At 36.4% G+C, this 57,671-nt stretch carries 63 protein-coding genes and 1 tRNA gene (1 of these 64 running past the window's edge); 9 read left to right on the top strand and 55 right to left on the bottom strand.

Annotated elements, in window-relative coordinates; genetic code table 11:
• From Q1B07_RS12985 to Q1B07_RS12830, 32 genes are all read right to left on the bottom strand, one after another.
• Positions 1-116 carry the 5' portion of a DUF3168 domain-containing protein gene (locus Q1B07_RS12985; RefSeq protein WP_299090345.1) on the bottom strand. Its footprint begins 262 nt before the window's first position, so only the first 116 of its 378 coding nucleotides appear in the window; it begins with the start codon at positions 114-116; its stop codon lies beyond the left edge, outside the window.
• Positions 116-508, bottom strand: a complete 393-nt coding sequence (locus tag Q1B07_RS12980) for a hypothetical protein (RefSeq protein ID WP_299090347.1) — start codon at positions 506-508, stop codon at positions 116-118. The genes Q1B07_RS12985 and Q1B07_RS12980 overlap by 1 nt, the downstream gene beginning before the upstream one ends.
• On the bottom strand, positions 505-876 hold the full coding sequence (locus tag Q1B07_RS12975) for a head-tail adaptor protein (protein WP_299090349.1): 372 nt from the start codon (positions 874-876) through the stop codon (positions 505-507). The genes Q1B07_RS12980 and Q1B07_RS12975 overlap by 4 nt, the downstream gene beginning before the upstream one ends.
• Before the next feature lie 12 nt (positions 877-888).
• A complete protein-coding gene (locus tag Q1B07_RS12970) occupies positions 889-1,203 on the bottom strand; it encodes a phage head-tail connector protein (protein WP_299090350.1) in 315 nt (104 codons plus the stop codon).
• Positions 1,204-1,217: 14 nt separating this feature from the next.
• On the bottom strand, positions 1,218-2,387 hold the full coding sequence (locus Q1B07_RS12965) for a phage major capsid protein (RefSeq protein WP_299090352.1): 1,170 nt from the start codon (positions 2,385-2,387) through the stop codon (positions 1,218-1,220).
• Between the two features lie 17 nt (positions 2,388-2,404).
• The gene (locus tag Q1B07_RS12960; RefSeq protein ID WP_299090355.1) at positions 2,405-3,190 is read right to left on the bottom strand and encodes a head maturation protease, ClpP-related; all 786 of its coding nucleotides are present in this window, start codon (positions 3,188-3,190) and stop codon (positions 2,405-2,407) included.
• Positions 3,174-4,334 (bottom strand): phage portal protein, encoded by a 1,161-nt coding sequence (locus Q1B07_RS12955; RefSeq protein ID WP_299090358.1) that lies wholly within the window; start codon positions 4,332-4,334, stop codon positions 3,174-3,176. The genes Q1B07_RS12960 and Q1B07_RS12955 overlap by 17 nt, the downstream gene beginning before the upstream one ends.
• 14 nt (positions 4,335-4,348) lie before the next feature.
• Entirely contained in the window at positions 4,349-5,983 is a 1,635-nt protein-coding gene (locus tag Q1B07_RS12950; RefSeq protein WP_299090361.1) for a terminase TerL endonuclease subunit, read from the bottom strand.
• Positions 5,980-6,258, bottom strand: a complete 279-nt coding sequence (locus Q1B07_RS12945; protein ID WP_299090363.1) for a terminase — start codon at positions 6,256-6,258, stop codon at positions 5,980-5,982. The genes Q1B07_RS12950 and Q1B07_RS12945 overlap by 4 nt, the downstream gene beginning before the upstream one ends.
• Before the next feature lie 106 nt (positions 6,259-6,364).
• On the bottom strand, positions 6,365-6,658 hold the full coding sequence (locus tag Q1B07_RS12940) for a hypothetical protein (RefSeq protein ID WP_299090365.1): 294 nt from the start codon (positions 6,656-6,658) through the stop codon (positions 6,365-6,367).
• A 4-nt stretch (positions 6,659-6,662) separates the two neighbouring features.
• Positions 6,663-6,998: an HNH endonuclease gene (locus Q1B07_RS12935; protein WP_299090367.1), complete on the bottom strand. Its 336-nt coding sequence runs from the start codon at positions 6,996-6,998 to the stop codon at positions 6,663-6,665.
• Positions 6,991-7,182: a hypothetical protein gene (locus Q1B07_RS12930; RefSeq protein ID WP_299090368.1), complete on the bottom strand. Its 192-nt coding sequence runs from the start codon at positions 7,180-7,182 to the stop codon at positions 6,991-6,993. The genes Q1B07_RS12935 and Q1B07_RS12930 overlap by 8 nt, the downstream gene beginning before the upstream one ends.
• 318 nt (positions 7,183-7,500) lie before the next feature.
• Positions 7,501-7,677, bottom strand: a complete 177-nt coding sequence (locus Q1B07_RS12925) for a hypothetical protein (protein ID WP_299090369.1) — start codon at positions 7,675-7,677, stop codon at positions 7,501-7,503.
• A 219-nt stretch (positions 7,678-7,896) separates the two neighbouring features.
• On the bottom strand, positions 7,897-8,439 hold the full coding sequence (locus Q1B07_RS12920) for a site-specific integrase (RefSeq protein ID WP_299090371.1): 543 nt from the start codon (positions 8,437-8,439) through the stop codon (positions 7,897-7,899).
• A complete protein-coding gene (locus Q1B07_RS12915; RefSeq protein WP_299090373.1) occupies positions 8,436-8,906 on the bottom strand; it encodes an ArpU family phage packaging/lysis transcriptional regulator in 471 nt (156 codons plus the stop codon). Before Q1B07_RS12915 ends, Q1B07_RS12920 begins: the two co-directional genes overlap by 4 nt.
• Positions 8,907-8,990: 84 nt before the next feature.
• Positions 8,991-9,176: a DUF3954 domain-containing protein gene (locus tag Q1B07_RS12910; protein WP_299090376.1), complete on the bottom strand. Its 186-nt coding sequence runs from the start codon at positions 9,174-9,176 to the stop codon at positions 8,991-8,993.
• 60 nt (positions 9,177-9,236) lie between these two features.
• Positions 9,237-9,485, bottom strand: a complete 249-nt coding sequence (locus tag Q1B07_RS12905; RefSeq protein ID WP_299090379.1) for a helix-turn-helix transcriptional regulator — start codon at positions 9,483-9,485, stop codon at positions 9,237-9,239.
• A gap of 210 nt (positions 9,486-9,695) precedes the next feature.
• Positions 9,696-10,409: a hypothetical protein gene (locus Q1B07_RS12900; protein WP_299090381.1), complete on the bottom strand. Its 714-nt coding sequence runs from the start codon at positions 10,407-10,409 to the stop codon at positions 9,696-9,698.
• Positions 10,410-10,664: 255 nt separating this feature from the next.
• Positions 10,665-10,841 carry a hypothetical protein gene (locus tag Q1B07_RS12895; protein ID WP_299090383.1) on the bottom strand — a complete coding sequence of 59 codons (177 nt, stop codon included), beginning with the start codon at positions 10,839-10,841 and terminating at the stop codon, positions 10,665-10,667.
• Between the two features lie 99 nt (positions 10,842-10,940).
• Positions 10,941-11,246 carry a hypothetical protein gene (locus tag Q1B07_RS12890; protein ID WP_299090384.1) on the bottom strand — a complete coding sequence of 102 codons (306 nt, stop codon included), beginning with the start codon at positions 11,244-11,246 and terminating at the stop codon, positions 10,941-10,943.
• Positions 11,243-11,752 carry a deoxyuridine 5'-triphosphate nucleotidohydrolase gene (locus Q1B07_RS12885; RefSeq protein ID WP_299090386.1) on the bottom strand — a complete coding sequence of 170 codons (510 nt, stop codon included), beginning with the start codon at positions 11,750-11,752 and terminating at the stop codon, positions 11,243-11,245. Before Q1B07_RS12885 ends, Q1B07_RS12890 begins: the two co-directional genes overlap by 4 nt.
• Positions 11,753-11,757: 5 nt before the next feature.
• Positions 11,758-11,883 (bottom strand): hypothetical protein, encoded by a 126-nt coding sequence (locus Q1B07_RS12880; RefSeq protein ID WP_299090388.1) that lies wholly within the window; start codon positions 11,881-11,883, stop codon positions 11,758-11,760.
• Positions 11,880-12,077: a hypothetical protein gene (locus Q1B07_RS12875; RefSeq protein WP_299090390.1), complete on the bottom strand. Its 198-nt coding sequence runs from the start codon at positions 12,075-12,077 to the stop codon at positions 11,880-11,882. The genes Q1B07_RS12880 and Q1B07_RS12875 overlap by 4 nt, the downstream gene beginning before the upstream one ends.
• Before the next feature lie 3 nt (positions 12,078-12,080).
• Positions 12,081-12,239: a hypothetical protein gene (locus Q1B07_RS12870; protein ID WP_299090392.1), complete on the bottom strand. Its 159-nt coding sequence runs from the start codon at positions 12,237-12,239 to the stop codon at positions 12,081-12,083.
• Between the two features lie 214 nt (positions 12,240-12,453).
• Positions 12,454-12,630, bottom strand: a complete 177-nt coding sequence (locus tag Q1B07_RS12865) for a hypothetical protein (RefSeq protein ID WP_299090395.1) — start codon at positions 12,628-12,630, stop codon at positions 12,454-12,456.
• Positions 12,623-13,591, bottom strand: a complete 969-nt coding sequence (locus tag Q1B07_RS12860; protein WP_299090396.1) for an ATP-binding protein — start codon at positions 13,589-13,591, stop codon at positions 12,623-12,625. Before Q1B07_RS12860 ends, Q1B07_RS12865 begins: the two co-directional genes overlap by 8 nt.
• Positions 13,482-14,408 (bottom strand): helix-turn-helix domain-containing protein, encoded by a 927-nt coding sequence (locus Q1B07_RS12855; protein WP_299090429.1) that lies wholly within the window; start codon positions 14,406-14,408, stop codon positions 13,482-13,484. Before Q1B07_RS12855 ends, Q1B07_RS12860 begins: the two co-directional genes overlap by 110 nt.
• Before the next feature lie 29 nt (positions 14,409-14,437).
• Positions 14,438-14,617, bottom strand: a complete 180-nt coding sequence (locus Q1B07_RS12850; protein ID WP_299832877.1) for a hypothetical protein — start codon at positions 14,615-14,617, stop codon at positions 14,438-14,440.
• A 329-nt stretch (positions 14,618-14,946) separates the two neighbouring features.
• Entirely contained in the window at positions 14,947-15,297 is a 351-nt protein-coding gene (locus tag Q1B07_RS12845) for a hypothetical protein (protein WP_299090435.1), read from the bottom strand.
• A gap of 15 nt (positions 15,298-15,312) precedes the next feature.
• A complete protein-coding gene (locus tag Q1B07_RS12840; protein ID WP_299090437.1) occupies positions 15,313-15,879 on the bottom strand; it encodes a helix-turn-helix transcriptional regulator in 567 nt (188 codons plus the stop codon).
• 58 nt (positions 15,880-15,937) lie between these two features.
• Positions 15,938-16,111, bottom strand: coding sequence for a hypothetical protein (locus tag Q1B07_RS12835; protein WP_299090438.1), 174 nt, complete (start codon positions 16,109-16,111; stop codon positions 15,938-15,940).
• A gap of 126 nt (positions 16,112-16,237) precedes the next feature.
• Positions 16,238-16,462: a helix-turn-helix transcriptional regulator gene (locus Q1B07_RS12830; RefSeq protein WP_299090441.1), complete on the bottom strand. Its 225-nt coding sequence runs from the start codon at positions 16,460-16,462 to the stop codon at positions 16,238-16,240.
• A gap of 153 nt (positions 16,463-16,615) precedes the next feature.
• Between Q1B07_RS12830 and Q1B07_RS12825 the strand changes: the two genes are divergently transcribed.
• The 4 genes from Q1B07_RS12825 (at position 16,616) to Q1B07_RS12810 (ending at position 21,156) form a co-directional block, all read left to right on the top strand.
• Complete coding sequence (locus tag Q1B07_RS12825; protein WP_299090443.1) at positions 16,616-17,299, top strand: helix-turn-helix transcriptional regulator; 684 nt, start codon at positions 16,616-16,618, stop codon at positions 17,297-17,299.
• 113 nt (positions 17,300-17,412) lie between these two features.
• Positions 17,413-18,960 carry an HIRAN domain-containing protein gene (locus Q1B07_RS12820; protein ID WP_299090445.1) on the top strand — a complete coding sequence of 516 codons (1,548 nt, stop codon included), beginning with the start codon at positions 17,413-17,415 and terminating at the stop codon, positions 18,958-18,960.
• An 81-nt stretch (positions 18,961-19,041) separates the two neighbouring features.
• Positions 19,042-19,536, top strand: a complete 495-nt coding sequence (locus Q1B07_RS12815; protein WP_299090448.1) for an ImmA/IrrE family metallo-endopeptidase — start codon at positions 19,042-19,044, stop codon at positions 19,534-19,536.
• Positions 19,537-19,608: 72 nt separating this feature from the next.
• Positions 19,609-21,156, top strand: a complete 1,548-nt coding sequence (locus Q1B07_RS12810) for a recombinase family protein (protein WP_299090451.1) — start codon at positions 19,609-19,611, stop codon at positions 21,154-21,156.
• Between the two features lie 12 nt (positions 21,157-21,168).
• Here the strand turns inward: Q1B07_RS12810 and yhbH are convergent, their stop codons facing one another.
• The 4 genes from yhbH to Q1B07_RS12790 form a co-directional block, all read right to left on the bottom strand.
• Positions 21,169-22,347, bottom strand: a complete 1,179-nt coding sequence (gene yhbH / locus Q1B07_RS12805) for a sporulation protein YhbH (protein ID WP_299090453.1) — start codon at positions 22,345-22,347, stop codon at positions 21,169-21,171.
• A 361-nt stretch (positions 22,348-22,708) separates the two neighbouring features.
• The gene (locus Q1B07_RS12800) at positions 22,709-24,604 is read right to left on the bottom strand and encodes a PrkA family serine protein kinase (RefSeq protein ID WP_299090455.1); all 1,896 of its coding nucleotides are present in this window, start codon (positions 24,602-24,604) and stop codon (positions 22,709-22,711) included.
• 599 nt (positions 24,605-25,203) lie between these two features.
• Positions 25,204-25,686, bottom strand: a complete 483-nt coding sequence (gene trmL / locus Q1B07_RS12795) for a tRNA (uridine(34)/cytosine(34)/5-carboxymethylaminomethyluridine(34)-2'-O)-methyltransferase TrmL (protein WP_299090458.1) — start codon at positions 25,684-25,686, stop codon at positions 25,204-25,206.
• 126 nt (positions 25,687-25,812) lie between these two features.
• Positions 25,813-26,703, bottom strand: coding sequence for an amidase domain-containing protein (locus tag Q1B07_RS12790; protein WP_299090460.1), 891 nt, complete (start codon positions 26,701-26,703; stop codon positions 25,813-25,815).
• Positions 26,704-26,862: 159 nt separating this feature from the next.
• On the opposite strand from Q1B07_RS12790, the gene mscL reads away from it, so the two are divergent.
• Positions 26,863-27,243, top strand: coding sequence for a large conductance mechanosensitive channel protein MscL (gene mscL / locus Q1B07_RS12785; RefSeq protein ID WP_299090463.1), 381 nt, complete (start codon positions 26,863-26,865; stop codon positions 27,241-27,243).
• 27 nt (positions 27,244-27,270) lie between these two features.
• Here mscL and queG read toward each other — a convergent pair whose 3' ends face one another.
• Entirely contained in the window at positions 27,271-28,407 is a 1,137-nt protein-coding gene (gene queG / locus Q1B07_RS12780) for a tRNA epoxyqueuosine(34) reductase QueG (RefSeq protein ID WP_299090466.1), read from the bottom strand.
• A gap of 95 nt (positions 28,408-28,502) precedes the next feature.
• On the opposite strand from queG, the gene Q1B07_RS12775 reads away from it, so the two are divergent.
• Complete coding sequence (locus Q1B07_RS12775; RefSeq protein ID WP_299090469.1) at positions 28,503-29,168, top strand: phenylalanine--tRNA ligase beta subunit-related protein; 666 nt, start codon at positions 28,503-28,505, stop codon at positions 29,166-29,168.
• Positions 29,169-29,269: 101 nt separating this feature from the next.
• On the opposite strand, the gene Q1B07_RS12770 is transcribed toward Q1B07_RS12775, so the two are convergent.
• A tRNA-Gly gene (locus Q1B07_RS12770) sits at positions 29,270-29,343 on the bottom strand.
• A gap of 261 nt (positions 29,344-29,604) precedes the next feature.
• Here Q1B07_RS12770 and manA point away from each other — a divergent pair.
• Positions 29,605-30,552 (top strand): mannose-6-phosphate isomerase, class I, encoded by a 948-nt coding sequence (gene manA / locus Q1B07_RS12765; RefSeq protein WP_299832874.1) that lies wholly within the window; start codon positions 29,605-29,607, stop codon positions 30,550-30,552.
• A 178-nt stretch (positions 30,553-30,730) separates the two neighbouring features.
• On the opposite strand, the gene Q1B07_RS12760 is transcribed toward manA, so the two are convergent.
• The 16 genes from Q1B07_RS12760 to Q1B07_RS12685 form a co-directional block, all read right to left on the bottom strand.
• Positions 30,731-32,311, bottom strand: coding sequence for a response regulator (locus Q1B07_RS12760; protein ID WP_299090473.1), 1,581 nt, complete (start codon positions 32,309-32,311; stop codon positions 30,731-30,733).
• Positions 32,312-34,105 carry a sensor histidine kinase gene (locus Q1B07_RS12755; RefSeq protein WP_299090475.1) on the bottom strand — a complete coding sequence of 598 codons (1,794 nt, stop codon included), beginning with the start codon at positions 34,103-34,105 and terminating at the stop codon, positions 32,312-32,314. It lies immediately after the preceding gene.
• A 99-nt stretch (positions 34,106-34,204) separates the two neighbouring features.
• Positions 34,205-35,491 (bottom strand): ABC transporter substrate-binding protein, encoded by a 1,287-nt coding sequence (locus Q1B07_RS12750; protein WP_299090478.1) that lies wholly within the window; start codon positions 35,489-35,491, stop codon positions 34,205-34,207.
• A 106-nt stretch (positions 35,492-35,597) separates the two neighbouring features.
• On the bottom strand, positions 35,598-36,425 hold the full coding sequence (locus Q1B07_RS12745; RefSeq protein ID WP_299090480.1) for a carbohydrate ABC transporter permease: 828 nt from the start codon (positions 36,423-36,425) through the stop codon (positions 35,598-35,600).
• Positions 36,425-37,315 carry a carbohydrate ABC transporter permease gene (locus Q1B07_RS12740; RefSeq protein WP_299090522.1) on the bottom strand — a complete coding sequence of 297 codons (891 nt, stop codon included), beginning with the start codon at positions 37,313-37,315 and terminating at the stop codon, positions 36,425-36,427. The genes Q1B07_RS12745 and Q1B07_RS12740 overlap by 1 nt, the downstream gene beginning before the upstream one ends.
• A 417-nt stretch (positions 37,316-37,732) precedes the next feature.
• Positions 37,733-38,341, bottom strand: coding sequence for an AAA family ATPase (locus Q1B07_RS12735; RefSeq protein ID WP_299090483.1), 609 nt, complete (start codon positions 38,339-38,341; stop codon positions 37,733-37,735).
• A 98-nt stretch (positions 38,342-38,439) separates the two neighbouring features.
• The gene (locus Q1B07_RS12730; RefSeq protein WP_299090487.1) at positions 38,440-39,306 is read right to left on the bottom strand and encodes a class II fructose-bisphosphate aldolase; all 867 of its coding nucleotides are present in this window, start codon (positions 39,304-39,306) and stop codon (positions 38,440-38,442) included.
• Between the two features lie 42 nt (positions 39,307-39,348).
• Positions 39,349-39,747: a tetratricopeptide repeat protein gene (locus Q1B07_RS12725; protein ID WP_299090490.1), complete on the bottom strand. Its 399-nt coding sequence runs from the start codon at positions 39,745-39,747 to the stop codon at positions 39,349-39,351.
• 27 nt (positions 39,748-39,774) lie between these two features.
• The gene (locus tag Q1B07_RS12720) at positions 39,775-41,064 is read right to left on the bottom strand and encodes a PTS sugar transporter subunit IIC (protein ID WP_299090493.1); all 1,290 of its coding nucleotides are present in this window, start codon (positions 41,062-41,064) and stop codon (positions 39,775-39,777) included.
• Between the two features lie 37 nt (positions 41,065-41,101).
• Positions 41,102-41,410: a PTS sugar transporter subunit IIB gene (locus Q1B07_RS12715; protein ID WP_299090496.1), complete on the bottom strand. Its 309-nt coding sequence runs from the start codon at positions 41,408-41,410 to the stop codon at positions 41,102-41,104.
• Between the two features lie 67 nt (positions 41,411-41,477).
• A complete protein-coding gene (locus Q1B07_RS12710; RefSeq protein ID WP_299832869.1) occupies positions 41,478-43,586 on the bottom strand; it encodes a PTS sugar transporter subunit IIA in 2,109 nt (702 codons plus the stop codon).
• 290 nt (positions 43,587-43,876) lie between these two features.
• A complete protein-coding gene (locus Q1B07_RS12705) occupies positions 43,877-44,671 on the bottom strand; it encodes a Nif3-like dinuclear metal center hexameric protein (RefSeq protein ID WP_299090499.1) in 795 nt (264 codons plus the stop codon).
• Positions 44,672-44,706: 35 nt separating this feature from the next.
• The gene (locus Q1B07_RS12700; RefSeq protein ID WP_299090501.1) at positions 44,707-45,402 is read right to left on the bottom strand and encodes a DUF624 domain-containing protein; all 696 of its coding nucleotides are present in this window, start codon (positions 45,400-45,402) and stop codon (positions 44,707-44,709) included.
• Positions 45,403-45,481: 79 nt separating this feature from the next.
• Entirely contained in the window at positions 45,482-47,113 is a 1,632-nt protein-coding gene (locus Q1B07_RS12695) for an extracellular solute-binding protein (protein WP_299090505.1), read from the bottom strand.
• Positions 47,114-47,228: 115 nt separating this feature from the next.
• Complete coding sequence (locus Q1B07_RS12690) at positions 47,229-48,098, bottom strand: carbohydrate ABC transporter permease (protein ID WP_299090508.1); 870 nt, start codon at positions 48,096-48,098, stop codon at positions 47,229-47,231.
• Positions 48,099-48,110: 12 nt separating this feature from the next.
• On the bottom strand, positions 48,111-49,079 hold the full coding sequence (locus Q1B07_RS12685) for a sugar ABC transporter permease (protein ID WP_299090511.1): 969 nt from the start codon (positions 49,077-49,079) through the stop codon (positions 48,111-48,113).
• 475 nt (positions 49,080-49,554) lie between these two features.
• On the opposite strand from Q1B07_RS12685, the gene Q1B07_RS12680 reads away from it, so the two are divergent.
• Positions 49,555-52,968 (top strand): glycoside hydrolase family 2 TIM barrel-domain containing protein, encoded by a 3,414-nt coding sequence (locus tag Q1B07_RS12680; RefSeq protein ID WP_299090514.1) that lies wholly within the window; start codon positions 49,555-49,557, stop codon positions 52,966-52,968.
• A gap of 226 nt (positions 52,969-53,194) precedes the next feature.
• Here Q1B07_RS12680 and Q1B07_RS12675 read toward each other — a convergent pair whose 3' ends face one another.
• Positions 53,195-54,148, bottom strand: coding sequence for a ribose-phosphate diphosphokinase (locus Q1B07_RS12675; RefSeq protein ID WP_299090516.1), 954 nt, complete (start codon positions 54,146-54,148; stop codon positions 53,195-53,197).
• Positions 54,149-54,512: 364 nt separating this feature from the next.
• On the opposite strand from Q1B07_RS12675, the gene Q1B07_RS12670 reads away from it, so the two are divergent.
• The gene (locus Q1B07_RS12670) at positions 54,513-57,122 is read left to right on the top strand and encodes a family 43 glycosylhydrolase (protein ID WP_299090518.1); all 2,610 of its coding nucleotides are present in this window, start codon (positions 54,513-54,515) and stop codon (positions 57,120-57,122) included.
• Positions 57,123-57,671 lie beyond the last annotated feature (549 nt).

The following is a 57,671-nucleotide window of genomic DNA, read 5'->3' as shown; positions in this document are numbered from 1 at the left end:
ATATACGGCCCTGTTACATCACCAGTGGCAGGATATTCATAGAATTTGATCCTACTTCCTACTTTTTCTTGTATGAGAGTATCAGCAATTAAAGCTTCATAGATTTTATAAATCACTAAATCCCTCTCCTAATTGCATCACTAACAGCTTTCCTATATGCATTTTCTGCATTACGCAAAGCTCTAGCAATAGCACCTTTCCCTTTTTGGTTAGGGTTCTTAACAGTTCCCCATTCATTTAAATGAATAATGCGGTAACGCTCTTTAGGTCCTCGCCAATGAATCTTTATTGTTCGGACATCCCCCACCCAAAATGGCTCAGAAATGGTTATTTCATCTATAGATGCCCCAGTATCTTTGAAAGTTTCAAATTGACTTTTTAGTTCTCTGACAAAAACCTCTGCCCCTTGTTTTAGAGCATTATCACTAATCGTTTGCATTTTAGTTTTACCAAAGCGTTTTTCTAAATCTGCCATCAACTTATTTAAACCAGTAACATTTACACTCATTGTTCCTGGTCTCCGGCCACAATATCTATAAATTGTCTGTTTTGCAAATTAGGCTGAGCTGTTTTGATGTTATAGACCCTATCTTTATAATCAGGATCATCAATCTCTAAATAATGTAAATTCGTTGGTCTGTAATCAGATTGAGGATCTCTAATAGTAATGGTTACATCAGATAAGGTACCATTTGCCTTTGCTAATTCCAAATCCTTCAGCCACACACGATCTATTTTTGCCCAGGCAACAAAAAGGGTCCGTTTCTCAGATTCACCTGGTAACGGACCTTCATTTGGAGCATATTCAAAAAATGTGACAAGTGTACGCAGATCACCTGTACCAACACGAGGTGGTTTATATTCAAATGGCTGCATCTGCTTCACCCCTTATCCTGGAATGGTTGTTGTCGTTGTTGTAGTAGTCGTTGTTGTTGTATCAGGAAGATTATCAAAAGCATAGCTATTAATTTGACTTAAAAAGTTGTCGTCAAAATATTCAAGGGCATCATTATATGCATAGCGTGATCTTTCGAAAACAAGCTCTTTCCCTCTAAGAGCAGTATTGATATCAAATTCGCCACATTTGCTTTTAATATCTTCATATGATGTTTCAATAAGCTCTTTCAAATAATTATCTTCACTGTTATGAGTGATATGCATTCTATCTTTGAAAGATTTTAATAATTCAGGTGTGATTTCCAATTACATCACCCCTATTAAGCCCCGCCATTAGTAGTTGTTGTGGTTGTAGATGGTGCAAATGAGATATCTAAGTCATAAACTAAGGCAGCCTTATTATCTTTTGGTTTACCATTTGCAAACTGCTTAATTGTGTAAAGTGTGGCATCTTCAATTGCTAATGTTTGATCGAACTTCTTAAGTTTGTACCCACCAGCAATTGCTGCTAAATAACGACCTTTAACAAAGAATAGAGCTTTTCCAACAGGAACTTCCTCAGATTCAACAACTTGAATGTTGTATGGAAGAGCCATTACCCATTGACCATTAGCAGTTTGGATAGTATTACGCGCTTGGACACCGATTGCGTCCACAGGATTTACTACCATTACAACTTTGTTTAATACTTTAAGTGATTTACCGTCTGCATCGGTAGATAGAGCTTTAATAACTTCATAAAGCTCCCCAGAAACAACTTCACCGTATTGAGAAGGAGCGAATGTTAATGTACCAGAAGAAGTTTTAGTGGTAACCGCTCCTGTATCCGGATCAACATTTTTCATTAGTCCGATTGGTTGATTGTTACCAGTTCCATTTACAAAACCGTATTCTAAACCAACAGAATATGATTCTACTAAGAGTGTACGTACATAGCGCTCAACCCAAACTGGACCAAGTTCTAACATATCGTTTGGAATAACTGCAAATGCTGTAAGTTTTAACTGACCAAATTGTTCTTCGCTAAATGCTGCATTTACTTGTCCAGCAATACCGCCGAATAATTGTCCCCATGCATAAGCTTTTGTAGGGTCGGAATAAATGAAACGAGTTACTGCACCTAGATCTTGCAATCCTAATGCTTCAAGTAACGGATGCTCTGTAGTTAAATCTTCAAACACACGCTCTTGAGTAGTAACAGGAAGGATTGAATCATCTTTAAATCCACCATCTAATACAGCAGCATTAAAGAATTTCATTTCTTCAGAAGTTAATACATTTTGGCCGCGTTGCTGAAGAATTGAACGGTCTAGCATTTCATCGTTTACCTGGGAACGAACAGTATTAACTACTTCAGATTGTAAAGCATCAAAGAAATTTTGAAAGGCGTCTGTTTGTTCCTTTTCTGTGCTGTTCTCACTTGCAAGAACCGCTGTTAATTTTGTTTTTGCTTCATTAAAAGCTTTTGATTTATCAAATTTGATTGTCATGGGTTTCCCTCCGCTTTTTATAAACTTAAAAAGAGCTTACTCAATTTCTGCTTTGGCTTAGCAGTTTTAGGAGTAGGCTCTTTTTCATTTGTTTTTAAATTTTGTTGTAATTCATTAAGTATTTCATTTTTCATTTCAGCAAGCGCGGTTTTAAAATCTTCTTTGGAAATGACTTCTGTATTCCCTTTATTTCCAATACCATTTCTTAACTTATCAATTACATTTTGTGGAATCATACCTGCAGCTGAACTTGATGCTGTAAGCTTAATTGTATTGTCCATAAACATAATTTCATCAACAAGCTTATGTTCTAATGCTTGTTGTGGTCCCATCCAAGTTTCTTCTGCCATCATTTGCAATAACTCTTCTTCAGACTTACCACTTTTAATGACATATGCATTCACAATTGCTCTATCTGTAACTTTTAACATTTCAGAAGCTTTTTCCATTGCTCTATGATCTCCATTATTCCACATCGATGCGTTATGGATCATTATTTGTGCTGTTGGGGCAATCCTAACTTTATCGCCAGCCATTGCAATTACCGATGCAGCACTTGCAGCTAGTCCCACAATTTGCGTTTCTACATGCCCTGGATAATTCTTTAATGCTGTATAGATCTCAGATCCATCGTCAACATATCCTCCGGGACTATTTATAATAACAACAACATCTTCACCATTTGCTTTATCTAATTCTTGTGTTACCTTACGTGGGCTTGTTGCGTCCATTTCAAACCATTCATAAATCCAAGCATCATCATTTGAAATAATTGGTCCTTTAATTTCAATTTTTACTGTCATTTACGTTCTCACCTCCTTGTATCGCCTCTGAACCTTCTTGATAGTTTTTTGTTATGAAGTACTTGTCCATCATAGGGTCATCCACCCTTTCATAACCTAATTCACTTCTCAGTTCGTTACCGTTAAATAAACCGGATGATCTTAATTTATCAATTGAATTAGCTAAGTCGAATATGTTTTGGTGTGCAACTTTTCTTACATCAATGCATTTGCCGGCTAGATATTCTTCCTTTGTAAAAAACTTAACGTCTGATTCGTCCTTTATCTTTTTAAGTAAAGGACTGACAGTAAACATCATGTAATTTTTAGTTTGTTTTTCAACATCTGCCATTTCACCATGCAGAAGTCCCAAAGGAATACCTATCGCCAGCGCTACTTGGTCAAGAAAACCGTTAGTAACCTTGTTGATTTCTTCTACACTTGGGCCATTAGCCGATCCATTATAATGCTCTTGATATTTAATCCCTTTTTGTTGTGGAACAATGGCTATATCCTTATCACCAACAGCCTTATACATGTTGTCAATAAACTCTTGCAACTTAGTCATTTGCTCTGGTGTTTTTGCGCCAATCATATCCATATCAACAGTACCGCGCACTTGATTTTTACGTTTTTGAGAGTTTAATACTTTTCCAAATAAATCACCATAGTCTTTAAATAACCCATCAATAAGAGGAGAAAGACTTTCATTTTTATATCTCAAATGGATAACTTCATTCTGCCTAAAACTTCTCTTAAACTCATAATCTTTGACGATTACTTTTGTAAACGTATCCTCCATCACGGCGTATTCATTATGCTGAAAATCGTCAGCTATAAGTAGATCATCATCATCAGCTTGGATAACTAAGCATTCATTGTCATAGACCAATTTGTAGATAAATGTTTCCCAAAATGTAGTAGCTGTCATGTTTTTGTTCGGTCGTACATTTAAACGATAGTACAATTCATCTTTTTCAAAAGTTTTACCGTTTTTAATCCTAAATTCGGATTGGCTTATAGTCCTGCCGAGAAAAGAAATACATGTATCAATAGCAAGTTTCTTCATGTGAACTCGATTCACTGTATCAACAAACATTTCCACATCGAACATAAAGCCTAATTCACTATTCCTTTTGAAAATTACATCTAAGAAACCCAACATTATTCACCCCCTTCCTAAAAATTTATATCTCCGATTAAGAAATCAACATCATCAACTAAGATGTTATCGGCTTGCCAAAGGGCATGAATGAATGCTTGGAATCCGTCTGTTTTTCGTCTGAATTCATCTTTCTTTAAGTACTCTTTATTTCCATCCTTTTTGATATGGACATAGACGTTATTCGTGTACCATCTCATCAATGGATTATCACCGAATATAACATGATGATTAGCAAACATTGTTTCAACTCGTGGAGCCAATAAAGAATGAATAGCCTTCGGATTCCGAATATATAGCAACTCAAAACCTTCTTCTTCAAGGGCAGTTTTAACTAGGTCTAATCGGAAAGTATCTGCAACAATTGTATTTACTCCATATTGCTCTCTCATCGTTACAAACCAATCAACAATATGTTTTATATTAATAACAGGTTCGTCCACAATTGTTAGATGCCCATTTTTTTCCCATTCATAAATAGGTACTTTTAATGCAACTGTATCCAAGAAGCCTTTTCTCACAAATGAATGAGTTTTCCAAACGTAATCTTCTCCTACTTTAAAAAGTAGTCCAACTGCAGCGAAGTCCTTGATACTCGCGAAATCAAGACCACCAACACAAGTTCTATGTTGCAACTCTGGGAATGGTCTATTAGTCGCCATGATGTCGTCCCAACTGGCAACACTTTTTGATAAGTCCGTTTCCGGGAGATTCATACGTTTTGTCATGAACTCTTCACGATTCGAGGGATTGTTTACCAATTGTTTAAATTGAGTAAGTACCTTTTTGAAAAGTTGTTTTGCATAAGCTCCCATAGGTTTTGAAAACATTGGATTTGCCTTTTCCCACATATCAGGGTTATCAACTTCTTTTGGATCATCAATCTTACAAATGAAAGGGAATAATGGGTCGTCTTGATCTTTCCCTTTTAGAATATTCAAAGCACGTTCTTTCATCTTGTCTAAGAATCCTTCACGTACATATCCATCTGTACCAATAAAAAATTCTCTAGCATTTGGAACTTTTCCAAGACCACTAGAAAATACATTTACTACATCAAAATTTTCATATCGATGAATCTCATCATAAATAACACATCCATCACGAAGACCGTCTTTGGAACCTGCATTAGATGTATGATATTGAAGTATACTTTTAGTATCTTTGCCTAGGATCTCGACCTTCGTACAATAAAACAAATCTTCGAGAACTTTATTGTCTTCAATGCAATCATAGACTTCCCTGAAAGAAACCTTCGCTTGTTTTTCATTGTTAGCCACAATAGAAATATTATATTTAGGTATCCCATGCAAGGGGCTTATAAAAAAGTGAGCCAATGAAGATATAAGACCGTTCTTACCAGCACCCCTTGCCATTGTCCAGAAAAACTGTTCATAAAAAACAGCGTTATCCTCTTTATAAAAAAGAAAGACAAACGCTGCTAAGAATTTTTGAAATGGTTGTAAAGGGAAATACCATTTTTCTGTAAACTTAATATAGTTTTCAATCATATTATCGTCGAAGTATATATCATCTCTAATTAGAACATATTTCTCCAAGTAATCAATGAGCATGATCCGTTCTTTATTAAGCTTGATTTCACCTGTTCTATATAGGCGAATATATTCATCAACGTATTTATTCGAGATCATATAAGATCACTAATTCTAGATTTATTTTTGTCTCCATTTCCATCAAAACCAAATGACTTCTCAATACTCAACAGGGAAGCATTAATTTTATTTCGTTCACCAATAATTTTTGTTGCAGCAGCTTCTCCATCTTTCTTGATAGCCTTACTCATCACCCTGAAGGTTTTGACTAATTCGATATACCGTTCTACCTTTTCTAACTGAACCAAATCATTTGTATCAACTTTTTCCAATAACTGGTTTTTAAGTTGCGTAATACTTACACTTCTCGCCACTTTTTCACCTCCCTACATAGAAAAAAGCAAAAAATCTGGAAAATCGAGCCCCCTCCCCGGTGCCCCGAAACGAAAAAAAGGCCAAAACTTTTGACCGGGGGGTATGTTACATTTTTATTTCCTTTATTCCTTTAACAACGTGTTCTTCTAAATCAAAATAAGTTATTCCTATCTTTTTATCTCCTGGTTCGTCAGTGTCTGTGAACCATTGGAAATTAATATCTTGAATGTTTTTTATTCTTTTTCCTCTGAAATGAACAACAGGTTCATCCTTGAATGAATCTAGTTCAATTGTTATAAGTTTAGGTTTGCTTGCGCATTCGTTACAAACCACTCCATCTGTTCGATACCCTTGTTTCTTTATACCTTTGCCACACTTGCAACATGGAATCAAACTCATATCATTACCACCTCTCATCATGCTCCCATTTGTTTGGCTTCCTTTCGAAGGATCGACCATGTTCTTTGTTATGGCAATCAACACAAACAGTCTCAAGGTTATCAATTTCTAATGCTAACTCTGGATAATGCTCAAGCTCTTTAATGTGATGGACAACCAGCTTGATCTTCTTTCGCTTTGCACTCTCACTGTATTCATTTATATCGATAGTGACTCGTCCTTGTCGTTTACATTCCTGGCACTCATAGTTGTCACGCCTCTTCACTTCTTCACGCAGCTGTTCCCATTCGCTACTGTCATAGAACTTACGCTTTTGTTCTTTAGTTTTGTATTCAGGCATTAACCTTGGCTCCACCCTTTTTACGTTTCATTCCTCTATTCTTTGTACCCATAAGATCATTCCAATCAATTCGTTCGTGTTTATTCTTAGAAGAACGATTACGTTTTTTAACCTTTTTGTTGGGATTAACAATATGATTTAACTTATCCTTGGTATCCTTATTCAAATGATCACTTAGCTTCATTATCTAGCACCTCGATGTAATCAAAATCAACTAGACCACATTCAACACAAACAAACCATATATCACCGTTAAAACATACATGTTTAACGGTTTCCTTAGATCCGCAAGAACAACATTTCTTTTCCACTACATCACCTTCTTATTTAAGGCATAGAAAAAGCGCCCTCCCGATTGGAAAGACGCTTTTGATATATTTCGATATTACTAATTTATCATGTTCTTTTGTGCTTTTCGTCCGTTTATTGTTCGCAGATTCTCCGCGAATAGTTCGCGGATTGTTCGTTGATTTTCCATAAAGTATGCGAACTCTGTAGTAACTTATCTAAATGTTCCATACTTATCGATTAAAGTTTTTGCTATTTTTTCCCCTGCTTCAATTGCGAAATCTTCCATTCGAAAATCGTCTTTAACTACCAAATACCACTGATAAATCTCTTCCCATTGTTCTTTTGTAAACTCAATACTTATTATTTCTTTAGAATTCTCATTAGTCACTTGTAACAATCTCCTTTATGCTGCAATTTAAGTCATATTGAATTAAAAATTGGTTAAAACGATCTGTTTTTTCCCTTAATGAATTATCTATAAACTATATTATGTATAACTCACCAAATCAGAAATACACTTACAGCCACAAGCATTTCTAATACTTCATAAAAATGAATTATACATATTTAATTTGAAGCGAATTAATTTTTACAAAAAAATAAAGACTTATAAATTGAATCGTCTCATCATGTCGTCTAAATTGTCTTGTTCAATGCCTATATAACGTAAAGTTTCTTTTGGATCTGTGTGGTTGAATAATTTTTGGAGTGCTGCTACATCCTTAAATTGCTTATAAAACCAGTATCCGAATGTTTTTCTAAGCGAATGTGTTCCGATACTTTCTAATTGAAATTCCTGGGCAACTTCTTGAAGGATTATATAAGCCATTCCCCTGGTAATTGGTTTATTCTTTCCTTCTCTGCTTTTTATTAAAAATTCATTTTTTCCTTTATCCTTAACATAATTTCTTAAATCCTTTTTCAAATCAGATGTAATTTTAATTCGTTTGAATTTCTTTGTTTTCTTCTCTCTTATCGTAATGTACCAACCTTCAACATCTCGAACTCTTAGACGAAGAATATCCGAAATGCGAAGGCCTGTATTAATACCAAGCATAAATAAAATATAATTTCTGTAATTTTTTTCTTTTAGATAATCCTTTATTTCTTCAATGGTATCTTTGTCTCTAATCGGTTGAACGAGGTTCATGCTGATTTCACCCCATTCTTTTTATATACTTCTATTTGTAAATTAAATGCAAGACGAAGGATTGCTTTTCCTTTGATTTCGTAATATCTTGTTTTCCCAATCCCTAACTCCAACCAAATGTCTGGATCATAGCCAACATGTTCCTGCATAAAACTTTTGATGATGATAAATCGTTCATCGGGTTTTAATGAATTAACAGCTCTATGGATCCAGTTCATAAATTTATCTCTTTCCATTTCAAATTCAATACGTTCAATTGCGGAATCTTCAGTTGTACTATGAAATTTATTTGAAATAGAAGGTGGTAATTGTGAGTATGTTGGAGTAATTTTTGGTAAAAAGTCTGCTGGCAATGTAATTAAGAATCTACGATATTCATAAAAAATTTTTTCAACTTCTTTTTTTGTAGCTTTAGAGTTAACTGAAGGTAAATATGTACTTAAATTTTTCATGATTTTTTCCTCCATTCACTTAGAAAATGAAAAAAGGACACAAATCAATGCAGCAAATTAAAGCTGAATGATTAGTGCCCTCGGTTGATTCCGACAAGCTTATTTTATTTTAAAAGAACTTTCATATTTTCCTTTTAAAGGTTTTCCATGTTCCCATTCAATTATCTGTTTGCCAAAACCATCTGGTGGAGTAGGAACTCTTAACAATTTTCCATCTCTAACTGCATATACTGCATTTTCCATTAAATCAATATTTGCTGTCATTCTCTCAATATTCACATCCACCGAGACCACTCCCATGTTATAATAAATTTAGGTTGAGTCGAGAGTAATCTCGGCTTTTTTTCATGCTGCCATTCTGAGATTTTTAATACGTAATTTAACTACATTTCTTATTGTTGTTAATACTGGATATAAATCGTAAGGTATCCCCTTACCTTGTTCCCAATTGATAACAGTTCTTCTTGTTACCCCTATTGCATCTGCAAAAGTTCTTTTGGTATACCCTATTGAATTTCTCATGAAATAAACAAATTCGGCAAAATCTTCACATGTAATCTCTTCTTTTTTGGGTGGAGTCAAATGTTTTTTCAATCTACTGGCCTCCCATGCTATTTTATTTTGATTCTATAAATTTGTAATCATCAATCTTCACATGCACTTTTCCACACTTCATACACATAGACTCATCTGGACTAAGGTGCTCAAACTGTTCATGACTACATTCCCCACAAAGGAACAATTTCACACTACTTTTCATATCCAAACTCTCCTCCTCACGTCAGATTTTCTTTGGATTGCGTATTAGTCGTAATCAGGATTAGTAATTTCTAGTTCACATTGATCTTCATCAATAGTTAGCTTTGATCCACGAGCGTACATTTTGAATAGTGTTTCTTCTAAGCCACGAAAACCTCTCATAATTGCTCGAGCATCAAATTCATTTACATCTCTTCTTTTGCTATAACGATCTTCTTTAATTTCAATATTGCTTATTTTTCCTGTATCATTACTCACCCAGAAGCGATATTTGCAATCATATTCACCTTTGCCTGGATTAGGATCAAGCGAAATAATTGTTGAAAGGCTAAATGAGTCATCAATAAGCATTGTCATTTCATGGTATTCGTCATAACCAATATCATCTGTATCAACTTCCTCAGACAATTCTTTAACGATTTCAGAAAGCTTATATTCATCCTTTGCAGAGTTAAGTAATCCATCAATTGATTCATTTATTCTATTAACACCCTCAGCTGCTATAGCATCATCTAGTTTTTCTTTAACAGCTTTCATAATTAAAGCGTTATAAGATGCTAAATCAAGTTCATCAAAATTCACTTGAAGTTTTTCTTCAACCTGTTTCTTTAATCCCTTAGAAAAAGGACTCCAACTTCCAAAAGCATCATCTACTACGGATTCAATTGTTTTAGCAACATGCTTGTCTACAATTTCTTGTACTTTACCTTCTGATTCCATTTTTGCAATGCTATTCATCACCATTTTATTTAAATCCATTTTTTCTCCCCATTTCTAAATTTTTATTTGTCGGTTTTTAAGCGTATGACGCACTAATTTCTTTGAGACTTAATAAATTTCCTTATCTCTATTAGTTCTTTCATGTTTCTATATCTTAATAATCTTTCGCATTCGTCAGCTAGATTATATAACTGTTGCTCAAAATCCATTCTTAATGACGACGGGCAATCCAATTCGTTAGGTATTGCCTTTTTATAGCCTTCTTCGCTTTCGTGACAACACTGTTCAAAATAGTTAAATAAACAATATTTGTTTGTACATTCCATATATACCGCCCTTTCTTGTTGCGTATTTTAAGTCGAGAACGACATTACTTTTTCCTACAATCCCTACAAATTCGCTTACTTCAAGAACAACCGTATGTTTGGGGTTAACCATAATATTGCAAACACTGCAACAAACAATTTTCATTTTCTTACCTCCTTCTAAACCGATTTCGCCATAAATCCTCAAATGTTAAAATAAAACCAATAAGCATAACTAAGCTAATAATCGTTATCGCCAGATCCATTAGTAAATCCCCTTTACATATGGAAGATCAACACCAGCACTTTTAGATGCTTCAAAGGCTTTTTTATATTCCAATAATTTTAGGTTTTCTTTCTTTAACTGCTCGATCTTAATATAAGCATTATCCAACTCGATTCTTTGTCTTCGTACCTTCCGACTAGCGTTGATATAATCCTGTTTGGTGATTTCATCCTCCTCACGCTTTAATACAAACTCATTTCCAGAAATAAGTACTTTTGTAGGAGTTAGTTTGTTGGCTTTTAAGACTGTAACCACTGGACGGTATTTATCACCTTTCTTTCTCATACACTTACACCAGTGGAGCCGAATCCACTTATTCCCCGTTCACTATTGCTTAGTTCATCTGTTTCCAAGAATGTTGCTTGTATTACTGGAGCAATAACGCCCTGGGCAATACGATCACCTTTTTTAATGATGTAAGTATATAAATGAACAGCTTCGAATGTTTCATATCGTTCTCCATTAACACCAAGCGTGTAATAAACTGGTTTAATATCTTTGCGGCCAAAATTATCTACCGTTACATTTACCTCTCCACGATATCCACTATCTACCGTTCCAAATTGAACACGTACTTTTGTATTCGATGTTATTCCTGATCTAGGTCTGATCTGTAATTCATGGCCTTCTGGAATTTCAAAGGCAAGACCAACCGGAATTTTCTTTGTTTCACCAGGCTTAATAATTACATCTTCCGTAGCAACAAGATCAAATCCTGAATCACCGTGTTTAGCGTATTTAGGTATTACTGCATGGTCAGACATTTTTTTAATTTTCACCTTCATATGCATACCTCCTAAAAAAGCTTTTTAATGGCCCTATTTGATAAGCGTTTATGAAGAGTACCTTTTCGAGCAGCATTTACATCACCTAGCAATCTAGCTGTTTTATATAAAAAACTACAAAATTTACCTAAGCTCATTTCATTACCTCCAATTTAGTAACAGGAATTGTTTTTCTAAGTTCATGTTCTTCTGGGTGTTCATAGACAAGAGTCAGTGCCATGATTTGAGATTTCGTTTTTACATCAAGAGTATCCATTGTAGAAATCATTTTTCTTACTTTTACCGGATCTTTCTTTAACTCATTAAGCAAAACTTTTTCAACTAATTTCATGTCTTACACCGCAATGATTCGTAGTTTACCAGATTCTCGGTGGATTAAATGAAGCTCGTTAACATGCTGCAAATTCTTCTCTATAAGCCAATTGTTAGGATTTAAACCAGCTTTTATGAGCACTTTCTTTTGTGCTCTAGTTGGACGTTTTCCTTGTTTCATAATGTTGCCTCCCTTTGAGCTTTTTCAAAAATATTTGTAAGTTTTTCAACCGAATATACTTTACCGTTCACTTGAAAACTAATGATCATTGATTGATCAATAAACAGTCTGTTGATGAAATCAATAAGATCCTTTTCGCTTGTAATACTTTTGGTGTAACACAACGTTTTCTTATAAGACTTTCTATATTCCAAAGTCAGCCATATTGGGTATTTCATGCGGACTTCATTCCAAGAAAAATTTCAAGTTCTTCAAGCCTAGCTCTTATTTTTTTATAACGGGCTTCGCGTTCTTCCTCTGTGTACGGTCCGCATACAGGACAAGTTTGAAAGGTAATCGTTGATTGATCATCCTCGTGAACAACCCTAGTATCATTACAGATATCACACATAAATTTTCTCCTTTCTCTTTAATCGCTGATCTTCACCCTCGACTTCGAGTAAGTATTGACCTGCCATGCTAAATAGGCGACTCGATGCAGCATATCCTATTTTTTCACTTAGAGTCCCTTTGTCCTCGTTACTACTGAAAATGATCGGCTTATTATTTCGATATCGTTCATTGATGATTTGGTAATATAAGCCTTCCCTTGTTTCCGTCCATTTGCTTTTCCCGATATCATCCCAAACAAGCACATCGGCCCAACTAGTGGCTGTCTTAATTAATTTTTGAAATTCACTTCCACCATCACCAGCCATCTTTGCTGCAGTTAATTCCTCGATGAAAGAAACGTCCGAAACACACAAAACTCTACATCCTCGTTTTCGATCATTCTCTTGAATCTTTTGGTTTTTCATTAACCATTTTGCGGCAGCGATTTGAAGATGTGTCTTACCTATTCCAAAATTGTTATGTAGCTTCTTTGCTGTTAAGCGTTCATTGGGTGGTAGATCTTTTAATCTCTGCTCTCCAAATACAGCAATAAATCCAAGACTGTTTGAAGGACTGGTATGGAGTTGGTTAAAGTTCTTCAAGTATTCTGTTATCGAGTTATACATTTTGACTTGGACATCCGTATTTTGGATAAAATTATCAAAACGAGCATTTGCAAATTCGCTAGGAATTAAAGCATTTTTTAATCGAATGCGGATTCTGCTTTGTTCTAAACAATCACATTCAATAGCAACCTCATCAAACCTCAATGTGCCATTAGGCCATTTAAGTTGGTCCCCATTTTCATCGATGGCTTTTTTCTTGACAAGGATATAACCTTTGTCCTGGCACTCTTGGCATTTATACTCATCACCAAGCGTCTCGATCTGACTGGAGCTCTCGCATTGCTTGTTCATAAGACTTACTTTCTTTAGAAGGTGCTCCATAGCCTCTTCTATGCTTGCGAATCTCTTTTCCATGGTTCTCCCCCTCGTTTGGGTTCAATAGCATATACTGTTTGTCCAAGATGTAACCAACGCAATAAGACAAACTATTAATCTTGTCTCTAGGGTGTTTGGGCTTATAACTAGAGAAACATTCTGATAACCAGTTCTTAGCGTTATCTAACGAGACACCTGCAGCTGATATTTCTTTAACTGCAGCTAAATCACTAGCAGAATAATCAAACCCATGTGCACGAAGTTGAATAAAATGTTCAAGCAATGGAACTTCATAATCAGGAGTATGTGATATTTCTCCCACACTTGATTGTGTGAAATCACCACTTGGAAGGTCGGTTGTAGGCACCCCGTCACTTTCTCCTGCGTGCGCGTTATTAGCAGCAGCAATATCTGTTGTAGTCTCTGTAGTAATCTCTGTTAAAGATTTTTCGGATTCAAAATTTGGTTTTTTCGATTTCGAACACCCGTTTTTTTGATTTCGCAAAAAGGAAATAAAAATTTCAACAAAATGATCTTTGTTTAACCGATAATGTACTGTTGGATTTCCTTCTGCTTTTTTTACTTTGGTTTCGATAATCTTTAGTTTTTCTAGTTTATTTCTAGCTTTTCGGATAGCGTATTTACTTAATTTAATTTCTTCGGACCATTCACCGTCCGACTTGTAAAAATAACCATCCTTAGATTTTGTGCGATCTGACCAATATAAAATCTGCGAAAGCATGAGAGCTGACTCAATATCACCTAAATAATCCACAAAAATGACATTGATGGTAATAACATTATTCTGTCCTGTAAATGCAGTGACAGTGTCTAAAATATGTTTCCTAAACTCCATTGATTGCCACCAACTCCCTTTACAAAGAACTAAGATTGTGGAATAATTAATTCCTGAATATAAATATTTGTATTTAACAAACTCTTTTCTTTAGCAATTTCAGAAGCTCTCTCTTTACATTCATTAACTGTGTGGGCAAACACTAATGTAGAGTAGATCGTCTTGAAATTGCTTTTTATTTTGACTACAAAATCAACTTCAAAAAGCATGTTACCTCCCCTTTTCTTCCGACCTCTTCCCATTAACTGAAAACCACATGATTAGAGAACATATTCCAAGGAAAATTAATGTGTATACAGCAAGTGGGCTCAAAGAAAAAACCTCCTTTTTTTTGAAAATTGATGCATAGCTTGTCCTCAAGTTGCATATGTATTAATAACAAGTTCGCATCGGCATAACCAGGAGTGAAGGGGAACTCTTTTAATGGGTTAGGGGGATAAGAGCACTCCTAGTTATGACGACAAGAACTTAAAATCCTTGTCGATATTTAATGAAAATGGTAGAATTATAGTACCGAGTTGTTTAACCAGTATTACCGTCAAGCAGTGAGTGTGCCAGCACTTGCTGCTTTTTTATTTTTTAATAAAGGGTTGTTTCTTCTTTGAAATTCAAATCTGATCAATTCAATGCGATTTCCGAATTCTCTATATAAAACTGCCATTTCTTGATTGCCAGACTGAGCATACTCTTTTCCTTGAAACCTTAAGGACTGAGTTATATAAATCATTTCCATTCCATCTAGTTTAACTTCCTCATTCATTTGCTGGACTTTCTTAAATGCAATATCAAACAATTTCTGTCCTAAACCATTCAATGTTTTACGATAGTTTCTCATTGCAATTACTGACATATCTTTTTGTAAGTTAGTTAGTTTAATAGTTTGCTTCATCGTTATTCCCCTTTCTTAAACATTCACTAATTTTCTTTCTTCATATCTTGGCATTGCTACTCTTTGGGAAATTGATTTTCTAGTCCAATCATCGGACAGCGTTTTGAGATTAATTCCGAACTCCCTATTTAAGGCATATAGAGTTGTCCTTACACCCGGGCACAAATCATATAATTCTTTAAAATCATTCATCGGAACTTCTGTGACTTGTCCTGGACGTAAATCAGATATCCATTCCTCGATGCTTTCTATCGAATCCAATGCGTGTTGGATCTGTTGTTTAAGATTTAGGATAGCTCTACCAAGATCTTCATTTAGCCTTGGATCAATCGGTGCGGCTGCTAGTGGATGCAAGTCGAATATGTAATGAACTAGATCAACGTGTTCAAATGCTCCAAGTGCAGTAAACCAATTAATAGCTAATTCTGGACTAGGATCGATAAGGCCATTTTCAATTTCACTCATTTGCTTTTGGGTGCGGCCTAAGATCTGACCTAGTGCTATTTGGCTAAAGTCAGATTGGATTCTCATATCCCTCATTTCTTGGTTGAGATTGTGTAATGAATATGGTTTGTTCGACATGTTTTCGCCTCCGAATTATTCAGTTGTATACAGTAATATTTAATTAGACGCTAATAATTTAATTTCTATAACAATCATGAACTGCATTTGCTATATCTTTAAGGACTGGATTTCCTTTTTCCCATTCATCCTTGAACCATTTTTTTCTTTCTTTGTCATTCATCATGACTAATGGAGAGTGGATGATGACTGTTGTATTACCATATTGAAATTCTTTTTTAGGTTTATCCATGCCCGCATTCCCCCTTGGGATATGTTTATGCGGTTGGATCAGTGTACTTGCAAGCATTCTGTCACCTCTTTACTGTTCTTGTTTTTCTAAAAACTTAACTAAATCTTATTAAAATGGACCCTCTAATTAAGCAGATGTCTCATGAAACGTTTTGTTGCTTTTATTCTCAAAAAAAATTATCCAATTAAAATTAAGCAAATTTCCAATTTTTTTTGCAGTTTCCACGCTAGGATCTCTTTCGCCACTTTCAATCATTCCATAATACTGACGAGAAACGTTTATTGAATCTGCAATATTTTGATGTGTCAAATTGAATTTTTTTCTATAAGAAATTAGCCAATCTCTCCTCATATTTTCACCTCACTAAACGAAACATTTTGTAGCGTTGACTTAATATTACAAGAAACAATATGTAGCTGTCAATATTTTATGAAACATTTTGTTGCATTTATTTATAGCAACTAATTGTTGCGTTATAATTTCATTATTAAAGTAGGTGATAAAATGTTTGCTAATAGATTAAAGTCACTTAGGTTAGCTAGAAAGTTAACTCAAGATGATGTAGCTAAAATGTTAGGTATAACTAGACAAGGATATGGTCATTATGAAAATCCGAATAGCAAAAGAGAACCTGATCATGCAACTACTCAAAAGTTAGCTGAGATTTTTAATGTTTCAATTGATTATTTAATAACTGGTGAAGATCAAGCATACCCACAATTAATTGTTATTCAAAATCTAAAAAGGGCACGAGAGTTTTGCGGGTTAACTCCTGAAGAATTAGCTACTGAGTTAGGAGTAAGTAAAGAACTTATTGATAAATGGGAATCAGGTAAGATTAAACTGAGTGAAAATGAAATAGACTTAATTAACAATGTTTTTTCAAGATATTCTGAAAAGTATCGTCAAGCACTTGAAAATCAAAGTTCTTCACTTCAAACGGGCATACCTGTATTACGTATTGATAAAATAGGGAGATATGAAATTAAACCTAATCAAGATAATCCATTTGATTCATTGTCAGAAATAAGTGAGCTATTAAAAACATATGGTATAGAAGATTCTGGTTTCTTTGATATTGAAGAATGGAAAAACCTTTCTCCAGAAGATATGATTGAGGTTAAGAAGCATTTTGAGTGGGTTGCACAAAAAGCGAAAGAACGTAATAAAGATACTAATAACAACTAAGAATTAGACACATTGAAATGGTGTCTTTTTCTTTTTATAAATATAGTAAAACTTCGAATTATCGTTTGCTGATTTTAAGTTAAGTTTTAGAATGGAGGGGAAAAGGATCTCTTATGGAGACATATCCTATTATAGATGTATCAGATTGGCAAGTAGATGCAAAAAGAGGTAAAGGGACTGGGAACCGCGAAAAAATTTGGTTAATTGAACCTAACTCTAAAAGGAGTGTCATGTTTAAACTTCCACGTGAGGATCGTGGAGAACACTGGGCAGAAAAACTTTGTTATGAGATAGCAAATGTTATTGATTTTCCTTGTGCTGAAGTGGATTTAGCTATCAGAAATGGCAGGTTAGGTTCTATTAGTTACTTTTTTGTTGATGAAAAGAGTGGATTTTCACACTATGACGGTGGTACCTTCTTCCCTTATGACTATGACCATGATAAAAATAAAGGTTACAATATACAACTTATAAATCAAGTCTTGAAAGAGCAAGACTTGGTGATCGAAGATTTTTTATTTTGTATTTTATTTGATGCATTGGTTGCGAATGGAGATAGACATCAAGATAATTGGGGAATTACTAGACACGAAGGTACACACAAGAAGTTTATTTCCCCTCTATATGACAATAGTGCCTCTTTAGGACGAGACTTAAATATTACAACTTTAGAAAGTCTATTGAAAAAACGAGATAATCTGATAAGATACATATTTAAAGGAAAGTCAAAGATCGGTTACTTAGATAAAAGGCAAGAAAATCACTTTTCCCTAGTTAGGAAGATTTTTACAACCTATGTAAAAGAGTATTCTATATTACTAAATCAGCTCGTTTTGTTAACGGATTCATCTATAAATACAATTGTAGAAAAGCTCCCAAAAGAATTTGTTAGTAATATACATAAAGAGTTCCTAAAGCAATTTATTATGATAAGAAGAGACATATTAATTAAAATGGGTGATAATATGATAAGCGAAATAACAGATTTGTTATTAATATGGAAGGATCCTGAAACTCGATCACGGTTCACCGTTGGTAAACTTACTTATAATAAGGACAGTGATATTTATAAATTTTATTATAAAGATCCTGAACTTTCTGAAGCAGTGAAACATCGATTTCAAAACTATCCAAACTTTCCTAATTTAAAACAACACTATGAAGTTAAAGGAAACATTTTTCCAAGTATTAAAAAACGGTTACCTCAACCTAAACGACCTGATTATGGAGAAATCCTTATAGAGTATGGCTTAAATAATACAAGCACAGACATGGAAATACTTGAGGCTACACGAGGTAGACTTGCTACTGACACATTTGAATTTGTTAAAGAGATTTCTTACAAGAAAGGACAATCATTTGAGGTTACCTTTGATCTTGCTGGGGCTCGGTATGCTGATTTCCAAAACGTTTGTGATACTTTAAAAGTTGGTGATACTATAAGCATGGAATTAGATCCAGCTAATGAGCATGATGACAATGCTGTAATGGTTCTTTCTTCAGATAGTGTAAAATTAGGATATGTACCAAAATATTACTCCTGTGAATTTAAAAAGATGATATTAGATGGTGCTAAGTATACAGCAAAGATCATAAAGTTGGATATTTCAAATTCATCTCCAGATGAATGGGCAAAAATTAGTGTTGAAGTAATAGATTGAAAAAATAACCTATAATTGGGTTATTTTTTTATTGCAAAAAAGGAACATACATTCGTATAATAGTCCTAGGGAGTTGGTAATATGAGTAAAGTCTATCCAACCACAGCTCTAGAGGACTGGGTAACATCTTTTTATTTGAAGCTAAAAATAAAAAAACCAAGTGAAATATCTGAAGATTACATAGCAAAAAGGAATGAAATCTTTATAAAAAGGGATAAAATTCCTAGTAGATACGATGTAGTGGGTCGCTTTAGAGCCATTACAATCGATATTCGTAAAGACAAGCTTAAGCAACGTGAAATTTTTTTTCATGAGCTTTGTCACATTCTTAGGCATTCTGGTAGACAGGGAATGATACCAGAAGCATTTCGACAGCTTCAGGAATGGGATGCTAGGAATTTTGTCCGTTATGCGGCAATTCCAAATCATATGCTCCATTATATTGATTTAAATGATTCGTCTGTCATTGATAATATGGTTCATTTGTTTAAAGTGACCCCAGAATTATGTACTGAACGATTAATACAAATTGAGAAACGAAAATATCTAAAAAAACAAATGTCTATATCAATTTAAAAAGATCAAGCCCATATTCGGGCTTTTTTTCGTGTATGGATATTTGTATAATTGTGTAGAGGTGATTTAAAATTGTATAGACCTACTAATTTAGATATAGATATATACTTAAGGAAAAGTCGTAAGGATATCGAGGAAGAACGATCTGCAGCTGATGAAGGTTTAGAGTATGATACCCTCTCAAAACATCGTAATCAGTTATTAGCTATCGCAAAAAGAGAAAATCATAACATATTAGAAATACATGAAGAAGTAGTTTCGGGTGAATTTATATCTGAACGCCCTAAAATTCAAGAACTTATTAGGAGGTTAGAAGCTGGATTTGTAGAGGCAGTCCTTGTTATGGACCTTGACCGTCTTGGTCGTGGTGATATGTTAGATCAAGGCTTATTAGACAGAGCTTTTCGATACTCTGGAACGAAAATTATTACCCCTACTGAATACTATGATCCAGATGAAGAGTCTTGGGAGTTAGTATTTGGAGTAAAGTCTTTAGTTGCAAGGCAAGAATTAAAAGCCATTACACGTCGATTACAAGGCGGTAGAAGAAATTCAGTATCAGAAGGTAAATCAGTTTCTAAAAAGCCGCCATATGGCTATCTACGTGACGAAAAGTTAAAGCTATATCCTGATCCTGAAACATCCTGGGTTGTTAAAAGGATGTTTGAGATGATGAGAGATGGTCACGGTAGGCAGGCTATTGCTTTAGAATTAGACAAACTTGAAATAAAACCACCTATTAAAGATACTTGGGCTCCCTCAACTATCACGGCTATTATTAAAAATGAAGTATACCTTGGGCATATTATTTGGGGTAAAGTAAAGTATCAAAAACGAAATGGAAAATATACACGTAAAAAAGTGCCTCGAGATCAATGGATCATAAAAGAAAATGCACATGAACCAATAGTTACCCAAGAACTATGGGAGGCAGCTAATCGTGCTCACTCTGGAAGGTGGAGACCTTCAACAATAAATAATAAGACTCTCTCTAATCCTTTAGCTGGTATCCTTTTATGCGAGGTTTGCGGTTATACAATGTTATACCAACCACGTAAAGATAGACCAAATGATTTCATTCGATGTGCGCAATCGCAATGTAAAGGAATCCAAAAAGGTGCTGCTTTAAATCTAGTTGAAGAGAAGATTTTACAAGGTTTACAGGAAATTGTTTATAATATGGAAATTATGGAAGATGACCAAGTAAATAGAAAAAATAATTCTGTGATCCCTATTAAACAAAAGGCAATTGAGAGAAAAGAAAAAGAACTAAGAGAATTAGCCATTCAAAAAAACAATCTTCATACTTTTTTAGAACGTGGCGTGTACGATGTTGACACTTTTATGGAAAGACAACAAGTTGTCGTTACTGAGATAAAGAAATTAGAAGCGAGTATTGAGGAGCTAAAGAAGGACATTTTACAAGAAGAAATGTATGAAAAAAATATCAATGAATACATTCCAAGAGTAAAACGTGTTATTGAAGCTTATTATCAAACATCAGATGTTGAAAAGAAAAATCGATTGTTAAAGTCAATTCTTGAAAAAGTAACCTATCTACGTAAACAAAACTGGAAAAAGAAAGATCAATTTACGATTCAATTGTATCCAAAAATATAGAAGGCTGTAAAATTAAACAGCCTTCGTTTTTGCGTCTTCATTGGTAAAAAAAGTTTTTAACGCATCGAAAATTCCGGCTTTATTTTTAAGAATGTGATATCTGAACTTCTCATCATTTATATGCTTGTAAGCACTCATAAGTGTAGATGGTGTACGATTATACTGATTAACTTCACCATAACCAAAAATATTTGATACCTTCATCAGCTCAGTTACAAGTTTTACACATCTGGCATTGTCTGATGTTAAATTATCACCATCTGAGAAATGGAATGGATAAATATTGAACCGTGATGGGTTATACTTTTCTTCGATAATTTCAAGTGCTTTTCGATAGGCGGATGAACAGATGGTTCCGCCGCTTTCACCTTTTGAAAAGAAATCTTCTTCAGAAACAACCTTCGCTTCTGTATGATGGGCAATAAATTCAATATCCACCTTTTCGTATTTTGTTCTAAGAAATCTTGTCATCCAGAAGAAAAAGCTTCTTGCCATATATTTTTCCCATAATCCCATCGAGCCGCTCGTATCCATCATCGCAATAACGACTGCTTTTGATTCCGGTTTAACGACTTCATTCCATGTTTTATACTTTAAGTCTTCAGGAAAAATCGGATGAAATTTTCGATTACCAGACATTGCATTCCGTTTATATGCCGAAAGCATGGTTCGTTTTTTATCAATATTCCCCATTAAACCTGTACGGCGGATGTCATTAAACTCAATATTTTCAATGACAATATTGTCCCGTTCCTTTTGTTTTAAGTTAGGCAGCTCTAACTCTTTAAAAAGTGCGGCTTCCAGCTCGAGTATCGAAACTTCAGCTTCATAATAATCTTCACCGGCCTGATCTCCAGCTCCCTGACCTTTTCCCGGACCTTTGGCATCTGCTTGTGATCCTTCTCTTGCGACCACATCACCAACCTGACTTTCTCCATCTCCTTGGCCAACATGCTTATTTTTATCGTAGTTATAACGAATTTTATATTCGTCCAATGAACGAATCGGGATTTTCACAACATCCTTCCCATTAGACATGATAATACTTTCTTCTGTAATGAGATCAGGTAGGTTGTTGCGAATAGCCTCTTGTACTTTTTCTTGATGGCGTGTTTGATCATCATGGCCTTTACGATGGAGGGTCCAATCTTCTTGAGAAATAACAAAGTTTTGTTCTTCTTTTCCTGACATCTAACTAACTCCCCCTCCAAAAATATTTTTTAAAAGTGTCACATAATTTGTTTTATTAGCATACATTAACGTGGATGAGTAAATTTCATACACAGTCAGACTTGTAATTCTTTGGATTACTCTATCCTATGCGAAAGATTTGATTTATTGACAAATAATTTCGAAAATAAATACGGAATCCTTAAAAATAAGACAAGACCCCAAAGCCTATGAAATAAGGCTTTAAAAGACATTTAGCTACTTCAAAATGAAATGGGACAACCCCTTCATCCCTCTCTGTGCATCAACCTGAATTTTCCAAATCAGAATAGAAAAAACAAAGCTGACAATGGTTAATTGCCAGCCACAATCCTCAGGTTTTTTATCTATTTAACAAGCTGCCAACATAGCGTAGTAATTCATTAGCAGAGGTTGAATTATACCCATGCTCATCGATTAGACGTGCAACAACCTCGTTGATTTTCTTAAGCTGCTGTTCGTCTGGTGTTTTAGAGGACGTTGTGATTTTAACCACATCTTTTAGATCTGCAAATAGCTTTTTCTGGATTGCTTCTCGTAAACGCTCGTGTGAATTATAATCAAATCGTTTTCCTTTGCGTGCATAGGCCGAGATACGGATAAGAATTTCCTCACGGAACGCTTTTTTAGCATTTTCTGAAATCCCGATTTGTTCCTCAATTGAACGCATTAATTTTTCATCAGGATTCATTTCCTCACCTGTTAACGGATCACGAAGCTTGTTTTTATTGCAGTAAGCTTCCACATTATCCAGATAGTTATCCATAAGTGTTTTGGCAGATTCTTCATAGGAGTACACAAACGCTTTTTGAACTTCTTTTTTCGCCATATCATCATATAGCTTACGTGCAACCGAAATGAAGTTTAAGTATTTTTCACGATCTTCATTTGAGATGGAAGCATGCTGATCAAGTCCTTCTTTCAGAGCCCGTAAAACATCAAGCGCATTAATTGATGGTACTTCCTTGCGAATGATGGTTGAAGAAATCCGGTTAATCACATAGCGGGGATCAATACCTGACATTCCTTCATCATTGTATTCCTTTTGAAGCTCTGCAACATCAACGGAATTAAAGCCTTCTACAATTTCCCCATCATACAATCTCATTTTCTTCACAAGATCGATGTCGCCCCGCTTCGGCTCTTTCAGACGGGTTAAAATCGTAAACATCGCCGCTACCTTTAACGTATGTGGCGCAATATGAACATCGGAAACATCACTTTCTTTAATCATTTTTTCATAAATCCGCTCTTCTTCAGACACTTTTAAATTATATGGGACAGGCATAACAATAATCCGCGAGTGCAGGGCTTCATTCTTTTTATTTGAAATGAACGAACGATACTCTGTTTCATTCGTATGGGCAACAATTAATTCATCAGCCGAGATTAAAGCAAAACGACCAGCCTTGAAATTACCTTCCTGAGTGAGGGAAAGCAAATGCCATAAAAACTTCTCATCACATTTCAGCATTTCTTGGAATTCCATCATTCCTCGGTTCGCTTTGTTTAATTCCCCGTCAAAACGATAAGCACGAGGATCAGACTCTGAGCCATACTCAGCAATGGTTGAGAAATCTATGCTTCCCGTTAAGTCGGCAATATCCTGTGATTTAGGATCTGATGGACTGAATGTCCCAATCCCCACACGTTTGTCTTCGGATAGAAATACTCTCTCGATTCTTACATCTTCGATACGGCCGCCGTATTCTTCCTCCAACCTCATCACATTTAATGGTGAGAGATTTCCTTCGATACGAATCCCGTATTCTTCATAGAAATCATCTCTTAAATGATGTGGAATCAAGTGAAGAGGGTCTTCATGCATTGGGCAGCCTTTTATCGCATATACTGCTCCTCTGTCTGAGAGTGAATACTTCTCCAACCCTCTTTTCAGCATGGTAACTAGTGTTGATTTACCGCCACTAACAGGACCCATCAATAGCAAAATCCGCTTTCTGACATCTAATCGTTTTGCAGCAGGATGGAAATACTCTTCTACCAGGCGTTCGAGTGCATTTTCTAGTCCATATAGCTGATGGTCAAAAAACTTATACGTTCTTTTGCCATCAATCTCTTCTATACCAGCATCTTTAATCATATTGTAAACCCTGGAATGAGCTGATTGTGCAACCCAAGGCTTTTCCTTAACAATATCCAAATACTCTACGAAGGTTCCTTCCCACTTTAAGCGTTGCTCATCTTCCCTAAACTTTTCAATTTTCTTTAAAATATCCATAAGGACCTCCTTCATCATTTGGTCGTAGTTGTAAAAAACTCGTGCAGATTAATACACTTTATGCGAGGATGTCCTCTAACATTCTTCTTATGAAGGTAAAAAAGCTATCTATAACCTGCGACAAAGGGGATAAATTTTACGGGAAAAATTTTGTTACACGTTCACATCACATTTTGATTAGGTTATAATGAAACTAGCTATAAAAGGGGAAGCTATACATACCCTTACTTGTTCCAACGAGTGATCGATTAGTTAGGAGGCAAAGCGATGAACACGATTTTAGTTTTAGGTGTTAGTTTAGCATTCTTGGTAGCAATCTTTACTGCAGGATATGAAAGCAAACCAGGTGTAAAAAAATAATGCATCAAACAAAGAGGGTCAGCCCCCTGTAAATACAATATATGGAACTTCAAAGTGATTTAGTCCTGTATATTGTATTTTTAGGGATCTGACCCTTTCATTTTTGCGAGGCTGTTTTTGAAAGCCTTTTTGTTCATGTGAAAAAGAAAAATGCAAAGATTCTTCTTCTTGAAGTAAGAGGTAAGAAGTTGGACTAGAAGCAATCGGTGAATGACCGATTGCCTTTAAGACATTGATTCTTATGTTAAGCCAGGATAGTTTTGCTGTCTTAACGCTTCATAAATTAAGATCGCTGCTGTGTTCGAAAGGTTTAATGAACGAACATGCTCTGTCATTGGCAGGCGTAAGCATCTGTCCATATTTGCCTCCAGTAAATCCTTTGGCAGTCCGGTTGTTTCCCGTCCGAACACAAAGAAATAATCCTTTTCAACATCACTATAATCAAATGTTGTATGTGGCTGCTTGCCGAATTTTGTTAAAAAGAAAAATTCTGCATCCTTATACCCCTCAAATAATTCATCTAAAGAATCATGATAAATCACGTTAACAAATTCCCAATAATCCAATCCGGCACGTTTTAACATTTTATCATCTGTTGAAAACCCTAACGGACGGATTAGATGAAGAGTTGTATTTGTTGCTGCACAAGAACGAGCAATATTCCCTGTATTTGCAGGAATCTCTGGTTGATATAAAACTACATGTAATGCCAATTTTTTCACCTCATCTACATTATGTGGAAAGGGGGATGAGAGCATGCTTTAAAGCTTGCTTCGCTTGCTCCACCTTTGGACGTTTATAAAGCAAAAGTCTGCTTATTATTGTTACCAAATGAAATTATACCATTGTTATTTCGAACTCGTATCATCTATGATACGAAAAAATGTATATTTTATATTCGGGGTATAAGCGGTTGAATCCTCATAGGCCCAATAACGCATCCGGCTATTATACGTTTGCGCATTCACCAGCGGCATATTTTCCTGATCCTTTGCGACAACAAAGGTTGTGTGATCATAACGGCCATCTCCCTGAAAATCATAGCATATCACATCACCTGGCATTAATTGTTCTGCTGAATCAACAACCTCTGCCCTTAACCCAGTTTTGGAATGGAGAAAAAAGCTCCTCATTGAATTTGCTACTGACCAACTAAAGCTCCAATTATTCTGCTCCATCCACCAGCCGGAGGAGCGATTTGGATAGCCGCGCATTTGTGCTCCGCCTGCATGAAGACACTGAGAAATAAAATTTGTGCAGTTGACATCAAAATTTTTATAAGCTGGATTTGCACTATTCCACCAACGCTCCGCATACTGTACAGCTGCAAGCCTGTCATAAACAAATGATTCCTTGCTTCGCTGCTCGTCGACAGAAGGTACCGGCTCATTTCCTATCTCATTAAAATCAACGATCCGATCGTCAACAAGCTCATCGCGATAAAAACGAGCTTTACGATGCTCGATTCGTTCTTCAAGAAAAAAACGGTCATACTGTTTATTTAACCATTTATAGTGACATGTATACAAGGCATTCTTTAAATGAATAGATTGGTCTTCAATCTTTGTAATTCTTACTGTGGTGCTCCCCTTTACAATTTCAGTTTTCCTTTTATCATTTGATTGAAGCCTTCTCTCGAACGCATGGAATTCTTCATCATTCCGATCATTTTTAATCGGTTTTTTATTGATAAGCATTTGAAGCTTCCTCTCATGTAACTCAAAAAGCTTTTGCTTCATAATCTCACCACCATCCTTATTTACTAAAGGGTATGTGAATGCTGTTGAGAAATTCGTTAAAATCATCATAATTGGATAGGGTAAAGGTAACAGTCAGGTTGTCCTTATCCTTTTTTACCTTTATACTAAGATCGGAATAAAAACTAGAGGTGAATACATATGTTACAGGAATTTAAAAAGTTTGCACTAAAAGGAAATGTGTTGGATTTAGCGGTGGCCGTTGTTATTGGGGCGGCGTTCGGTAAAATTGTTACCTCCCTCGTAGAAGATATCATTACGCCCACCGTTGGACTATTAATGGGCGGGATTAATTTTAGCCATCTTTCCTTAACAGTAGGAAAGGCTGCCATAAAATACGGGGAATTTATTCAGTCAATCGTCGACTTTCTCATCATCGCCTTTTCGATCTTTTTAGTTGTTCGATTCTTTAACCGTTTTAAAAAGAAAGAAGAAAATGCAGCACCGGCAGTTCCGGAAGTAGATAAGAAAGAAGAGCTTTTAACTGAAATTAGAGATCTTTTAAAAGAAGAAAAGAAATAGATAAAAGGTGGCGTCCTTGCCACCTTTTTATTTTTCTTCAACAAAGGCTATGCCTTTCTTGATTTCTTTTTTTACATCTTCATCCATCTCTTTTTCGTAAGCTTGATGCAATTCTTCAGCAACATCATTTCCGCCGATTTTTCCAATAGCCCATGCTGCCGTTCCGCGAATGACTGGTCTTGGATCTTCATGCATTAATTTGATGAGTTCCGGAAGTGCCGTTGTGTCCTTAAAATGAGCAAGTGCAAGAATCGCATTGCGTTGCAGCGGTTTTTTCCCGCGCCATGCACCAGAGATATGGCCGAATTTTTCTTTAAATTCCCTGTTGCTCATCGTAAGTAGCGGTTTTAATTTTGGCTTGGCGATTTCCGGATCCGGTTCCATTTCCTCGTGAAAATGAAAATCCTTCCCTTTATTCACAGGGCAGACGGTTTGGCAAGTATCACAGCCATATATCCGGTTCCCAATTTTCGTGCGATATTCATCAGCTAAAAACCCTTTCGTTTGCGTTAAAAATGCGATGCATTTTGTAGAATCAAGCTGGCCGCCTTGAACAAGAGCGCCAGTCGGACAAACATCAAGGCATTTTCTACAGCTGCCACATTGATCCTCCATCGGTGTATCAGGAGGGAAAGGAAAATTCGTAATCATTTCTCCTAAATAAACATAGGAACCAAATTCGGGCGTGATAATCGAGCAGTTCTTTCCGCTCCAGCCGATTCCCGCCCGTTCTGCAACAGCCCGATCTGAAAGCTCACCAGTATCAACCATTGATTTCACCTGGATATCCGGCACTTTTTCCTTCAAAAAGCTTTCCAGTTTACTTAACCGATCCCGTAAAATCGTGTGATAATCCTGCCCCCATGAAGCACGGCAAAAAATTCCGCGCCGATCCTCTCTCGTGCTTTTAGGAGCATTTTTCATTTTAGAAGGATATGCAAGAGCAATGGAAATAATCGAGCTTGCTTTTGGCAGCAACTTAACAGGTGTGACTCGTTTCTCAATGTCCGGCTCCTCAAAGCCTGATTGATAGCCCAACTCCTGCTGTGTGATAAGCCGCTGCTTCAGCTCCTCAAACATATTGGCACTTGTAAACCCAATTTTATCAATGCCGATTTCTTTACTATAAGCAATCACTTCTTGTTTAAATTGCTCTATATTCATTCCTTTCCCTCCTTTCTGTTAGTTGATGCGGATCAGACGATTCCTTCCTCTTATTATGGTAAAATAACTACAGTACCATTGTGGAGGTTAAAATAATGGAAATTCAAATTAGTGATGAAGTAAAGCAAGTAATACCTGATTTTAAAATTGGCATTGTACGTTATCACGATATTCAAGTCTCTGACTCTCCGCATATGCTAAAAGGCAGATTGCGATTATTTCAAGAATCCCTTTATTTTGATTATGCAGATAAAAAAGTCACTGACATTCCGGCAATAAACGAATGGAGAAAATTGTTTAAATCTGTTGGCACAGATCCAAATCGCTACCGACCATCTAATGAAGCATTATATCGCCGTGTACAGAAACAACAATTTTTACATAATGTCAACTCAGCAGTGGATCTGAATAATTTTCTTTCTCTGCAATATCAAATCCCATTAGGCATTTATGATGCCGATCAGCTTGAGGGAACTATCCTGATTAAAATTGGAACTGAACAGGATTCATATATAGCGATTAATGAACGCGAGGTTTCCTTAGCAAAGAAACTCTTATCTGCTGACCAACAAGGACCGTTTGGAAGTCCATATGTTGATTCAAAACGATCCGCTGTGACCGAAAACACACGTAATGCGCTTCATCTCATTTATTTCCAGCCATCTCTTCAAAAAGACGAGGCTAACCAGCTATTACAAGCATTGTCAAGCATGTTCACGCAAATACATGGCGGTGAAGCGGTTTATGAGGTTCTTGGGTAGAATGCTTTAAATACATTCTACTCACCGCACGACATAATAAAAAACGCAATGCCTCGTTTATCTGAGAAACGAAACACTGCGTTGCACACGATTATTATGTATGGAGCGGGTGAAGGGAATCGAACCCTCATCATCAGCTTGGAAGGCTGAGGTTTTACCACTAAACTACACCCGCAAGAACATATTCTATTATAACAAAAATCCGAAGATGATTCAACAATCTTTTCGAAAAATATGTCGAAGCTTGTCGATGACAGTCGGAAAAGTTACTTAATTAGTATATAATCTGTTCACAAAATTATCAAGGGGTATTTTGAATTTTCTTTTACAAACTGTCGGGGTAAAGGGCGAAAGTCTTATTTCGTTTAAAAGGGTATGCTTTTCCAAGCTTTTTAGCTTAAAATAGAAAGGTAAAATTTCTAAGGAGGCTATGATATTGAGCAGAGAACCACTTTTTTTTAATCCAATATTTAAAGATCGCATTTGGGGTGGAACACAATTAACTTCCTTTCATTATAATATCCCTTCAGATACTACTGGTGAATGCTGGGCTTTCTCCGCACATCCAAACGGACAAAGCGTGGTAAAAAACGGACAATATGCAGGAGTTTCCTTAGGCGAGCTCTGGGAAAAACATCGTGAATTATTCGGAAATATTGAGGGAGACCGCTTCCCGCTATTAACGAAAATCCTTGACGCCAACCAGGATTTATCTGTCCAAGTGCATCCGAATGACGAATATGCTAAGATCCATGAAAATGGTGAACTAGGAAAAACAGAATGCTGGTACATAATTGATTGCAAAGAAGGCGCGGAAATCATTTACGGTCATCATGCACAAACGAAGGAAGAGTTAGTCAGCATGATTGAAAAAGGAGAATGGGATCAGCTTTTACGTAGAGTAAAAATCAAGCCGGGCGATTTCTTCTTCGTACCAAGCGGAACAATCCATGCAATTGGAGCTGGTACGATCATTTTAGAAACACAGCAAAACTCTGACACAACCTATCGTGTTTTTGACTTTAACCGTAAAGATGCAGAAGGAAACCTGCGCGAGCTTCATATTGAGAAAAGTATTGAGGTAACAGAAACACCATCCTCACATACTGAAGTATCACCAAAAACAGAACAAATTGATGATGCAGCCATCACAACATATGTAGAATGTCCTTATTTTACCGTTCAAAAATGGAGCCTATCAGGTACAGTCTCACTAACTCAGGACAAACCATTTACATTAGTTAGTGTCATCGAAGGCGAAGGTGAATTAACGCACCAAGGAACAACCTATTCATATAAAAAAGGCGATCATTTCCTCTTACCAAACGGATTTGGCGAATTCAGCCTTAAAGGGAATGCTGATTTTATCGCTTCTTATCTATAAAGAAAACTCGCTGACTGACGAGCCTGAAAGGCGAAGACAGAGGCGTAGTTGCACTTATACTTTAAACTTTAAATTGGCCACAACGTCGAATTTCCTTCTTTCCTGCCAATTTATACTTTCTTAAAGTGTAAAAAATTTTGAGAAAGTCCCCCTTGTTATTGGGGAACTTTCCCTTTTATTATTTCGACATAACCGATACCCTATATTCATTCGGCGTCAGTCCAACAATTTTTTTAAATACTTTACTGAAATATTTTTCGTTTTGGTAGCCGACTTTAAATGATATTTCATATATTTTTAAATGCGGATTTTCCAGGAGTTCCTTGGCTTTTTCGATTCGGATGGTTGTGAGATAGTTTGTGATTGTTTCATTGTATTCAGCTTTAAACTTTCTTGAAATATACTCGCGGCTTAAATAAAAACGATCGGCAATTTCTTGTAAGGTGATATCTCGCTCATAGTTGTTTCGTATATACGCCTCGATTTCTTGAATGCTGTTTTTTTCTTTTTGGTATTTAACACGGTATAAAAAATGAATGAGTTCATGGAATTCCTTTCGCTTCTCATCCTTAAACTTCTCAAACGAAAAGGAGCCGTCCTCTCCCCAATAATCCCGGCCTTGATAGAAGGAAATGTCCTCGTTAATTTGATATTCCTTTAACCAATTCTTTCTTAATAAATCAAATTGATTTTCCCATGCTTGTATTTGCTCAAGGGAGATAATATGGGAGGTTTGAAGGGTTGTAAAGATTTTGTTCAGCACCTGATCCATTTTCTCAATACTCCCGCTTTGTAAGGCCCACATGATTTCCTGCGTATAATCTAAAAGATGAAGCAATGAGCTTGAGCGAATCTCTTCATAAGAAACAATTCTCTTTTTCGCAGCTGACAGCAAATCATGCTTCAGCATTGTTTGCTGAGCAGATTGATACGATCGATGTAGCTGCTGTGATGAATGACCTACTGCAAATATAACATTCATCTGACAACACGTTAAAATACATGTTTGGATTTTCTGAAGTAATCCCTGCTGATCTATTTGCTTCCATAAAACAATAACAATTTCATCTTCCTTATTAACATTTCTAAAGGATACTCCACTGCGATTGGACCAGACGATTTCATTGCATATATTTAAAATGGTAAAAAACGCCAAATTCCTATCTCCAGCAAAGCTCTTTGATATGATCGGATGAATGGAACACAATACGGTGGTGAAATTCTCCTTTGTAAGATCAATTCCAAATTCTTTTTGAACCCTTTCCCTCGCTTCAGAAGGAATCGTTGGTTTATTTATCATCCCAGTGAATAAATGATCCCAATATAATGGTTTGATCTCATTCATTGCCTTTGTATTTTCTAATGTGGATTCCCTCATCAGGGCTTGCTTCTTCCAGTCCTTAATCGCCCTTTCCAAGGTTTCATTTAAAATTTCAGGTTCGATCGGCTTTAAAATGTAATCAAAGCTTCCATACGTAATCGCATTTCTCATATAATGAAAATCATCATAACCGCTTATAACAATAATTTTGCTCGTAATTTTGGATTCATGCAGCCATTTTAAAAGGCGGGTTCCATCTAATTTTGGCATATTCATATCGGTAAAGATGATTTCAGGTCGCTGCTCCTTAATCATGATTTTCGCTTCTTCCCCATCTTTCGCCTCAAAAATTTCATGAATGCCAAGTCGTTCCCATTCTCCCAGCAGCTTAATGCCGTCTCTTACATGGTTCTCATCATCAATAATAATTGCTTTCATTTAGTTAACCTCCCTATCAACTGGAAGTTTAATTGTCACGAAAAGTCCTCCGCTATCAAGATTTTGCAAATGAAATTCAGCTCGCTCATCAAAATACAATTTTAGACGAAAATAAACATTTCTTAGTCCAATATTTGTTCCCTTGTTATTCATCTTTTGTTTTTCTTGGTTAAAGGACTGATAGATTTCTTGAAGCCGGCTATCACTTATTCCTTTTCCATTATCACGAACGGCTATAATGAGTGTATCACCTTCTACCCTTCCCATGATCCATAATTGGCCTTTTGTATCATGGCTGCCATCAAAGCCATGTTTAAAATAATTTTCTATGATTGGCTGGAGAATCATCTTTGGAACCTTTATTGCCAGGGCTTCAGGTTCGACCTGTAAGGAATACTCGAATTGCTCACCAAACCTTTCCTTTTGTAATAATAAAAACGCCTTTATATAATCGATTTCTCTTTTTAAAGGAACAAAATCCTCATCCATATTCATGCCATATCTCATAATTTTCGAAAGATGTGTAACAAGGGTATACACCTGAGGTACATTGTTCTTTAAGGCCAAGGTGCCGATTGATTGCAATGAATTATATAAAAAATGCGGATTTAGTTGTGATTGCAATGCCTTTAATTGATTTGTCTTATTTTCAATCTCAAGCTTATATTCCCGATTAATAAGGTGATTGATTTTACCGATCATTTGGATAAATCTATCCCCTAACACACCGATTTCATCATTTCCAAGTGATTCAAAGTGGACATTCATATTGCCTTCTTCAACCTTTTTAATATTTTGAAGCAATACTCGAATCGGCGAAGTGATTTTAAAGGAAACAAAAAATGTTGCCAGAATGACAAGAATTAACCCAACAATCCCGAACATGATATTGATTTTGGCAACACTCAAGGCGCTTTCAAACACAGACGTATACGGAATGCGCTTGACCAAAATCCAGCCTCCAGATGATTCAGCAACCTTTTCATAAATCATCAAGCCCCGAAATTTATCTTTTTGCCATTCCATTGTTCCATTTGGCTGCGACAAATTGATTAACTTTGTAATCCATTCTTCATTTTCCGATACTTCGGAATTAGAGCGAAAAATAAGCTCTCCTTCCGGACTTAAAATATAAAATTCCTCTTTGTCTTTTACATATAATTTCTCACTTATTTCCGAAATTTTATTTGGTGCGATATCTAGTGAGATATAGCCTAGCAAATGATCTGAAGGAACATCAATTAATGCCCGGTGCAAGGTAAATACATCCCTTCGCTGTTTTTGATCTTCCTCAGCACGATCGGCTTGCAAAATATGCATAGGTTCGATATAAATATAATTCGGATTATTTCTTGCCTTTTGAAAATTTTCTCTATCTCCGTTTTTTAATGAAGAAAACACGACACCAGATCGTTTTGATACAGACACATTTTGGCGATCTTCCTCAATTGCTATATTCACTCGATTAATATTCTTTTCTGCATAAAGCATGGTTAGCATCACATTTTTGACACTTTCCTTTGCCAAGTAATCATCTTCTTGACCGGGATTTCGCAGGTAACTCATAAAATCTACATTATTATAAAACGATATGGTTAGATTTTTTAATTCCTCAATATAGCCTTCCAAATTTAGCTTTCCCTGATAGAGAAGATTGACATTTTCCTGAACAAACTCATCTTTTAACGACTCTTTCGTATATAAATAGGTGATGACAATTGAGGTTCCAAATGGAACGATTGTAATGAGTAGGAGAAGAACAATCAGCTTTTTGCGTATGCTCGTTTTAACCATGAAGAACCTCCTTATCTTCAGAATGGCATGATAAGCTTTTATTATCCTTATTATAGCTAAAAAGCATGCCCATAAAAGACATGCTTCCCAACATTCACTTTACTTCATATTATCCCAAGTTGTTTGGAATTTTTCTAATGCTGTTTCATAATCGATTTTACCTGCTGCATATTCTTGAATCGTTGCTGCAAACTCTTTATTTGCACCATCCGGCCATTGGAACCAAGTCCAAGGAATTGTTTTTTCCGCTTTTGAATAGTCAAGGATGGATTGACCTAAATCACCTAATCCAGATGCTTCAATATTATCAAATGCTGGGATAAAGGCAAATTCTTCTGTGATATAGCGTTTACCAGTTTCAGAAGAGACCATCCAATTTAAGAATGTTTTTGCTTCTTCAAGGTGCTCAGAGTTTTTATTAATAACCCAGTTATTAGGTACACCTACAGGTAAAACATCTGCATTCGCATCATCATTAAGCGGAATCGGCAAGAGTCCCATATTGATTTCAGGATTGATTTCATAAATCATATTTTCTGTCCAGTTACCTTGTTGCAGCATCGCTGTTTCACCGGAAGCAAATAGGGTTACTTGTGTATTGTAATCTGTTGTTAATGGGTTTCCGTTCGCATATTTAACTTCCATATCAATGATATCTTTGAATTGCTTAAATTGCTCATTTCCAACAAATGAAGCGGAACCGTCATACAAACCTTTAATAAATGCTTGTGGATCATTCTGCTGTGCAAATGGGATATTTAATAAATGCTGTCCAATAACCCACCATTCGCCATAACCTGCGGAGAATGCTTTAATTCCTGCAGCATCAAGCTTTTTCACAGCGTCTTTTAACTCAGAAAGAGTTTTAGGTGTCTCAGTAATGCCTGCTTTTTTAAATAAATCCTTGTTATAAACAAATCCATATCCTTCAAGATTCACTGGCATTCCATATAACTTGCCATCTTCATCTGTCATTGGAACTTTACCAATCGGGAGGACATGCTCAGCCCATGGCTCATTTGATAAATCAGCTAAGTGCTCCTTCCAAAGATCAAGCTCTTTAAATCCGCCATTGTTAAAAATGTCCGGCTCTTCACCTGAGGCAAATTTAGCCTTTAACGCTGCACCATAATCCGCTCCACCGCCAACACTTTCAAGCTTTACTTTAATGTTTGGGTGTTCCTTTTCAAATTCATCGATCATTGCTTGAAGCTGATCTGCGATCTCTACTTTAAATTGGAATAAGTTTAGTGTAACAACCTCTCCATCACCTGAACTAGAATCTGCATTTCCGCTTGTGTTTTCCTGTGTTTTATTTGATGCACATCCTGCCAAAACCCCTAATACTAACAGCATTGACATACATAATAGAAAGAACTTCTTCATTACGTATTGACCTCCTTAGTCTCTATGCTTTTTTTCTATTTTTATATAAACGGGATTGTCTCATTTGTATTGAAACAGCCCCATTTTATATCCCTTTTGATGACTCCTATTTAATCGAACCTGCTGCAATCCCTTTAATAATATGCTTTTGCAAGAACAAGAAGAAGACAATGATTGGCGCAATTCCCAACACCAATGCGGCCAAGCCCATATCCCATTGTTTTGTGTACTGAGCAAAGAACGAGCTCGTTGCTAACGGAATCGTTCGTAATCCTGCATCCTGCAGCACAAGCAACGGAAGTAAGTAGTCATTCCAAATCCATAGCGTATTTAAAATAATGACGGTTACAGTAATCGGTTTCAATAATGGGAAGACAATTCTCCAAAATACGCCAAACTGGCTGCAGCCGTCAACTCTAGCAGACTCTTCAATTTCCTGCGGGATTGTTTTTATAAACCCGTGGAATAAGAAGAGTGATAACGAAACGCCAAATCCAAAGTACATAATGATGATTCCCGGTATACTGTTCATAATTCCAAGCATTCCGCCAAGCTTCATAAGTGGAATCATAACAGTTTGGAATGGAATAACCATTGCTGATACGAAAAGGATAAATAAGAATTTGCTTGTTTTTCCTGGTGTTCGAACCATTTTCCAAGCGGCCATTGAACTGATCACTACAATTCCCGCAATACTAAAAATCGTTATGATCAAAGAATTAAGGAATGCTTCTTGGAAACTAATAATCTCCCAAACCTTGGCATAGTTACTAAACAAGATTTCCTTAGGCAATGCTGCTGCATCAATTAAGATTTCCGAAAACCCTTTTACTGAATTGATGATCACAAAGTAAAACGGTACAAGGAAAAGTAAAGCAAGAATGATCGCAAAAATCTCAAGGAGGAAGGTGCCAGCCGAATAGTTCTTTTTCATTATGCTTCAACCTCCTTCTTCTTCGTAAACATAACTTGGCATGTTGTAAATACCGCGACAATGATAAAGAATAGAATGGATTTTGCTGTACCTAATCCATATCGATTGTTCATAAATGCTTCTTGATAAATATTGATCGCTACCGATTCTGTTGAATTAAATGGCCCGCCGCCTGTTAAAGAAAGGTTCAGGTCAAATATTTTAAATGCCATTGAAATTGTTAAGAAGAAGCAAATGGTGAAAGCCGGTAAAATTAATGGAATAATGATTTTCCTTAAAACAGACCAGTTTGATGCTCCATCCATTTTTGCCGCTTCAAGCAACGAGGTATCTACACCCTGCAAGGCTGCAATATAAATGACCATCATGTAACCGCTTGTTTGCCATGCAAACACAATGACAATTCCCCAAAATGCAGTTGCTTCATCACCCAGCCATGGCAGCTTAAAGAATCCTATGTCCGTTAAATTCCCTATTGATGCAAAGCCTTTTACAAAAATGAACTGCCAAATAAATCCTAGTAAAAGTCCGCCGATTACATTTGGAATAAAAAAGACTGTCCGTAAAATATTTTTCGTTTTTAATGCTGCATTTAACATTAATGCCAGCCCAAAACCAATCACATTACTGATGATAACTGCTGCCAGCATAAATTTTGTCGTGAATAGAAATGAGTTAAAAAACTTAGGATCATCGGTAAAGATCGTCATATAGTTTTCTAAGCCAACCCACTCTACTACCGAGCTAACACCATTCCATGATGTAAACGAGTAATAAACCCCCATAAAAAACGGAATAATTTGCACGAATAGAAAAAATAATAGCGCTGGTCCTACGAAAGCTGCATAAGACAAGATCTTATTAAGCTTCACCTTTCGTTTTGCTTGCATTTCTACATTTACATAATGTTCCTTTGGATCTAGTTCACTTGTATTTACTTTTGTACCCACTGTATTGACACCACCCAACAACTAATTTGCAAGCGCTTTCCTATATCTAATTATATGGCCCATCAGCAAATGTTTGGATCAACTGTGTTGACTAAAAAGGTGCACATTTTTGACCTTTGACTTTCTTTTAAACAAACAAGCAATGATTCACCAGATTAGAAAAACTTGGCTTGTCGCCAAGTCCTAATGGCGAAAGCCTTAGTTTTTCTTATACTATCATCCATAAAATTTATATACTTTATGATAGTACAAAAAATACACCCCAAACTAATGTCGAGGCGTACAGTTTTATCATCTCTGAACTTAGTAATAACAAACCAAAATAATCACAGCGAAGATCAAGCACAGTGTGATCTTTTAATGATTAAACTCCTTTTGTATATCTTCCAACAACTTAGAATAATTCACTTTTGTATAATCCGTTACATCCACTTCATATAATTTCCCTAATTCAAACATGTCATATCCTCTTGTTGTACATCTATTTATAAATTCTTCATAGGTTAGTAAATTATCTGCATTGCTTCTATTAGCTAAATGATCCCCTTTTTTGTAAGAAGTTACAATATGACTCAAATGCCTTGTTGGATCTAAATCTCGTTTCATTTGTCGTTCAAACAACACATCTAAATCTGCAATTAATCGAATAGTAACAACCTCATAACCATATTTTTCTACTAATTGCTGAATATATGGTTTTTGTTTCTGACTAAAAGGATAATCAGACATAATATTGCTGCCTTCTTGCATTTGCTGTTCCATTATTTCATAGTACTTCGCCCATGCTATCTTTTCTACATCTTTCTTTTCATCTAAATTACGATATCCATACATATCACAATAATATTCCTTCAAGTCATCCTGAGAAAGCTTATAAAATGACCCTAATTTATTCTGGATGATATTACCTAAGTATGTCTTTCCAGTACCAGGAAATCCCGCTAATAAGATTAAGACTTTAACCATCCTACCACCTCATAAACTAACGAATAAAGAAAGAGTACAAGGAATTCCCCATACTCTTTTTATCAACCCTTATGAAAACGACTAATGCACTTTTGTACTTATTTCACTAAAATAGTACGGTCTTCCTTATTCATGAAGATATCAATTTTATGTTTAACAATTTCTTTTACTGCTTGATTACATGGGATAATGTTATGTCGTAATGATTTCGTTACTTTTGTTTCTCCGAATGTTTCTTTTGCTGTTTTTGTCCATGCTACTAACAACTCTGTACCTACATTAAATTTGCGAATCCCATTATTAATTAATTCATGGATATCGGTTTCCTTAACACCTGTACCTCCATGAATAACTAAAGGTACATCTACTACGGCATTAATTTCTTTTAATAGTGGTAAATTTATTTCTGTTTTAGATTTATATTGACCATGATTTGTACCGATTGCAATTGCTAAAGCATCTACTCCTGTTGCTTTAACAAACTCTGCTGCATCTTTCGGATCCGTGTAAACCTTATCATTCTCATCTACATGAATCCCTTCTTCTGTACCGCCAATAGTTCCTAGTTCTCCCTCTACTGAAACTCCATATTTGTGTGCATATTCTACTACTGCACTTGTTTTCATAATGTTTTCTTTGAATGGTAAATGAGAACCATCATACATCACTGATGTATATCCTTTATCAATTGCCTCTTTAATATCATCAAAGTTTCTTGCATGGTCCAAATGCAATACCACATCAACCATTTCCTTTGTAGCCATAGATTTACATACAGCAACCAAATTTTCATGACCAATATATTTCGCAGTATCTACACTTGTTTGAATAATAATTGGTGCTCCTTGCTCTTTTGCTGCACGTATCATATCCGGTAACATCTCTAAATTATGTGCATTAAATGAACCTACTGTATAATTCAATTCTTCCGCTCTAAGTGTTACTTCTTTTAATGTTGTATACATAATTAACTAATCTCCCTTTATAGTAATCTTTTCATTTATTTCTTACCGCAAGCCACGCGTAACCTCTTTTGAAACTTGCATCAACCCATCCATTTTCTTTAGATATTTCTGTAATGATTCATCATCATTCATTTTTGCAGCCTCTGCACGTTTCTTGTTATAAAGCTTTAATAAAGTTTTGTAACCATTGCCTAATGTTTTTTTGATCTGAATACTCTTTTCTAATGATTCAATCGCATTTTCATCGTCACCAAGCTCATGAAATGCTAAGCCAAGATCTTCATAAATTTTTGCTTGTTCCTCTCCAGTCACTTGATTTATCTCTTCTTTTTTAAAGGAGATGGTACGTAATAATACTTCTTTTCGTTCTTCTGTTAACACTACTTCTTCTGCTACTTCTTTTTTCGGCTCTTTATTTTTCTTCTTACCAAATCCAAACATCACTTGAACCTCCTTATTTCCCACATCCTAGAAAGCTTTTAAAAGTGGACCAATAAGCCATGCATATAATAATGCAGCCGTTACTGTATCTACATCTGTTGCTGTTGCATTGACAAATCCCATAGTGTTGAAAGTCGTTACTAACAATGCCGGTAATAATGTAATGAAGAAACCATGTGCAATACCGCCAATAATCGCTCCGCGAATACCACCTGTTAAGTTACCAAAGATACCGGCAGTCCCACCCGCGAAGAAAGCTGTCAGCATACCTGGCAGGATCATTGCCAGCCCCAAGACAGGTAAGACAAACATAGCAATAATTGAACCTATAGTCGTTGTGATAAACCCTACAATGACGGCATTAGGACTGTACGGGAATAGAACTGGACAATCTAATGCAGGCTTTGCATTTGGGACCAAACGCATCGCAATCCCTCTAAATGCCGGAACAATTTCACCTAGTAATAAGCGAACCCCTGCTAGTAATACATACACTCCAACTACGAATTGGATAGATTGTAAGAATGCAAACATTAAATAGTTAGTATCCCCTGATAATGTAGAAGCGAACTCTTCACCTGCAAACGCTGCTGTAATAATAAAAAGCGGAGTCATGACCACCATCAAAGATAGATAGGTATCTTGTAAAAATTCAAATTGAGCTGGTAATTTCAAATCTTCAACAGATTTTTTCTTTTCACCTTTTCCGCCGACTAGTTTCGCTACACCTGCTTCAAACACATACCCGACCGTACAAAAATGTCCTAATGCAATATCATCCATACCAGTAATCTTACGAACAAATGGTTGTGCAATCGCAGGCATTGCTACCGCAAAGATACCACCAATGAAACCGCCTACTAAAATCAATGCAATACCCCGTAACCCTGCAAAGTAACCAAAAACGGTTGTCATCGTCGCCATCCAAAGAATAGCTTGACCTGTTAAAAAGATATATTTCCATCTAGTAAACCGGGCAATTAAAATATTAAAAACAAAGATCGCTAAGAAAGTTAGTGCAATATCACGCCCCAGTCCCAACTCATTCATTGCTTGGCCGTTAATCGCTTCAATCGAAGGAATAATCCCTTGCATATGGAAACCTTCTGTAAAAATTTCACCGAAATATATTAAACTGCCAACAATTATGCTGGACCCTGCTGACAACACCATGAATCCCAGCATCGTCTTTAAAGACCCAGAAATAACTTGCCCTGCCGATTTTTTTTGTAAAATCAACCCCAACATGGCAATCAATGCAATTGTCACTGCTGCTTGAGTCAAAATATTCTCGATTATGAAGTTTACGATACTCATTTTTTAACCCCCTTCTCTTGCTAGCTCTTCTTTATTTTTAAGCTAAAACTCCCTTTTCTTTTAATACCGGGGTGATTTTTTCTTCAATCTCTGGTTTCGATACAATATTTCTCAAATAAACAATTGTCGTTTGTTTAGGATCAACTGTGAACTTTTCAAATTGGGATTGAAAATTCTGTGCCGTAATAATAATATCGGGCTTTACTGAAACGGCAGACGAGATATCACTATGATCAAGCTTGGCATTGACACCTAATTTGCTCAACACATCTTCAGCAGCCATTTGACAAGCAAAACTGCTTCCTAAACCTGCTCCGCATACAAATAAGATATTTAACTTTTTCATTCCACTCTCTCCTTTTTCATTTTTGGATGATCTATTTAATTAATTGCTATTAAATCCGTCACTTTCTTCACTCCATCACTTTACTTCCATATAACACCTGTTTAAATGTGCTTAAATCTTGTGCTGTGATTAACTGGTCTAATTTTTCTTCATCATTTATTAACTCAATCAGATTTTTCATTACATTTAGATGTGAGTAAGAATCCACTGCTGCAAGACAAAAAACGATTTTCACAGGATCATTATCAGGATTTCCGAAATTCACCGGTTCCTTTAACGTCATGACACTAACACCTAGCTTATTTACTCCATCCTCCGGTCTTGCGTGTGCTAACGCTAAATGCTTCCCTACTACTATATAAGCCCCATATTCTTCAACAGACTTAATCATGGCGTTGATATAACGCTCTTCAATGACCTCTTCTGTTACCAATAGCTGAGCAGTTTTTGTGATCGCCTCCTTCCAGTCGTTACATTCTTGCTTTAGTAGAATGTTGGAATCTCTCAAAATATCCTGCAACATCGGCTGTATCTCCCTTGTATTGATTTTTAAATGATGTTCTTTAAAGGTTTCTTCCACTTTTTGATAACTTTCCTGTGTTACCTTACCGCCACTTTCTACAATTAGCTTTAGAATATCCTGCATCAGCTTTGTGGCATCCAACTTATTTGATATGGTCCTTCTCCTATCCTTATTTTTGTGTAAAAAATCTTTTATTTCCTTTTTATCACTTTCTCTTAAAATCGGATTAAGCAATAATACAGGTTTTCTATGATAATCAATTGATATTGTTGTAAAAACCAAATCAACATCCAACTTGTCAATAAAGGCTATTTCATACGAACTCAAAACCGCTACAATCTCGATATTGAATTGCTCTTTCAAATTGGCAGCCAACAACTTGCCAGTTGAAATCCCATGATTACAAAGGACAACTGCCTGATAGACATGCTGTTCTTTCTGCTTAATTTGACTTGCAGAGGTCGAAAAATAAACGGTCAAAAACCCAATCTCATCATCTGATAATGGTTTCTTAATGTAATCTTCTATTTGCTTTTTAAAGCAAGTTACTGCCTGATAGATCTCGACATAAGACTCTTTAATAGTGTCTTTTAACGGATTAAATACGTGTAAATCGTTCTTCGCCCTGCTTAATAACCCTGTGATATGCTTATACAAACCTTCATATAAATCTTCGTCTCTCTGGGAAAATGGAATTCTTGTAACTTTTTCTACATGTTCGATTAATTGAATAGCTAATAATTGTGCGGTAACCCAATCAAATGAATTATTCATATCTTTTGGATTAAATGATTCGATTGTAAAAGTCGTATAATTTAATTCATTTATTGTTGGATATAAGCCAAACTCCATACAGATGGAATCGACAAAATTTCTAACAGGACCTTCTCTTATCTCGGCCTTAACCTTGGCTAATTCACTAAGGGTATTTCCTTCTTGCAGCCTCCTTACCCATATCCCTAAAAAAAGAATGCTCTGATTTCGATAGACATGATTAATCTCTACTTTGGACTTTTCCATAACATTGTCATAATGTTCACCTATAATCCTCAATACACTTGCATCCAAATAGTCCAAAACAAGTTGATCTGCAAAGGTATTCACTGCATCTATATCTCGGTATCCCATTAGATAATCAATATCTGTCATACTATTAATGACGTCGTACAACATTGAGCGTATCGTACGTTCATTTCCTTTTAATACAATACCTTGCTTCGTTAAACTCACTACAGAAATTCCATATTTGTTTAAAAACTGACGAAGTTTCCTCATATCCTCATCCAATGTACTTTTCGACACCTGCAGTTTTTCTTCCATTTCAAAAAGCAGTGTCGTTTTTGTGGTATCGGAAATATCTAAAAGCAAGGCAAGAAAACGTTCATTTGGCCTATAATAATCTGATTCTCTGTCATCATCCACTTTAGACAGGAGCTTGTCGCGATCCACCTCAGAAAGTTCTAACTTTAACCCTTTTCCTCTGACCGAGGTAATGGACGGATAATTATTTTCAGCAAGATATTGATTAATCAGGGTCAATTCGTTACGAAAAGTACGCTCACTAATATTGAACTCTTTACTTAAATCCTCACAAGTCAAAAAGGTATTTACTGATAAAAACCTGTTAAGTACTCGTTGAGTCCGTTCTTTCATCTTAGTAACCCCTTTCATGATTAGATTATAAGTCGAACGATTCAAATAGTTTAGTGTATCTTTTTGCAACTTCAATTTGCAATAAAGTAAGCGCTAACAAATAAATTGTTTCTTATCGTTATCGTTCGCAACGAAATAAAATAAAAACTGCTGAACTACATCTTATAAGATAGTGCAGCGTTTATCGTAGATTATTTTCAAAAATACAAAAAAAAGACCTAGCCTAATCGCTAGATCGTCAAATAAATGATTTATGATGCTTTTGATTGGTCGCCTGCAAATATCTCTAGTCATAAAAATTGGATAGGATGCTTATCGGGAATAAAGTGAACAGGCAGGCTTGGAAATAAGGATTTCATTCTTTCTGCAAGAAGCATCATTCCTGGTTCCTCACTAGCGGCATGCCCAATAAGAATAGCTGCCTTTTTTCTGTTTTGATCATACGCATCCCGAATGTATTCAGGAGTCTCCCACTCAGGACCCTCACCGTAAATAACCAAATCAAGATGTTCTTGCTCAATTAATGGTATGGTCAGGTTCCCTCCCCCTCTGTATCCTGCTAACAATCCGATTCGAGTGCAGCTTAATGACAAATCGCCAATTACACGGACAAACGGAATTCCAAGTTTTCCTTTTATATACTCAGCAATTTCTTTAACGGTCATTGAAGGTATGACCAAGATCGTAGATGTTGGATGATTTTTTTCAATTGATGCATTCCAATCTAATGCTTGAACAAGACCCTCCATCATGCCGTCTGGCTGGTATTTATGCACATAATCGTGAAACCGGTAAATCGCAATACCCGATTGCTCAATAAGCCTTCTTTTTTCCATATATACCGGATCATCCTTCAAATGCTCAACATTTTCATGATGACTGTAAAAGATCCCTTCATGACTAATGATTAAATTTGCTTCCAAATCAATTGCATGCTGTAGAACATCGTGTGAAGCCACGAATGTAACGATGATTCCTTTCACTTCTGTGGAGGGATTCCCAAATAACAGCTTATCAACGGTTGTTTCAAGCTTTTCAACAGGTTCAGTTAGTTTATCCAGCACATCTTGAATCAAGATGGTCATGCCGCTCAACTCCCTAACAGATGTACTTTCCTTTGCTAATTTTCGGAGCCTTTCTTTAAAAAATTCCTTTCTATGTCCTCGAGCATTTCTTTCATATTCAGCATCATCAGGAAGGCAATGATACTTGCTGTAAAGACAATGAAAAAATCAGTCGTCATAACTGTTAGAAAAGCGACGATAAATAGGATCAGCAAATTCCCAATCGTTTGTTTAAATTTCATAAAGCTATAATAGACGGACAGCTTAAAAACATCTCTGACCCTGAACTTATAACGGGAATTTATGATAAGAATGTTTAAGCAAAGCATCGTCCATACGATTGTAAGTATGAAAATAACAATGGATAAGATTTGACTTGTTTCAGATGCTGACTGGCGGAGATATTGTAAGTCTACTAATAAGATGAAGTAGACAATGAGTATTGGCAGCCACACAGAAAAAGTATCTTTGATGTTTTTTCGATAACCATAGAAAAAATCACGTGTCGGAGATAGTTCTTTTGTTCGTACAAGCTTCTCCATCGAATAACAAAGGGCTGCAAGCGCTGGCCCCGTTGGGATTAACGCTAAAAAGTAAACAATAATATTAGAGAAAGAGGGTTTTAATGTCATAAAGAAAAAGATAAACAGGCTATTTGTTAAGATGAAATAAAGATTGGTTACTAGCAGCCAATAAATATAGTTTGTCGCAATAAATAGGATCCCTTGACCAAATTCCTTTCTTTCTTCCATGATCATTCCCCCTCTTTTCCTTACTAGTAAAATCAGGCTGTCCCTTCACTCTCGAAGGGACAACCCTATCTGTTCATGCTTACTTAGACTTTTTATATTCTTGGTACGTTTTATTCGCAATATCCAAATATTGCTGTAATCCTTGACCTTCTAATTCTTTTACAAAAGCGTCAAATTCGCTTAAATCACGCTCACCTAAGATGAACTTAAGTGTATTTTGATCTGTGTAATCTTTTAGCGGTGTGCTTAATAGTGTAACCTGTTCACGATCTTCGATTGAATATGGAATTGGCGGTTCAGCTGGAATCGTTGTTTTTGTTTTTGCCATATCCTCTTGGAATTTGATTTCTTCTTCACTAAACATGGAGTGTAAAAGCTCAGTTGTACCACCGTAAGCAAATACACCGCCGGAGAATCCAAAGTCAACACGTAAATCCTTCGTACCAGCCGGGTTTAAACCATTGTAATTGATATCGTCTACTAATTTTCTTACACCATCAGTTTTTGTGAACGTTTCTCCTTCAACACCCCATTTTGCAAATTCTTGCCCTTCATCACTGTAATATAGCCAGTCAATAAATTGCAAGATCGCTTCGAAGTTCTCACTTTCTTTAGCCTTTGCAGAGATCATTACGCCATTTTCTAATCGAGAACCTGACATAAGCTGACCTGCAGGACCGCCTGGAACGGTAATTTTAGAAATCGAGTAATTTCCTTTACCTAAGTTTTTATCCATATCCGCTCTGTGTAAAACAACTGTTTGTGAATTACCGTTAATAATAAACGATTTACCAGTAACAAATTTTTGAATCGCTTGATCATCTTCTTGTGTGAAGCTTTCTTTATCTAATAGGCCATCCTCTACTAACTTATTAAAATAAGTTAACATGTCTTTATATTCATTCGTTGTAGCTGCATAGACAAATTCATCTTTTGATTCATCATATGTTAAACCATTTCCAAATCCCCAACCAGCTTTTGTACCAAATCCAGTAGCAGCAATATTAAGTGTACTAAGGAAAGTGAATCGATCGGAGAACGGTATAACATCTGGATATAATTCTTTTAATTTTTTCATCGCTACATATAACTCATCCCATGTTTTTGGAATCGCTATATTATGCTTTTCAAAAATATCAGTACGGACAATTAGGGTATAATCTGGCCAAACCTCTTCGTGTAAACCTGGAAGCAAATAGAATTTACCATCATTTTGACGTAAGCCCTCTAATTCATCTTCTAGCTTCCATTTTTCCACTTTATCTTTAAAATGCGGCATTTTATCAATATAATCACTAATTGGCAGAATAGCTCCGGAAGAAACAAAAGCTGATTCTTCCCCAGGGTAGGTTTTCGGGATGATTAACGGAGCGTCACCTGAACTAATTAATAAACTTCTTTTTTGTGCATAGTCACTCATTGGTACTATCGTAGGTTTTAGTGTAACATTAGTGATCTCCTTGATTTTGTCCCATAGTAACCAATCTTTTTTATATGGATAAGTTGGTTGATCCATATATAGAATAGGTAATTCAAAAGCTTCCTCAGCTTTAAAGGTATCCCCTACACCATATGATTTCATTGCACTTTTAGATGGCTTAATTTCGGTGCTTTCACTCCCAGTTTCGTTGCTGGAACAGCCTGCAATAACCATAACAAATACAACTAATAAAGTAAAAACAGACATCAACCTTTTAGAAGCATGTTTCATTTCTCTTCCTCCCCTTTGTATCTATTATTTATTAGAAAAGCGTTAGCTCTATTTCAGTTTCTATCAACGAAAAACACTATACGCTTATCTTCCTGTGTATCATTTACCCCTGACTTTACTTAACAGATCCCAGCATGACACCGGATACAAAATATTTTTGAACAAACGGATATACGGTTAAAATCGGTAAAATCGTAAGCACCATCGTAACCGATTTTATGTTGGATGAAATTTGGGTTAAGTTATCTGCAGATGTTGCGCCTGCTGAGGTGCCCCCTGTCACACCGGCAATCAAGTTTCTAAGATAAATGGTCACTGGAAATAACTCTTTTTGATCGAGATATAGGAAGGCTGGAAACCATGAATTCCAGTGTCCTACTGCATAGAAAAGGACCATTGTGGCAAGAACTGCCTTACTGAGCGGCAAGATGATTTTCAATAGAATGCCATACGTATTCAAACCATCGATCGATGCGGCTTCTTCCAGCTCCTCAGGCATATTTTCAAAGAAGGATTTCATGATGAGCATGTTGTAGATGCTGATTGCACCTGGAATTACGATGGCCCACATTGTATTATCAAACCCTAAGCTATTAATCAATACATAGTTTGGAATCAATCCGCCATTAAAGAACATGGTAAAGACAGCGAACAGTGTTAAAAATCTGCGGCCAACCAATCGTTTTTTTGATAAGGCATAAGCAAAGATCGTTGTTAAAAACATGGAAATGACTGTTCCTACAACTGTATAAACCACTGTATTTTTATAGTTGATCCAAAACATTTTATCTTCGGCTACTGTTTTATAGGTTTCAATATTAAAACCTTTTGGAAGCAAATTAACCTTGCCGGCATTGATATAGGCTTCACTACTAAAAGATTGGGCAATCACATTCAAAAATGGATAGAGCGTACAGAAGACGATAACAAGTAAGATAATTGTATTGAACACCTTAAAAATCTTATATTGAACAGATTCCTGCATGAAAGCCACCTCCTACCATAGACTTCTTTCTGTTAGCTTCCGCGAAATACCGTTTGCAGTTAAAACCAAGATCAATCCAATAATAGACTCGAATAACCCAATCGCTGTCGCATAACTGAAGTTACTTGATTCAAGACCGACACGATATAAATAAGTAGAAATAACATCTGACGTTTCATAGGTTAATGGATTATACAAAAGCAAGATTTTCTCAAAGCCTACAGCCATAAAGCTGCCGATATTTAAGATTAACAATGTCACAATGGTTGGAAGGATCCCTGGAATGGTGATATGTAGTGTTTGCTTCCAGCGATTCGCCCCATCCATTTTCGCAGCTTCGTAGAGGGATTCATCAATCGTTGTTAGCGCTGCTAAGTATAAAATCGCTCCCCAGCCCATTCCTTGCCAAATCTCTGAGCTAATATAGATGGTTCTAAACCATTCAGCTTGCTGAATAAAGTTAATTTTCTCTCCTGTAAAGAACTCAACAATTGCATTAATCGAACCATTGATTGCGGTCAATTGAAGAATCATTCCGGCAACAATAACAATCGATAAGAAGTGCGGCAAATAAGATGCGGTCTGAACAAATTTCTTGAATTTTTTCGACTTCACTTCATTTAACAATAAAGCAAAGATAATTGGCATTGGAAAGCAAAGCAATAGGGTTAGTCCGCCAATCACGAGGGTATTTGTGAATACCTTCCAGAACGTCGGGTCATTAATAAACATTTTGAAATAGTGAAAGCCGACCCATGCTTCTCCGTAAATATTGCCACCGGGAACAAATCGCCTAAAAGCAATGACATTTCCAATCATTGGACCATATTTAAAAATCACCAAATAAATCATCGGCAAAATCAACAATGAGTAAAGCTGCCAATCCTTGCGTATTAAAGTCGCCATTCTTGCTAGCTTACTTGTCTTCACTTCTTTTAATACTTGAGCATTGCCAGCCTTTTCGATTTTAACTTCCCCCATATTAGCCCCCCTGACTTCATTCATAATAAAATCTTGCATTTTATTTCACCCTGTTAAAACGCTTACATATCAGGGATAAAAACATGTTGTAAAGAGCTGAACACCAGAAAAAATGAACATATTAGTATGGTAGTTTTCTAGCAATAAATATTTACTTTTCCCTTTACATATAGTAGTTTAATAACTAACAGTTGCACATTAGATGTACTAGTATGGTAACTATGTTTATATAATAAACTAAGTTTTCTCTTTATTCAATACATTTCTTTTACTTTTTTTACAGTTATGACACAAAACAGCTGGAATTGTCGAACTTTTGTTAATCAACTCTGCTATTTAAAGAGGTGATACATGAAGAGAAACACCAATGTTCAACGGTTTTTCTAACAATGAAAATACCCTAATAAGTCATCAATGTCAGTCTTCATAGCCTATCTTTCCCAAAATAAACGAGAAGAAAGCGAGTATACAAAATATGAATAAAAAAATCCTTTTTAATGATGGCTGGGAATTTGCTAAAAGCAGTTTAGAAGAGACAGATTACACAGCTTTGACATTTGAAGCTGTGGATATCCCCCATGATTGGCTCATCTATCAAACAACAACTCTTTATGAGAACAGCATTGGCTGGTATCGTAAGCGCTTTATCCGCTCTGAAGCAGCTAAGGAAAATCTCTTGTGTTTTGATGGAGTTTATATGGATTCCTCCCTATATGTAAACGGCAAATTTATTGGCGAATGGAAATACGGCTATTCCTCATTTGAACATGACATCACAGATGCACTTGTTGAAGGGGAAAATGAAATACTAGTAAAAGTCGTGTTTCAAAGCCCTAATAGCCGATGGTACTCAGGTGCAGGCATTTATCGGAATGTCTGGTTAAAAACTCGGGACAAAAATCATATTGTAACAGATGGGATCTACATTTCAACGACCCAGCAGGATGGCGGGTGGCAGGTAGAGATCGACACCGAAATAAACATCAATGAAGAAGTACAGCTATCACACTCCCTCATGTATAAAGGCCAACTGCTCGGGACTACTGCAGAGAGGGTGATTCCAGGAGATCCCCCCCTTTCTTTTAACCAGCAAAGGCTTTTTATAGAAGACCCTTTGTTATGGAGCACTGATGATCCTGCACTTTATCAATTGATTACAAAGTTGGATATAGTCGATCATAAAGAAATTGAAACGATTACACAAAATATCGGCTTCCGAAAAATTACCCTGGATCCTAGTCAAGGTTTCCTATTGAATGATAAAAAAATGAAATTAAACGGTGTATGTGAGCATCATGACTTAGGCGCCTTAGGAGCTGCATTTAATAAGACAGCCTTAAAAAGAAGATTTGAGATTTTAAAGGATATGGGTGTGAACGCGATCCGTACCGCTCACAATATGCCGGCAAAGGAACTGATGGATTTAGCAGATGAGATGGGGTTTCTTGTCGTTTCCGAAGCATTTGATATGTGGGAACGATCAAAAACACCTTATGATTATGCAAGATTCTTTAAGGATTGGGCCCATCTTGATGTGAAAAGCTGGGTGATGCGTGATCGAAATCATCCAAGCCTGATTATGTGGAGCATTGGAAATGAAATTTATGATACCCATGCAGATGAAAGAGGTCAAGAGATCACTAAACTGCTCATGGACTGTGTACGACAATATGATCCGAAAGGAAATGCGAGCGTTACCATCGGTTCGAACTATATGCCATGGGAGAATGCGCAAAAATGTGCCGATCTTGTAAAGGTTGCCGGCTATAATTATGCAGAAAAATATTATCAAAAGCATCATGAGGAGCATCCTGATTGGATCATTTATGGCAGTGAAACCTCTTCTGTCGTACAAAGCAGGGGCATCTATCATTTCCCATTTGAAAAATCGATCCTGGCAGATGATGACGAGCAATGCTCTGCACTTGGGAATAGTACGACAAGCTGGGGGGCAAAGTCAGCTGAAGCATGTATTCTAGCAGAAAGAGATACCCCTTTCTCTCTCGGCCAATTTCTTTGGACTGGCTTTGACTATATCGGTGAACCGACACCTTATCATACAAAGAACTCTTATTTTGGACAAATTGATACAGCTACCTTTAAGAAGGATTCTTATTACATTTATCAAGCGGCCTGGACAGATTACAAGACAAAGCCAATGGTGCATATTTTTCCTTATTGGGATTTTAATAAAGGGCAAATGATTGATGTTCGCGTATGTTCAAATGCACCAAAAATTGAACTGCAATTGAATGGGAACACAATCGGAACCTTTGATATTGACCATGAACATGGTGAACAGCTTGTTGGCTGGTGGAAGATCCCTTATGAAGAAGGCGAATTAACAGCGATCGCCTATGATGAAAATGGCAGCGTGATCGCAACTGATCGTAAGAGATCCTTTAAAGATGCAAAGAATATTTGTTTGCAGGCAGATAAAGAACAACTAATTGCAAATGGTCAGGATTTACTTTTTGTCGAAATCACGATGAAAGACGAAGCTGGAAATCCTGTCGAAAATGCCAATAACCGGGTACATGTGAATGTGACTGGGGCCGGCCGTCTCATCGGTCTTGATAATGGAGATAGTACCGATTATGACCCATATAAAGGTTTGTCCAGACGATTATTCTCAGGCAAGCTCATGGCGATCATTGGGGCAACCTTAGAACCAGGTAAGATTCAAATCGAAGTATCTTCTAAAGGATTGGAAAACCAAACCGCTGAATTTGAGTCACTTCCAGCAAAGGATTCTATAGAAGGCATTACGGCACATATCGAAAATCAAGATTTACCATGTGTGATGGGAAGCAAGGAAGAAATCCCTCTTCGTAAAATCGAATTGATCAGCGAGACAGGACAACTATTTAATGAAACAACAACCGAGATGTATGTAAGCGCAAAATTACACCCGGAAACGACGTCCTATCAAGAGGTTGAATGGAGTGTCGTCAATGATGCAGGGATTGAGTCCAATATCGCCAAGGTCGAAGCAATTGGTCATAAGGCGAAAATAACGGCACTAGGTGATGGTGAATTTCGACTCCGCTGTACGAGTAAAAACGGCAGCGACAAAACCAAGCTCATCTCCCAGTTAGAATTTCAGGCTGTTGGCCTTGGTACAGCCTACAAGGACCCATACGGATTTATTTCCGCAGGATTGTATGAGTATAGTAAAGGTGAGGTCGGAAATGGGAACGAAAGAGGCGTTGCAACGAGCAGAGATGGCGAAACACAGGTAGGCTTTCGTGATATCGACTTCGGCCCATATGGTTCTGATACGATCACCATTCCAATTTTCGCCTTAACAAATGAAGCGTATTCTTTGCAAATTTGGGAGGGCATGCCTGATGAAGACGGAAGTGAATGTCTGGCAGATGTGATCTATCAAAAGGAATCAAAGTGGAATGTGTATCAGGAAGAAACGTATCGTCTATCAAAAAGGCTGAAAGGAATTACCTCGATCTGTTTTGTCCTTCAGCAGAAGGTTCATATTAAGGGCTTTTCCTTTGAACGAACAAATCGAGCCTTTGCGCAAAATAATGCCGCTGACTGTGACCACATCTATGGGGACACATTTAAGCTGAATGAAAACCGTGTTGAAGGAATAGGAAATAATGTTTCGTTAGAATTGGATGTGCTGGACTTTACAAGTGAGGGTGCTTCAAAGCTTGTGATATATGGCCGATCACCGATTGATAAAAATACCATTCATATCCGCTTTGCTGACCAAGAAGGGGAAACAAATCAATTGATTGAATTTACGTACTCAGAGGAATACGAAGAGCGTGTCTTTGAACTTGATAAAATAACCGGAGTCCAAAAGGTGACGTTCATCTTCCTGCCAGGCAGCAACTTCGATTTTGGCTGGTTCCGGTTTGAGAAGTGAAGTAAGTAGAGTTAACATACAAAAAAGATTGTTTTCGTAAGAATTGTTGTTTTGAAGACAAGAAAGTGTATTCTTATCGGAGACTCTCCGATTATATCGGCGTTTTTTAAATTTTATCGGCGATTTTCCAAATATATCGGCGTTTTCGCTCGCTTGCCATGAACCTACAAAAAAAAGATCAAGCAACCCTTCGTTTCAGGTTTGCTTGATCTTTTTTTAAATGATTTTATTGAACAAGTTCATCAACTGATTGCTTTTCATGTACCCGTTTGATTGCTTCACTGATTAACGGAGCAACAGAAAGTTCAACTAGCTTATCAATTCGCTTTTCTTCAGGAAGTCTAATGGAATCTGTTACAACTAGCTCCTTAATAGTAGAGTTTTTGATGCGCTCAATGGCAGGACCAGATAAAACCGGATGTGTACAGCAAGCATAAACCTCTTTTGCGCCATTTTCGAAAAGAGCATTTGCAGCTAATGTAATCGTTCCTGCTGTATCAATAATATCATCGATAAGAATCGCTGTTTTTCCTTTGATATCCCCGACAATGTTCATCACTTCAACCACATTTGGTCTTGGGCGTCTTTTATCAATGATTGCAATCGGTGCCTTTAGGCGATCAGCCAATTTACGAGCACGTGTTACCCCGCCATGATCTGGAGAAACAATCACGATATCATCAAGCTGCTTATTTTGGAAATAATCCCCTAAGATAGGCACACCTAAAAGATGATCGATTGGAATATCAAAAAATCCTTGAATTTGCGGTGCATGCAGATCCAAAGTGATCACACGGGTTGCACCAGCTCTTTGGATAAGATTTGCCACAAGCTTTGCTGTAATCGGCTCCCTTGCTCTTGCTTTACGATCCTGTCTTGCATAGCCATAATACGGTATAACGAGGTTGATTGTTTTCGCAGAAGCACGCTTTAAGGCATCGATCATAATTAAGAGCTCCATTAAATGTTCGTTTACCGGATCGCTGATCGATTGAACAAGATAGATTTCGCTGCCACGAATACTTTCCTCAATATTAATTTGGATTTCTCCATCACTAAAGCGTGAAACAGAACTCTTCCCTAATTCAACCCCAAGAATTTCACTAATTTTTTTGGATAATTCCGGTTCAGAGTTTAGCGTAAAAAGTTTTAAATTTGAATCTTCATAGTGATTAGGCATAATACAGTGAAAACCTCCATAAGGATTTTATCGATTATCATACTACTAGTTTACACTATAAGCAGAACGTTCAATAGTGACTTCTTGATAAATTAAAGATAAAAATGAAAATATTTTTATCAAATTATTAGATACCATATTTGGTTTCAGATCATTTTTCAAAAATAAAATAATGTTACTTTAGTTATTGACCACTCCAATTATTTACATTATTATTAATATAAATATTAACATATTAATAAATTTATAAACTAGTTGGAGAATTTCAGAAAAAAGGAGGTTTGAAGAAGATTATCCGGACATTTATCTAATTGAACACTCAATATTGAAAGCGTTAACAATAATAAAGAAACGAGGACTAAATATGATCAAACGAATGATCCCTATATTATTAATATTTTTATTAATCATACCAAATCATAGAATCGGTCATGCGATCACTAACAAAGGGAATCCTGTGATTAAAGATAGCTTTAGTGCTGACCCTGCTGCCTTGGTACATAACGGGAAAGTTTACTTATATGTTGGTCATGATGAAGCAGCCACCAACGACAATTTTTTTGTATTGAAGGAATGGAGTATTTATTCTTCTACTGACATGAACAATTGGACACGAGAAGGAACCGTTCCTAGAACGATTTTTGAATGGGCAGACCGTGATTCAGCATGGGCCGGGCAAGTCATAGAAAGAGACGGAAAATTTTATTGGTACACAACTGTCTATAACCCTGATCCGAATGAAAAGGGTTATTCAATTGGTGTAGCGGTTTCCGATGATCCTGTAAAGGGCTGGAAGGATGCGATCGGAGGTCCATTAGTTAGCAACAGTATGACACCTAATCCGGAAAGTATGGGTGAAGAGCCTTGGGATAATATTGATCCAACCGTTTTTATTGATGATGATGGACAAGCCTATTTATACTGGGGAAATACCCATTTATATTATGCAAAATTAAAAGATAATATGGTTGAACTAGACGGAGAGATTCATCAAGTGTCGATTGATGGAATGCAAGGTTCCTACACAGAAGCGCCTTGGCTGCACAAGTATAATGGAAAGTACTATCTCTCCTTTGCTATGAATTGGCCAGAGGAGATTGGCTATGCGATAAGTGACAGCCCGGCTGGACCTTGGACCTTTGCCGGTAAATTAATGGACTCAACAGGAGGGTCTGGAACCAATCACCAATCAATTATTGAATACGCTGGACAATGGTATTTTATTTATCACAATGCTGCCTTGCCTACTGGTGGAGATTATCGACGATCGGTATCGATTGAGGAGCTGAACTATTATCCTGACGGTAAGATCAAGAAGATGAGACCTACCGCTTCAGGTATCAACGATGAACCTCGCTTACTTCAAGTAAAAAACGAAAATGGATATGTCTTTCATTCTAATGATGAAATACGGATCAGCTCGCTCTCTGGAAATCGATATAACTACCAATGGTATCCTGTCCCTGGATTGGCAGACAGTGGAGAAGCGTATATATCATTTCAAGCTGAAAATAAACCAGGATATTATTTAAAAAGAGACGGTTCGACTATTATCCTAGCAAAAAACAATGGAACTCAAAAATTTAAAGAACAAGCCACATTTAAAGTTGTTTCTGGCCTAGCAGATGATGCATTCTCTTCTTTCCAGGCATATAACGCAGAAAACTTATATCTCTTTCAAAAAGAGGATCATACGTTAGGATTATCTGCAACAAACTTGATAGGGGATAAAAATAGCGCAACATTTCAATTAAAAGAAGCAAATGTTAATGGGATTGAGCTTAATATTCATTCAGAAGTCTTAAAGGAAGGTACAGAAACAGTGTTAACAGCAAAGACTCTTCCTGATGATGCATTAATAAAAGATGTCAAATTTTTCTCATCAAACCCAGATGTCCTTTCTGTATCAGGCTCGCCGTACATTACACCTGAAGGGGAAGTTAACGTGATGTTGAGCGCCCATTCTAAAGGACAGGCCACATTAACAGCGATTACGGAAGATGGACATTTTTCTTCAAGCGTTAACCTTGAGGTAATCGAAAATAAGAAGAAGCCCCAAAAGATGAAAGACGTAAACGTAACGTTTAACCCTTCTACCAAAGAAATACTTATAGAAGGACAATTAAAAAATAAAGAAGGAAGATTAGTAGCTGCAAGAATCGTAGATCCAAGCGGAAATTCTGATTATATCAAACAGACCCTGACTGGGGAAAAAGGCCAATTTACCTTCAATTATAAATCTACTAATGTTCACAGTGGTGAATATCATGTAGAAATTTATAGTGCAGATCCGCTTGCAGCATTTCAGACAAGCTTTACCATGTCACCTCAAGTAACGGCCCATTATGAATTTGATAATAACCTTCATAACCGGACGGGTACCTTTGGTTCAGGAACCGTAACAGGTAATCGAATCAATAATGAAGGCGGTAATATTACCCACAGTGATGGCATACTAGGTGAAGCAGCATTATTTAATGGTGAATCAGGTATTAAGCTGCCTAACGGGTTGATTAAAAGTCACACGTACAGCGTCTCTTTATGGCTTAACCCTGAAGAACTTACACAATTTACAACAACATTCTTTGGTGCTAGAGATATGAATAACTGGGTCAGCCTTGTCCCGAAAGGACCAGGAGCCGGAAATACAATGGTCTGGTCAGGAACGAAATGGTATGATGCTGATACAGGTGTGGCGATTCAACCGAATCAATGGACACATCTCGCTTTTGTCGTAGACAACGGAAATATAAACGTATATATGAATGGAGAAGAAACGTTCTCTGGTACTGGCTTCCCGGATGTTTTCACTTCTGCAAGCTCCGTCTTTGGCTTAGGTGTAAACTATTGGGATACCCCTTACAAAGGATTAATGGATGATTTAAAAATCTATGACAATACGGTTCTTTCAGAAGAAGAGATAAAGAATGAATATAACAACGGTATACATTCTTTGATAGGAGATCCTTCTTAAAAGACTGGAAAATGAATATACAGACCCTATAATTAGAGGAATAAACTGAGTTCGAAGTGATAGCTTAGGCTATCACTTCTACTTTCAGTTCCTTCTCATCTACTTTTATCCTTTAATCCGCCACCCTTAAACATATAAGAGATTGATATTATACTATTTATCCGAACATTAATCTAATGGCTTTCCCATAATCTGCTAAAGCACCTGCATTAGAGGTCAAAGGGTTCCATTTTGAGACGCATATTCAAAAAATCTGTTTAAATGACGGTTTTATTGGCTTAGAAATTGGCAAGGTAAATGTTATAAACTCGTCAGTCTTTGACGAGTATGTACTTAAACTAAGTGACAGTTTACTTGAATAAGAAGTAAAGCTTCCTATATACAGATTTAACTTAAATTGCTGGATAGGTTACACTTAGCTGGACAAAAAAATTAAGGGCTAGCAGACTGATAGAGAAATAAGTATATCAACCCTTAGAACGGGAAAGAGTGATACTAGTAACTTTATATGGAGGGGTGGGTATGCTAGCCTGCTAGGCAAGCCAGCGA

This window comes from uncultured Metabacillus sp., from assembly GCF_947503125.1.
GTDB lineage: Bacteria > Bacillota > Bacilli > Bacillales > Bacillaceae > Metabacillus.
Note: the sequence above shows the minus strand (reverse complement) of the source record. Positions and strands in the feature narration are given on the sequence as shown.

Excerpts from the sequence above, each read along its gene's own strand:
- Q1B07_RS12885 (WP_299090386.1), bottom strand. The coding sequence starts at position 11,752 with ATGCATATGAAGGTGAAAATTAAAAAAATGTCTGACCATGCAGTAATA.
- Q1B07_RS12825 (WP_299090443.1), top strand. The coding sequence starts at position 16,616 with ATGTTTGCTAATAGATTAAAGTCACTTAGGTTAGCTAGAAAGTTAACT.
- Q1B07_RS12700 (WP_299090501.1), bottom strand. The coding sequence starts at position 45,402 with ATGGAAGAAAGAAAGGAATTTGGTCAAGGGATCCTATTTATTGCGACA.
- Q1B07_RS12815 (WP_299090448.1), top strand. The coding sequence starts at position 19,042 with ATGAGTAAAGTCTATCCAACCACAGCTCTAGAGGACTGGGTAACATCT.
- Q1B07_RS12960 (WP_299090355.1), bottom strand. The coding sequence starts at position 3,190 with ATGACAGTAAAAATTGAAATTAAAGGACCAATTATTTCAAATGATGAT.
- Q1B07_RS12760 (WP_299090473.1), bottom strand. The coding sequence starts at position 32,311 with ATGAAAGCAATTATTATTGATGATGAGAACCATGTAAGAGACGGCATT.
- Q1B07_RS12860 (WP_299090396.1), bottom strand. The coding sequence starts at position 13,591 with ATGGAAAAGAGATTCGCAAGCATAGAAGAGGCTATGGAGCACCTTCTA.
- Q1B07_RS12855 (WP_299090429.1), bottom strand. The coding sequence starts at position 14,408 with ATGGAGTTTAGGAAACATATTTTAGACACTGTCACTGCATTTACAGGA.
- Q1B07_RS12775 (WP_299090469.1), top strand. The coding sequence starts at position 28,503 with ATGGAAATTCAAATTAGTGATGAAGTAAAGCAAGTAATACCTGATTTT.
- Q1B07_RS12955 (WP_299090358.1), bottom strand. The coding sequence starts at position 4,334 with ATGTTGGGTTTCTTAGATGTAATTTTCAAAAGGAATAGTGAATTAGGC.
- Q1B07_RS12965 (WP_299090352.1), bottom strand. The coding sequence starts at position 2,387 with ATGACAATCAAATTTGATAAATCAAAAGCTTTTAATGAAGCAAAAACA.
- Q1B07_RS12685 (WP_299090511.1), bottom strand. The coding sequence starts at position 49,079 with ATGGGGGAAGTTAAAATCGAAAAGGCTGGCAATGCTCAAGTATTAAAA.
- Q1B07_RS12870 (WP_299090392.1), bottom strand. The coding sequence starts at position 12,239 with ATGAAACAAGGAAAACGTCCAACTAGAGCACAAAAGAAAGTGCTCATA.
- Q1B07_RS12980 (WP_299090347.1), bottom strand. The coding sequence starts at position 508 with ATGAGTGTAAATGTTACTGGTTTAAATAAGTTGATGGCAGATTTAGAA.
- Q1B07_RS12900 (WP_299090381.1), bottom strand. The coding sequence starts at position 10,409 with ATGGATTTAAATAAAATGGTGATGAATAGCATTGCAAAAATGGAATCA.
- Q1B07_RS12850 (WP_299832877.1), bottom strand. The coding sequence starts at position 14,617 with ATGCTTTTTGAAGTTGATTTTGTAGTCAAAATAAAAAGCAATTTCAAG.
- Q1B07_RS12950 (WP_299090361.1), bottom strand. The coding sequence starts at position 5,983 with ATGATCTCGAATAAATACGTTGATGAATATATTCGCCTATATAGAACA.
- Q1B07_RS12865 (WP_299090395.1), bottom strand. The coding sequence starts at position 12,630 with ATGTGTGATATCTGTAATGATACTAGGGTTGTTCACGAGGATGATCAA.
- Q1B07_RS12935 (WP_299090367.1), bottom strand. The coding sequence starts at position 6,998 with ATGCCTGAATACAAAACTAAAGAACAAAAGCGTAAGTTCTATGACAGT.
- Q1B07_RS12680 (WP_299090514.1), top strand. The coding sequence starts at position 49,555 with ATGAATAAAAAAATCCTTTTTAATGATGGCTGGGAATTTGCTAAAAGC.
- Q1B07_RS12915 (WP_299090373.1), bottom strand. The coding sequence starts at position 8,906 with ATGGAGGAAAAAATCATGAAAAATTTAAGTACATATTTACCTTCAGTT.
- Q1B07_RS12930 (WP_299090368.1), bottom strand. The coding sequence starts at position 7,182 with ATGAAGCTAAGTGATCATTTGAATAAGGATACCAAGGATAAGTTAAAT.
- Q1B07_RS12845 (WP_299090435.1), bottom strand. The coding sequence starts at position 15,297 with ATGAAGCAAACTATTAAACTAACTAACTTACAAAAAGATATGTCAGTA.
- Q1B07_RS12880 (WP_299090388.1), bottom strand. The coding sequence starts at position 11,883 with ATGAGCTTAGGTAAATTTTGTAGTTTTTTATATAAAACAGCTAGATTG.
- Q1B07_RS12720 (WP_299090493.1), bottom strand. The coding sequence starts at position 41,064 with ATGAGTATCGTAAACTTCATAATCGAGAATATTTTGACTCAAGCAGCA.
- Q1B07_RS12740 (WP_299090522.1), bottom strand. The coding sequence starts at position 37,315 with ATGCAAGCAAAACGAAAGGTGAAGCTTAATAAGATCTTGTCTTATGCA.
- Q1B07_RS12840 (WP_299090437.1), bottom strand. The coding sequence starts at position 15,879 with ATGTCGAACAAACCATATTCATTACACAATCTCAACCAAGAAATGAGG.
- Q1B07_RS12670 (WP_299090518.1), top strand. The coding sequence starts at position 54,513 with ATGATCAAACGAATGATCCCTATATTATTAATATTTTTATTAATCATA.
- Q1B07_RS12715 (WP_299090496.1), bottom strand. The coding sequence starts at position 41,410 with ATGAAAAAGTTAAATATCTTATTTGTATGCGGAGCAGGTTTAGGAAGC.
- yhbH (WP_299090453.1), bottom strand. The coding sequence starts at position 22,347 with ATGTCAGGAAAAGAAGAACAAAACTTTGTTATTTCTCAAGAAGATTGG.
- Q1B07_RS12835 (WP_299090438.1), bottom strand. The coding sequence starts at position 16,111 with ATGGATAAACCTAAAAAAGAATTTCAATATGGTAATACAACAGTCATC.
- Q1B07_RS12790 (WP_299090460.1), bottom strand. The coding sequence starts at position 26,703 with ATGAAGCAAAAGCTTTTTGAGTTACATGAGAGGAAGCTTCAAATGCTT.
- Q1B07_RS12890 (WP_299090384.1), bottom strand. The coding sequence starts at position 11,246 with ATGAGAAAGAAAGGTGATAAATACCGTCCAGTGGTTACAGTCTTAAAA.
- Q1B07_RS12830 (WP_299090441.1), bottom strand. The coding sequence starts at position 16,462 with ATGAGGAGAGATTGGCTAATTTCTTATAGAAAAAAATTCAATTTGACA.
- Q1B07_RS12725 (WP_299090490.1), bottom strand. The coding sequence starts at position 39,747 with ATGTTTGGATTTGGTAAGAAGAAAAATAAAGAGCCGAAAAAAGAAGTA.
- mscL (WP_299090463.1), top strand. The coding sequence starts at position 26,863 with ATGTTACAGGAATTTAAAAAGTTTGCACTAAAAGGAAATGTGTTGGAT.
- queG (WP_299090466.1), bottom strand. The coding sequence starts at position 28,407 with ATGAATATAGAGCAATTTAAACAAGAAGTGATTGCTTATAGTAAAGAA.
- Q1B07_RS12975 (WP_299090349.1), bottom strand. The coding sequence starts at position 876 with ATGCAGCCATTTGAATATAAACCACCTCGTGTTGGTACAGGTGATCTG.
- Q1B07_RS12730 (WP_299090487.1), bottom strand. The coding sequence starts at position 39,306 with ATGTATACAACATTAAAAGAAGTAACACTTAGAGCGGAAGAATTGAAT.
- Q1B07_RS12695 (WP_299090505.1), bottom strand. The coding sequence starts at position 47,113 with ATGAAACATGCTTCTAAAAGGTTGATGTCTGTTTTTACTTTATTAGTT.
- Q1B07_RS12755 (WP_299090475.1), bottom strand. The coding sequence starts at position 34,105 with ATGGTTAAAACGAGCATACGCAAAAAGCTGATTGTTCTTCTCCTACTC.
- Q1B07_RS12800 (WP_299090455.1), bottom strand. The coding sequence starts at position 24,604 with ATGGATATTTTAAAGAAAATTGAAAAGTTTAGGGAAGATGAGCAACGC.
- Q1B07_RS12735 (WP_299090483.1), bottom strand. The coding sequence starts at position 38,341 with ATGGTTAAAGTCTTAATCTTATTAGCGGGATTTCCTGGTACTGGAAAG.
- Q1B07_RS12820 (WP_299090445.1), top strand. The coding sequence starts at position 17,413 with ATGGAGACATATCCTATTATAGATGTATCAGATTGGCAAGTAGATGCA.
- Q1B07_RS12920 (WP_299090371.1), bottom strand. The coding sequence starts at position 8,439 with ATGAACCTCGTTCAACCGATTAGAGACAAAGATACCATTGAAGAAATA.
- Q1B07_RS12705 (WP_299090499.1), bottom strand. The coding sequence starts at position 44,671 with ATGACCATCTTGATTCAAGATGTGCTGGATAAACTAACTGAACCTGTT.
- Q1B07_RS12710 (WP_299832869.1), bottom strand. The coding sequence starts at position 43,586 with ATGAAAGAACGGACTCAACGAGTACTTAACAGGTTTTTATCAGTAAAT.
- Q1B07_RS12750 (WP_299090478.1), bottom strand. The coding sequence starts at position 35,491 with ATGAAGAAGTTCTTTCTATTATGTATGTCAATGCTGTTAGTATTAGGG.
- Q1B07_RS12675 (WP_299090516.1), bottom strand. The coding sequence starts at position 54,148 with ATGCCTAATCACTATGAAGATTCAAATTTAAAACTTTTTACGCTAAAC.
- Q1B07_RS12745 (WP_299090480.1), bottom strand. The coding sequence starts at position 36,425 with ATGAAAAAGAACTATTCGGCTGGCACCTTCCTCCTTGAGATTTTTGCG.
- Q1B07_RS12875 (WP_299090390.1), bottom strand. The coding sequence starts at position 12,077 with ATGAAATTAGTTGAAAAAGTTTTGCTTAATGAGTTAAAGAAAGATCCG.
- Q1B07_RS12895 (WP_299090383.1), bottom strand. The coding sequence starts at position 10,841 with ATGAAAATTGTTTGTTGCAGTGTTTGCAATATTATGGTTAACCCCAAA.
- Q1B07_RS12690 (WP_299090508.1), bottom strand. The coding sequence starts at position 48,098 with ATGCAGGAATCTGTTCAATATAAGATTTTTAAGGTGTTCAATACAATT.
- Q1B07_RS12940 (WP_299090365.1), bottom strand. The coding sequence starts at position 6,658 with ATGAGTTTGATTCCATGTTGCAAGTGTGGCAAAGGTATAAAGAAACAA.